This is a genomic window from Robinsoniella sp. (genome assembly GCF_034124845.1).
In genome coordinates this window covers 1-43,477 of sequence record NZ_JAWYAJ010000569.1, presented here as the reverse complement: position 1 = coordinate 43,477, position 43,477 = coordinate 1, and the positions used below count along the sequence as shown (strand labels likewise).

Sequence of the window (43,477 nt, the reverse complement as noted above, 5' to 3'; positions counted from 1 at the left end):
TTCATTATTTGTTTGTGCCTTGAGCGAAGCGAAAGGAATGTTGAGAAATATGAAAGGTTGGAAAAGATTAATATCCGGTATATTGACAATGGTATTAATGATCACGAGCATTTTACCAATGACAGTGTCAGCGGCAGAAAACTTAACACCGGGTCATGATTTTACGGCGGACTGGATCTGGAGCAATGATGCAAGAGAAGCCGGTCAGTGGATGAGTTTTCGTAAAACATTTGATTTGGAGAAAGTGCCGGAAAAAGTAGAGGCATACGTAGCAGCAGATTCAAAATACTGGCTGTGGATTAATGGTGAAATGGCAGTATTTGAAGGTATGGTAAAAACCGGACCGAACAGAACGGATATGTATTATGACAAAGTAGATATTGCAAAATACCTGAAAGAAGGCAAGAACACGATAGCCGTACAGGTTGTTTACTTTGGTAAAAGCGGTTACGGTTTCAAAGATTCCGGTAAGCCCGGCTTCTTATTCGACGCAGAGTTTGGAGAAGGAGCACTGGAGAACGGCACAAAAATTGTCAGTGATACCAGCTGGAAGACAATCAAAGATCCTGCTTATGGAAAACACAATATGGATTCCAACTACAGACTGGCGGAACCCAATATTATGTATGATGCCAATGCAGAACTGACTGGATGGCAGGGAACAGAATTTAATGATTCCAAATGGAAGAATGCCGTAGTTCAGGCAAAAGCAGGAGAAGCTCCTTACAATAATCTGTGGGAACGCCCGATTCCCCAGCTGAAAGTAGACGATGTGGTGAGATACACGGCAGATGGTACAGACGGAACAGGTACCTGGAAAGAAGAATATATTGATTCTTCCGCAAATGATGTATTTACTGCCCTGGAACTGCCGGATGAATATAACGTTTCTTTGACATTTATGGTAGATCCGATTGCTACGACAGGGTCTAACGCCCCATTTGCGGGTTCTATGGGATTAGCGGTTAATATGAAAGATGATAATAACTTTTATATGCCTCAGGTAAGTATGGCGGACTTAAATAATATGCAAAGTAAGGATTACGCAAATTATAAGCCCCATATAAGAATTAATGGCGGATGGGATGTAAAAGGCCCTTATGATATCAGCAGCTTAATTCCGGGAGACAAGCGTTTTAATACAAAGCACACCATGACTGTTAGCGTGGATGCGAACGGATTTGATGCAACTGTAGACGGTACCGATATGGAAAGAGTCAACACAACTGCATTAAAAGGCGGTTCCATCGGTTTTAGAAACGATAATATGGAAAAGGTTCGTATTTACAGTCTGGAAGTAAAATCTGCAGATAACAGCACAGTTCTGTTCAAGGACAACTTTGCAAATGATAAGCTAGGGAAGCGCATGACTCAGTTTAAAAAGTTGTCAGGTGCTGTTGACCCTGAAATCAAAGCAGATGAAAATGGGGAGCATTACTTGTCTCAGACAAATTCAATTATTAAGGCAGGTACCGTAAAACTTGGAGAAGGTGTAAAACGATATACCATCAGAAATGCAACAAACCTTCAGGGTACCCCTTATCTCAAAGTAAAAGCGGCAGCAGGCAAACGTATTGATATGTATACCGATACCTGGCTGGAACCCGCTGGAAATGGAAACTCAGTCAGACATGCCTACATCACAAAAGATGGAGAGCAGGAATTTGAAGCACTGGGATGGGTAAACGGATATGATGTTTACTTTGAAATTCCGGAGTCTGTAGAAGTACTGGAATTGGGATTCCGCCCGTCCACTTACAACACAACGCCGGCTGGAAGCTTTACCAGCGAGGATGAAGACTTAAACTTATTGTATAAAAAGTCTTATGATACCCTGTTAGTAACCATGAGAGATAACTACATGGACTGCCCGGACAGAGAAAGAGCACAGTGGTGGGGAGATGCCGTAAACGAAATGCAGATGGCATTCTACGCCATGGACAGCAATGCAGGACTGCTTTACAAAAAAGCATTGAACCAGGTACTTGGATGGAAGAATGCGGCTGGACAGCTGCCTACAACAGCACCAAATGGAATTGATGCCATTTCAGAACTTCCCATGCAGGCACTGGCAGGCGTAATGTCCTTCTGGCAATATTACATGTATTCCGGAGATGCGCAGCCTATGACTGACGGATACGATTCACTGCTGGCTTACCTGAAGCTTTGGAGCCTTGAATCCGATGGATTTGTATCTCACAGAGGTGGAACCTGGGACTGGATGGACTGGGGAAATAATCCGGATGCAAAAATTATCGAACAGGAATGGTATTACATTGCAGCACAGAGTGTATTAAATATGGCTCAGACACTGGATAAACCGAAAACAGATATTGAATTTTTGGAAGAACGCCTGTACAGCATTGAGTCTAAGTTTGATAAAGCGTTCTGGGATAAGTCAAAAAATGCATACTACAGAGGTACCGGAAGCGGCAAAGCAGATGACCGTGCCAATGCATTAGCAGTATATGCAGGACTCGCACCGGCAAGCCGTTATGCAGGTATTGAGAAATTACTGGAAACCCAGATGGAATCCAGCCCATACATGGAAAAGTATGTATTAGAAGCTTTGTACATGATGGGATATGATGACGAAGCTATGGCGAGAACAAAAACCCGCTATAAAGAGATGATCGAAGATGAATTTCCTACCTTATGGGAGTTCTGGGATAAAAAAGCAGGTACCAGAAATCATGCATGGTCCGGCGGACCTCTTACCATGATGTATATGTTTAATGCTGGTATTACACCACTGTCACCGGCATATGAAAACTTCCAGGTAAGACCACAGACAGCAGGATTAAAGGATATCAGCGCAGAGATACCTTCACCAAAAGGCAATATCGCGGTAACTGTAAAAGAAACAGACAGTGATATTACATTAGGTGTAACCGTACCGGCAGGTTCGAAGAGTGCTGACATCTACGTTCCAAGAATTGATGGCAAACAGACCATGATTCAGTTAGGAGGTCAAACCATCTATGCAGACGGAGGGGAACTTGACTTACCGGATGGCGTAACATATAAGGACGAAGACAATGAATATGTAGCATTTACCGTAGAAAGCGGAACGTATTCATTTGTAAGCAGCGAATTTACAGGAGAGGAAAAAGAGCAGTACGACGTAAATGTAAAAGTAGTGGGACAGGGAACGATTCAGGTAAATAATGCTGAAGTTACAGTGCCATATCAAAGCCAGGTTAATAAAGGTGAAAAAGTTACCATCACTGCAACACCGGCAGAGGGCTGGGCAATCCAGAAGGTAACGGGTACTTATCCGGAAATCATTTCGGAAGAAAACAGCAAGGTTCCTTATACGAAGGAAATCACAGCAGACCGGAATGTAAACTTTACCGCTGTATTTACAGAGATTCCAAAGGAAAGACATGTTTTAAGCGTAAATGCAAAGGGATTGGAATATGCAGCAAATGTTAAAATTAATGGTGTAGAAAAGAGAATCCCATTTGCAGGAGCCTTTAAAGAAGGTCAGGAAGTGACCATTGAAGCAGAGGTACTGCTGCCATTGAACTATGAGTTTTCAGGGTGGAGCACAGAAGCAGGTGCCACAGATGGAACCACAGCAACGGTGACAATCGGTAAGGAAGATGTTGATGTTTCCTTTGAACTGACAGAAAAAGTGGGAAAAATTACACCGGTAACTGTCACAGTAGCTGATAAGCCAGAAGGCGGCGGTTCCTGGGATAAGAGCAATTTAGTGGATGGACAGCGTATTTCGACAAATGATTCTAATGGATTTACTTCACAGACTTACAGTACAAAAGATATCAGTAAAAATCCGCATAATATTGTGTTAGATCTTGGAGACGTAAAATCTGTAAATCAGGTAGCTTTATTCCCAAGGACAAATGCAGCTGCAGGAGATAATTTAAGCTGTGCATTCCCGGAATCCTTTAAGATCTATGTAAGTACAGACAACAAAAACTGGCAGTTAGTGAGATCTGTAGCAGATCAGCCAAACCCCCGCTTTAAAGAGCAGGTTTACAGCTTTGCATCCCATGAAGCCAGATATATTAAAATAACTACAACCAGGCTTGGCGCTGTGGCAACCGATGAAGGCAGCCCCAATAATTTCCGGGTACAGCTTGCAGAAATTGAAGTGTACAGCAATCCGGAAGTAACACTTCCTTCCAAAGATGCATTAGTGAACGTGTTAAAAGAAGCGGACGATGTAAGAAAGACAGAAAAGTATCTGGAAGCAACCATTGCAACACAGCAGGTATTCGATGAAGCATACAATACAGCTCAGTTGGTACTGGAAGAAGAAGATGCAGATGCAGACAAGGTAACTGGAGCTGAACAGGGGATGAGATCTGCAATTGACGGTTTGATTCCTGCACCGAAGCCAATTACCCTTGTGGATGAAGTAAACGGCATTTCTATCTATGCTGAAGCAGGCGTACTGCCGGATAATGTGGAATTAAGAACAGCCCTGATTGAAGCAGGACATGAAAAGAATGAAACAGTAACAGAGGCAATGAAGGATGTTACCGACAAATTTACTGCATTTGATATTACCCTTTGGGCTGAAGATGTGGAATTGTCTCTGGGTGAAAATCATGTCACCGCAACTATGAAGGTGCCGGCAGGATATGACACGGATAAACTGGCTTTAATCTATGTTTCCGGTGAAGGAGAGAAGACAGAACTTTCATTTACCTATACAGACAGCAGTAAAACTGACATCCGGTTCCAGGCAGATCTTCTTGGAAGCTATGTGTTAGCAGACGGAGCAGGTGAAGGCGGCGAATTAGCAACACTGAGCACCATAAAAGCTACTGCATTGAAGCCGTCCATGCTTTGGGATGAAACAACAAGAATTAACCAGATTATGGCATATGATACCAGGGGACAGATTGTAGATTTAACAAATGCTGTCATTACATACGACACCAGTAATGGTAATACAGCCGTTGTAGATGAAACTGGTTTGATTACTGCTAAAAATACAGGAACAGCAAAAATCTTAGTAAACGTTACTTTAGATGAAATGCAGGCATCCGGTTATGTTCGTGTAACGACAGCAGAACCTGAGACTGTAAATCCGGTTAAATCAGAAGCATCAAAAGACAGTATAACATTACAGACAACAGATGGATATGAATATGCAGTATGGACAGGCAGTACAGGATTAGTATTTACAGAGAACCCAGTATTTACAGGATTAAATCCGGCAACGGAATATGTATTCTACCAGAGAATCGCTGCAAATGAAAACCATATTGCAGGAAACTTAAGTGAACCGTTAAGCGTCACCACGGACAAAGAAATAATGACAGGCCAGATCAGCCTCACTGGTACCGCTAAAGAAGGAGAAACACTTACTGTAAATACATCAGGTATCCAGAATCCTAAGAACCTGGTATATGTATGGAAACGCGGAGACCAGGGAATCCCAGGTGCAAACGGAACCTCCTATAAGCTTACAAAATACGATGTGGGACAAAAGATTTCTGTAGTGGTAACATCTGATATTATGGCAGGTATTTTTACGGCGACTACAACGGAAGTTGTAAAACCGGCAGAAGTTATCGTAACCGGAGTTACTTTGAATAAAACAAGCATGACGCTGGAAAAAGGAAAGAGTACAACATTAAAAGCAGCAGTTGTACCATCCAATGCCTCCAATCAGGCAGTGTCCTTTAAGAGCAGCAGTACATCGGTTGCTACAGTATCCCAGAGCGGTAAAGTCTTGGCGAAAAAAGCAGGAACCGCGGTTATTACCGCAGTAAGTGCCAATGGAAAGACAGCAGTTTGTAAAATAACCGTTACCCAAAATCCGGACGGAGTAAAATTAAACAGAACAAGTAAGACTCTGGGAGTAAAGGAAACTTATACCTTAAAACCAACGTTAAAACCTTCCTATGCAGCCAATAAAAAGTACACATGGACATCCAGCAATAAAAAGGTTGTAAAAGTAAACTCCAAAGGAAAATTAACAGCAATCAAAGAAGGAACTGCTGTTATTACGGTTAAGACAAGTAATGGTAAAAAGAATACCTGTAAGGTAACGGTAAAAAAAGCACCTGTTAAGCTTACTTTAAATGAAAAAAGAAAGAAATTAAAGCCAGGTAAGACATTTGCTTTGAAGGCAAAACGCTCCAGCAAGAGTGCAGGCAGGATTACTTATACAAGCAAAAATCCTAAAATTGCAACCGTTAATTCAAAAGGCGTAATTAAAGCATTAAAAAAAGGCAGGACAATAGTAACAGCAAAATTGTACAACGGAAAATCAGCAGAAATAAAGATTACAGTTGAATAACAATTTGATTTTTTTACAATCGCGGAAGCAGCCAATCGGACACCACAGGGTGTCCGCCTGGCTCGCAAAGCTGTACTCGCTGACCGCGATATTAAAGAAGGGGAAAGGTTGACAGAAAATTATGAAAAAGAATAAATGGATATCACTTATTTTAGCCATCGCAATGGTGATAACGTCCTTAATGCCAACGACAGCAATGACTGCAATGGCTGCAGGGGGCAATACCGCTATCAGAGAATTGATGGTAGACAATGTAGTTAATCCGGTTGGAATTGACAATACTGCTCCGAGGTTTTCCTGGAAAATGGACTCGGCAGTACAGGGACAGATTCAGACTGCTTATCAGATCCAGGTATCTGAGCTGGGCGGCAATGAGGTATGGAATACCGGTAAAGTGGAAAGTGATAAAGCAGTTGATATCATTTATGAAGGAAGTGCACTGACATCCTCCACAACTTACCAGTGGCATGTTACCGCATGGGATAAAGATGATAATGCAATTGTATCCGATCATGCAACCTTTGAGATGGGTCTGTTAGAAGAAGATGCATTCAGTGATGTAAACTGGATTCGTATGCCAAAAAAAGGCGATCCTGATCCGGATGCCCAGGAACCGGTAATTGATAAAAGCGTCTATACCATCGAAGCAAACTTACAGTTTAAGGATGCGGTAGGGCTTGTATTTGCGGCAAAGGACAATTCCCATTTCTATATGTGGCAGTTAAATAATAATATGGAACAGGGAGTAAAGGGAAGCTGGCTTCGCCCTCATGTATGGAACGGCAACGGCGGAACATTTAATCCTGAGAATATTAGTAATTACAATGGATACCAGCTGGAGGATGAATTGTTAGACAATACAGACTATAATCTGAGACTGGTAGTTAATACAACGACCCATATAGTTGAAACTTATATTAATAATGATTTGGTAAATTCATTAGATTGTAAAGATGCAGATTTATCTTATGGTAAAATTGGATTTCGACAGGCAACCAATCCGGTAGGCGGATTCAGGGAGCAGGTATGGCTGGATGATATGAAGGTAACTGCTAATGATGGAACTGTTTTATTCTATCAGGATTTCTCTCTGGATAATGACACACAGTTTGATGGCGGCGTAGTAGAAAACGGGAAACTTTATTTAGCTTATGGTGAGAACCAGGGTGATAAAGTATTTCTGAGTAAGGACAGCTCCATGTATTACCGTTTTGATACAGACTTTACGATCAAATCCGGTAAAGCAGGAATTATCTACGGCTCAAATGCAGAAGGTACCCAATTCTATTATTCACAGATCAATCCAAATTACAGTTCAGGACCTGCAGTTGTACAGCACATAAGAGAACTGGACGGAAGAAAATATGAGTTTGATCGCGGTTCTATCAGTAATATTACAAAAGAAGATCTGGTTAATAAAAAACACCACTTTACCCTTACCTGTTCAAATAAACAGGAAGTACGCATCTACATCGATGGCGTAGAAGCAAAATACCATGACAAGTTAGATAAATTCCAGTTTGATGGAAAATTTGGTTTTAACAGCGATGGCGGGGATGATGTGGTATATGATAATATCGTTGTAAAAGTAGCAGGTATGCCTAAAGTATTCACAGATGGTAATACAGTAGAAAACATTTTTGACAACGGAACGGTAGAGAATGGCGGATTGCGCATAGCCGGTGAAAGTACAGCATTATTAAAGAATGCACTTAGCGGCAAACCTGATCCGGAACCGGAACCGGATGCACCCGTACACTATATCGTAGAATCTGATATCACCGTAACCAGTGATTCAGCGGGTATTGTATTCTCTGCATCAGACAGCAGCAACATGTTCATGTGGCAGATTAACGGTGCAGACCATAAAGGAAAATTATATTTAAGACCTCATATCTGGGATAACGGAAAACCGCACTATGACAAATATGAAAAAGATATCAGCAGTTTCTTTGATTATAATACAGAGATTCTGAACAAAGAAGTTCATGTAAAAATTGAAGTGACAAATCAGGAAATTAAAACATCTATTAATGATAAGCTGGTTGATACTTTCCAGGTAACTTCTGAGACACCAGGTAAAATTATGGATGGAAGAGTGGGATTCCGCTCCGGAACAGCAACAGAAAACTTTATGGTTGATAATCTGAAAGTGACTACTTTTGAAGAAGGCGGACCGGCAGAAGGAACCATAAAACTTTCTTATGATTTTGATGACGGTATAAATCCATTTGGAGGAAGTGCAGGACAGGCAAGTTCAGGTTCCTTCAAGGACGGTAAATTTGTAGTAAAAGGCAATGCAGGTGTACTTTTGACTAAAGATTATTCCAATCTGGGAATGCCCATGTTCAGAAAAACATTTGAAACAGAAGATAAAGAAATTGTAAGTGCAAAAGTATACGCATCCTCACTGGGTGTATATGATCTGTATGTAAACGGAACCAGAGTGGGACGTCCGGATGAAAATGGCGAAACCATCTATGATGAAATGAAACCGGGCTGGACCGATTACAATGAAAGAGTCTTATATTATTCTCATGACATTACAGACTTAATGAAAAAAGGCGGAGACAACGTAATTCTGGCACAGGTAGGAACCGGATGGTGGACAGGAAGAATTTCCTATAATACCTATGGTACCAAAGATATGGCATTTTTAGCTAAGACAATCATTACTTACAGCGATGGAACACAGAAAGTTTTAAATACAGACAGTTCCTGGAAGACAAGTAAAGAAGGCGTTATTCGTGAAGCTGATATCTGGGATGGAGAAACTTATGATGCAAATTACCCAAGCGCATCCGTAATGTCTACTTCAGAATATACAGAAGACGAGAGCTGGAGCAAAGTAAGCTATGACACGAACTTTAATGGAGTAATTTCTGCACAGGTAGGACAGACAATTCAGGTTCGCAAAGAACTGGAGCGTACTCCGGTTACTACAAGTGTATACCAGGGTAGTAAGGATAACGGATCTGATTACGGTACGGTAAATGTTGTCAAAGATGATTACAAGGCAAATGATGTAATTGAATTGAAAAAAGGCCAGACGGTTGTCTATGATTTGGGACAAAATATGGTAGGATGGCCGAACATTACAGTAAAAGCACCAAAAGACGCACAGATCAGCATGCATTTTGCAGAAATGTTAAATGACAGCGGTAAGAAATCCAGAGGAAATGATGGTCCGGAAGGAAGCCTTTATATGGCTAACTACAGATCAGCCGCTTCCACATCCATTTATATTGCAAAGGGTGACGAAACAGAAAGCTACCGCCCCACATTTAGTTTTTATGGGTTCCGGTATGTATCCATTTCCGCCGATACCGATATCACAATTGACAGCTTCAAGGCAGAAGTACTGGGTTCCGCTATCCCGGAGACAGGCAGCCTGGAGACCAGCAATGCATCGGTAAATCAGTTAATCAGCAATACCCTCTGGGGACAGAGAAGCAACTATTTAAGTGTACCGACAGACTGCCCGCAGAGAGATGAGCGTCTTGGATGGTCCGGCGATACACAGGTATTTATCGGCGCAGCATCTTACAATGCCAATGTGGCAGGTTTCTTCAATAAATGGGGACAGGATGCAAGAGACAGCCAGACAAGTGCCGGACAGTATACCGATACAATTCCAAGATCTGCTGCAGTAGGTGCAGGTAATGCAGCCTGGGGAGATGCGGGCGTTATTGTTCCGTATACCATGTACAAAATGTATGGAGATACGCAGATTATTTCCCAGATGTATGAATCGATGGAAAAATACATGAACTGGCTGAACAGCAGAGGTTTTGAGGGTGCAGGCCTTGCTTACTGCGACTGGCTGGCACCAAATGAACAGGACAACCAGGGACTTATTCGGAATCTGATTGCATGTGCTTACTACGCATATGATACTCAGTTAATGGCTGAAATGTCAGATGCCATTGGAGAAACAGAGAAAGCAGATGCATACAGAGCCAGATTTGATGAAATTAAAAATCATTTCCAGGAGAAATACATTAATAATGACGGTACTTTAGCAGCCGGGGCAGATACACAGACAGGATACTTAATTACTTTAAAAGTAGACTTGTTTAAAGATGAAGAGCAGAAGCAGGCAGCAACGGAGATTCTGGTTAATAAGATCAAAGCAAATGGAAACAAACTTGGTACCGGCTTTGTAGGTACTGCTATGCTGAACCAGACTCTTACAGAAGCAGGTGCAGTTGATATGGCTTACACCCTGTTACTGCAGAGAGATAATCCATCCTGGATGTACAGTATTGACCAGGGAGCAACCACAATCTGGGAGCGTTGGAATTCCTATACAAAGGAAAACGGATTCGGACCGGTAGATATGAACTCCTTTAATCACTATTCTTATGGTGCGATTGTAGAGTGGATGTACAGCGATATGCTGGGAATCAAAGCAGATGAAGACCAGCCTGGATTCAAGCACATTGTATTAAAACCACAGCCGGACAGAAGAGCTGACGAAGATATCCCTGCAAACCAAGAACGGATTACCTGGGTAAAAGGTTCTTACGATTCTGCATACGGAATGATAGATGCAGAATGGGATTGGTCAGAAGACGGATTCAACTATACGGCAACGATACCTGCAAATACTACAGCAACCGCATATATTCCGGTCGAAAAAGACATGGAAGTTACGGTAAACGGTGTACTGGCAGATGAATTTAAGAAAGAAAAAGATGGCATTCAGTATGTGGATACGGTAGATGGAAATGCAGTATTTGAAATTACGGCAGGAACATATGTATTTAAAACCGCATATAAAGAAGCAGCAGACAAGACAGAATTAAAGAAAGCAATTCAGGATGCAAAAGATGTAAAAGAAACAGATACTTACAAAAATGCAACGATAAATTCACAGTCAGCATTTGACTCCGCTTTGACAGCAGCAGAAAAAGTATTAAAGAATGGTAAAGCAACTGCAGATGAAATTACCAAAGCAATTGCAGATCTGTCTAAAGCAACAGAAGGCCTGACCGCAGAGGAAAAGCCGGCAGACAAAACTGAGCTTGAGAAGACAATCAAAGAAGCCAACGATATGATGGGAACAGATAAGTATCAGACAGCTTCAAAAGAAACAAAAGAAGCTTTTGACAATGCTTTAAAGGCAGCACAGGATATCTTTATGAAAGAAGGTGCAACCGAAGAAGAAATAGCAGATGCCATTGACGTTTTACTTGGAGCAATGGAAGGCCTGCAGCCGGAAGAACCTCCTGTTGTACTTCCTCAGGTACTTACGGATGAAGCAAACGGCGTGACATTAACAGCCGAGACCGAGACATGGCCAAGAGACACACAGCTTCTGGTAGATAGAGTGGAAAGCGGCAGCAGACATGACCTGGCAGCAGAAGCATTAAAAGATGTTACCAGAGAATTTACGGCACTGGATATTGCCTTAACTTCCGCACAGGGAGAGGTATCTCTGGATGGAAAAGAAGTACAGGCAGCAATGAGAATACCGGAATACTATGATGCAGATCAACTTGCACTGTATAAGGTATCGGATGATGGGGTAAAAACAGAGCAGGCATTTACGTTTACGGATGAGAGCAAGACAGAGGTTACCTTTAAAACAAGTACATTAGGATTACTTGTATGGGCTGACTTACGACTTGTACCAGATGAAAACGGACTTCAGGTAGTATTTGAAAAAACCAATATGCTTTGGGATGAAACAACCAGAATCCTTGAGATTTCAATGAAAGATGAAGATGGAGAAACCATTGATTTGTCCAATGAAACATTTTTTGTGGAATCTGACGATGAAAATGTTGCATATGTGGATAAAGATGGTATAATTAATGCAAGGAATGCAGGAAAGGCAAATATAACCGTTAAATTGACATATAATGAGGTAGAATATACCAGAGTTACTCCAGTTACGGTCAGTGAAATTTACCCATTAAAACCTGCAGCAGCTAAAATTACAGCAGACAGCATTACATTAAAAGAAATCTCCGGTTATGAATATGCAATACAGACAGGGGATCAGGAATTAATATTTGGTAATTCACCTGTATTTACAGGATTAAAACCAAATACGGACTATAGTTTCTATCAGAGAATTGCAGCTACAGATACACATGAAGCAGGAAGACTGAGTAAAGTACTCGAGGCTGCTACAGAGAAAGACACATTAAAAGGTTCTGTTGTTATTAAGGGAACCGTAAAAGAAGGTCAAACCCTTACATTAGATACCACAGGTATCCAGAATGCAGACAAACTGGTTGTGAAGTGGATGCGCGGGAATCAGGTGATTGACGGAGCTTCCGGTACAAGTTACAAGCTTACCAAATTAGATGTGGGTTATCAGATTACAGCAGTTGTATCAGCAGAAAACTTAAACGGAACATTATCTGCAGCAACTCAGGAAAAAGTAGCACCACAGGAAATATTTGCGGAGAAAGTTTCACTGAATAAGTCCGAACTTTCCATCAAAAAAGGTAAAAAGTATACTTTAAAGACCAGTGTTGCACCATCTAATACCACTAATAAAAAACTCACCTGGAAGAGCAGCAACACATCTGTTCTGAAAGTAGACCAGAATGGACAGATAACTGCCAGAAAATCAGGAAGAGCTACCGTAACCGTTACAACCGTAAATGGCAGGAAAGCATCCTGCAGAGTAACTGTTACACAGGCAGTAGATAAAATTAAGCTGAATAGAAAATCAAAGACTTTAGGTGTGCAGGAAACATATACCTTAAAGAGTACGCTTGTTCCAAAATATGCAAAAACAAGCAAGATTACATGGACAAGCAGCGATAAGAAAGTTGCATCGGTTAATTCCAAAGGTAAGATAACAGCTAAGAAAACAGGTACGGCTACAATTACAGTACGGACCGGAAACGGCAAAACCGCAGAATGCAGGATTACGGTAAAAAATAAACCAAAATCCGTTAAACTTAGTGCATCTGTTAAAAATCTGAAACCTGGAAAGACCTTACAGTTAAAAGTAACACGTTCCAGCGGCAGCGCAGGAAAGGTAACATTTATATCTACAAATGAAAAAGTGGCAACGGTTAGTTCTTCCGGAAAAGTAAAAGCTTTGAAAAAAGGAAAAACAACCATTAAAGCAAAGACCTATAACGGTAAATCAGATACGTTGGTTATCCATGTAAAGTAAGTATGTGACACTCATAGGGGAGGCTTTTACAGCTCCCCATACAGTAAAATCTGGCAAAGGATAGACTCTGGTTCATTTTTCAATGAGGCTCAAGGGGGAAAGCAGGATCATATATGAAATGGAAATTAATACATAAAGCAGCGGCGTTAGCCCTGGCATTTTCTTTAGTTATTCCGTCCACAGCAATGGCAGCACCTCAGACGGAGAAAAATACGGAACGGACAACTGAGGTAAAACCCCAGACAGAGCCTGTTACGGAACCTGTAACAGGGCATCCCGTGGAAACTGAATATATTACAGAGCCAGATTCGGCTGTATTGACAGAAATACCTGTGGAAACAGACTCAGAAGAGCCTGCAGAGACAGACACAGAGACCGAGGAAGAGACAGAATCGGAGACACAAAAGAAGGATGAAGAGAGCACGGAACCCCAGATGGAACCGGCGACGGAGATGACACAGGAAGAAATAGAAGGAAATCTTGCGCTGATTGAACAGCAGCACCTTGAAGAACCAAAAGAGATTGAAAAGCCTTTTGGGATTACGACCGTAGATAAGGTATATGCGCTGTCCAGGCGGAAGAATCTGGAGATCTATGAAGAAAAAAGTGTCAAATCAAGACCGGTGGGAGAGCTGGAGAGAAACGGGTTGTGCTTTATCTTAGAGGAAGATGAAAAAGGCTGGGTTTATATAGAGTCAGGAGAAGTAAGAGGTTTTGTAAAAAGCAAGAGTCTTCTTACCGGGAAAAAAGCGAAAAGTTATGTAAAAAGGAAAAAGGAAAAAAATCTTTCTACTGCAGACTGTCTCATAAGCCCCATGAAAAACAAAGCATGGACTTATACAAAGACAACTGCGCAGAAGACCGTAGTGAAAAAGGTATATGCAATTTCCAAGATGGATGGGGTATGTATCCAGGAACGGAAAAAAGAAAATTCAAATGTCATCGGTGTATTGCCGGAAGGCGGACTTTGTTACGTACTGGCGGATCAGGATGAAAAATGGATTTATGTAGAATCCGGTTATGTGCGTGGATTTGTTCAGCGTAAGAATCTCATAAAAGGAAAAAAAGCAGTAGAACTTGTTAAGATGAACAAGGAAGAAAATTATGAGTTTGCCAGAGAACTGATTCCCATGGAAGAAAATAGTTCCTTATATTATACACTTACCACGGTAAGGGAAATTACCGCTTCCAGTGCACTCCGCAATTCTATGGTGGATTTTGCAAAGCAGTTCTTAGGCAATTCCTACGTTTGGGGCGGCACGAGCCTTACAAACGGGGCGGATTGCTCTGGCTTTGTGCAGAGTATTTACAGCGAGTTCGGATATTCCATACCTCGTGTAGCAGAGGACCAGGCGAGATTTGGCATGCAGATTCCGGTAGGGGAGGCAGCACCTGGGGACTTGATCTTTTATGCCAGGAATGGATATGTTTATCATGTAGTCATGTATATTGGTGACGGGCAGGATATTGAAGCACACAGCAGTGCAAGAGGAATTATTACCAACAGCGTAAGTTACGACAGCGCTGTATGGGCAGTCCGTATTATTGAAGACGATGTGATCTTAGATGACGGGTCAGAAAATGAAAGCGGCGGCCAGGGCGATACCCAGCTTGCACGGGAGCAGGATTATGGGCAGCATCTGGGGAACTTTACTTTAACGGCTTATTGCAGCTGCCCGGTCTGCTGCGGTGTCTGGTCGGGAGGGCCGACAGCCAGCGGAGCCATGCCTGTACAGGGCAGAACTGTTGCCATGGGAGGAATTCCGTTTGGAACCAGATTGATTATTAATGGGGAAGTCTATACCGTAGAAGACAGGGGAACCCCTTACGGACACGTGGATATCTATATGAATAACCATGAGGAAGCCCGTGTATTCGGACGACAGCAGGCAGATGTATATTTAGCAAATTAAAAAGTACCAGAGCTGATCAGGGAGGGATTTGCTCTGGTGCTTTTTTGAAAGTAGTCTAAAATTACCATACAGCAGTGCTCAATAATTGAGTATTGCTGTATTTTTTGTCAGTTAAAAGGAAAATGATCTGATAACAGACACCATTTAAAATGAGTGAACGAATACCAGACCATCATATCCCCGCAACTATATGATAACATTTTTCAGCGATTAGTCAATGTTGTATTCTAAAGTTTTGGTAGAAAATGTTAAAATAAAATAGGTTTCATAATAACTTTCAGTATTTACCCGGGTATATTTTGAGTAGATAATTTCTTTGCCGGAATTCTGATTTCTACTTCTGTCCCATCGCCTTCGTTGCTGCTGTAAGCCAGGCCAAAATCTGTGTTATTATAAAAAAGCTGCAAGCGTTCATGAGTGTTATAGATTCCGATATTGCTACCGGAAATACTTTCACCTGCACCTGTGAGAATAATTTTTAGTTTATCTTCTGAAATCCCCACACCGTCATCCGATACAATCAATACTAATACTTCATCTTCCAGCCATCCTGTAATCAGAATAGTACCCATTTTTTCTTCTTTCTCAAAAATACCGTGCATAATGGCATTTTCCACCAGAGGCTGAAGAACCAGCTTGGGAATTTCGTAATCCATCATCTCATCGGGGACATCAATAATAAATTCAATCTTATCCTGATAACGCATGTTCTGCAGTTTAACATAAAGAGATACCTGTGTAATTTCTTCTTTCAGGGATATTGCGATATTTCCTTTATTCAGTGTCAGTTTGTAGAATTTTGACAATGCCTGTACGGCTTCTGTCACCTTTTCTTCCTGGTGGCTCAGGGATAGCCAGTTGATCATATCCAGGGTGTTGTACAGAAAATGCGGGTTAATCTGAGACTGAAGAGCTTTAAACTCTGCAATTCTTAGTTCTTCTGCTGATTTCGCCTGATTGTCCATCAGTGTATTCATCTCGGTACTCATATAATTATAGGTATCTATTAAATCTCCCACTTCATCATGTATCTGCGCTGTCTCCATAGAGACGGGACGTCCTGTCCTTACCGTCTTCATCTGGTTAATTACCGCACCCAGACGCTTTGTAATGGAACGGGAGAGGGTGGTTGCCATAATGAACGCCACCATGAGGAAGAACAGATAAAACATAACAAATTGTATAATTAATAATTGTCCCTTATTTTGCAGGGACTGCGCCGGTAAAATAGAAACCATATACCAGGATGTGTGGGCTACGTTGTAAAATCCTGCATATACCTCTTTTCCAAGGACAGTTTTTGTAATGTAGTTATTGGACTGCATAAAGGAATCTTTAATGGTATCGTAATTCATCAGGTAAGTGCCTGCCAGGGCAATATTTGATGAGGATACCAGGGCATTTCTTTCATTTACAATATAAGAAACCGTATTGTTTTCGGATATTCCCTGCATCAGCAGCTGATCCATATTATCCTGGGAGTAATAAACCACCACGTAGATGGAAGGATCTTCCGGTGCGGAAGTCTGTGATTTTACCTTGCGCACATAGGACATAGAACCATAGTTTTCTACCTCTTTTGGGGAAAGGTAGAACTTGGGACAGAACAGAGAAGGAATGGGGGTACTGTTAAAGATACCGTTCCAATAGGAACCCCGAACTTCACTGGAATGCAGAAATATGGATTTTTGCCCGTTATAATCCTCATAAAAATCTTCCGTGGGAAGGTCCATATATATTTTAATATCCGTAATCAGATTTCCATCAATCATAGAATTTGTAAAGGTATAGAAATCCTCTGTTTTTGGTGAGCGGAGCAGCTGTAACAGGCGAAAGGAGTTTTTCTCATTCAGTAAATCATCGAGATATGCATTGTCTAAAATGGAGTCACTGACTGCATTAATCTGATCCATGGCTGCATTTATCGTGGACGAAGAGTGTTTGGAAAAGTTTTGCTCCTGTCGAATCGTCTCAGATACAATGGTATCGTACATCTGTCCATAAAAAAAGTATGCAATTACAATCGTAGGAATGATGATCAGCACCAGATGTGTGATCATAAATTTGGACTGAAGCCTCATATTAGAATATAAATCTTTCAGAGGTTTTAGAGGTCTTATCATTTCAGCACCTTCTCCCGATACTCAGAAGGCGAGAGACCAACGATTTTTTTAAAACTCTTGCTAAAATAATTACCGTCCGAATAGCCGACTTTAGAAGAGATATCAGTTATCTTGTATCTGGGGTCGGACAGCAGCTGTTTTGCCTTTTCCATGCGGTATTCCGTAATATACTGGTTCAGAGTCTGATGGGTTTCTGTTTTAAACAGGGTACAGACATAAGAAGTAGAAAGATAGACATGTTCACTAATATCTTTCACGGATAAGGTATCATTCATAAAATTCTTCTGTATAAAATCTTTTATCATAAAGATTGTTGAATTTTCCTGTACCTGGGTATCTAGAGCTTCAAAATAAAAATCTATTTTATTGAGAAGTGATTTGTGAAGCTCTGACAGTGTCTGAAACTTCTCAATATATTCCAATATACTCTCCATCTGTGATTCCATCCCTGCATTTACCTGTTGTGACTTGCTGCTGTTCTGTACGATCATGAACAGCTTATAGTAGATGTCCCGAACCTGGTTTGGCAGATAAGAACGGTTGTTTTTAAAATATTCAAAGATACGATTTAAAATATTTTCCGCCGCCTGCTTGTCTTTGGACGACAGAGCTTCTGTGAATGCGGAAGAGGGATCGGTAAATACAGAAGAGGATAGAGCAGTTGCGTTCATATCGGTCAAAATACTGTTGTATTCATAAAAGAAGCTGCTTTGCAGCAAAATAACAGCCTGGCTGTAGGAGTGATAAACCTTGTGAATATCATTTACCGTACTGCCGACCACGATAAAAAAAGTGCCTATTTCACTATATAGAGTTTTCAAATGCTCAGAGAACTTCAGAACAGTTTCCGGGGAAGGCTTTAACGTACCAAAGATATGGTATACAATATGCTGTTCATGCTTACTTACGTGTATACTCTGTAAATGGTATTTCATTAAAAAGGAATCCAGCTGTTTATGAATTGTATTAATGGAATTTCCTTTGTTCTCACTGAAATTATTTGTTAACTTTACAATAATTGTGGTGAAGTAAAGAATCGTACTGGGAGGATACTGAAAATCACGGAGTAAATCGTCTATGCCTTCTACATCCTGAGAGGGATAGGTTAAAAGCAATGCCAGTCTGGAGGAACGCTCCAGTGAAAGTAATGTCTCCGATTGTTTGGTACGGTTTAATTGTTTGTTCTCTTCAATTGCTTCCAATACCGCTTCTTCAATTTCCAGAGGGTCCAGAGGCTTTTCAACATAATTAATCGCCTTTAATTTAATTGCTGCTTTCAAATACTCTTTATCGGAATATCCGCTCATGAAAATAATACATACATCCGGCAGAATCACTTTGATTTTCTCTGCCATTGCAATACCATCCATTCTGGGCATTCTTACATCACTTAATATAATTTCCGGTTTTTCTTTTTTAGCAGTCTCAAGTCCATTGATCCCATCATCAGCTAAAAAAATGTCAAATATACCCAGTGATTTCCAGTTTACGGAAGACATTAATCCCTCTCTTGTTAATTGTTCGTCATCTACTATTAGTAATTTCATCTATTGTAATCTCCCTGATGTAATAGTTACAGTTACATTTTAACAAAATAAAAAAAGATTACAATAGAAATTACCATTTCTTCATAAATTCTCGTTATTTATGTATCTTTGGTATTCAGAAGGAGACATATTTGTGCATTTTGTAAATATCCTGGAAAGCTGCTGGCTGCTTGAAAATCCCGTCAGAGAAGCAATTTCCTTAGTAGAAAGCTGAGGTTGTTCTTTTATTTTTCTTTTGGCATTACAAATTCGTATATCTTCCAAATAATCAGTGAAACGGGTTCCGGTCTTCTCACGGAATAGTAAAAACAGGTAATCGGGAGTATGCCCGAACATCTCCGCAAGGTTTTGTACTTCAATTTCATGTGTATAGTTTTCCCGGATATACTGTTTGATATGATCTGCCAGATCAGGTTCATCCGGATCATAAACAGCATCCGTCATATTCTGTGCCTTTTCCTGTACGGATCTTAAAAAGACTGAAAATGATTCCGTCGGCAGAGTAACGCCCGTTACGGATTTCATATACCGGGAGAGGTTGTATTTTTCACATCCGGCAAAGGCATGTTCTAAATCGGAGACCGGATAGGATGGATTTACTGCTTCATAGAGCAGTGCTTCTTCTTTTTCCAGGATTCCCAGGATAATCAGGTTCAGCATATGGTTTAATTTTTGAAGGTCCTCTTTTGATGCGGCTTCTTCCAAGTCATGATAAGGTATCAGGTTGCCATACTGGCAAAGGCTCCGGAAGGAAGCCAGGTCAGTAATTTTACCTGCAGTTTTAAAGCATTCCCGCAAAGTTTCACAGCAAAAGCAGATTACACTCAGAGGGGAGCGGCTCTCTCTTGCCAGCTTCTGAAGAAAGGTCAGAGTCTCCCGGCGCATGGGGTCTTCCTTCAATAAGACAAGAAGCGCCCCGTCATCCAGATACAAAAATCCGTTGCATACAGGTGTGGATGCATTGTCTGCAAAGTAATCCTGTATCCGGGTCTGAAGCTGCTGGTACATGGAATACTGGTCATGAAAGTCGTCGTAATCCGCATACAGCACATATCCATGGTATTCGGAAGTATAGTCTTCCGGTATTTCCCCATAGGACTGGAAACAGTTATAATCCTGAATCAGCTGGTGGGGAAAATTGTTGTAACGGACCCATTTTAACTTATCCAGTTTTTTATCCGCCTGAACCAGGCTCCGTTCAATATCTTCTAAAGTAATCGGTTTTACAAGATAGTCTTTTGCTCCCAGCTGAATTGCTTTCTGGGCATAATGAAAGTCGGAATACCCGCTTAATATGACAATGTTCGCATCCGGACAGTATCGCTTTGTTTCTTCAAATCCTTCAATCCTGTCCATTAAAGGCATTTTTATATCCAGAAAGATAAGGTCAGGGTGTGCGTCTCTTGAAACCGTTACCAGTTCTTTTATATTTTTTGCTTCCACTATTTTATGAAGCCCGGGATATTCTGTCTGGATGATGCGGGTAATTTCCTGGCGTGTCTTTTGATCGTCATCCGCAATTAATATTTTCATGTATTAGAAACCTCCTTGATAAGATTTTTAGGCAATGGTATTTTCTGTGACCATTATAGCAGATAAATGTGGGCTTGTATCCTTCATATCATAGATTTTCTGTTAACAAATTGAAAACCCCAGGATACTGGTAAAATAAACCTTTTATCATAAACTAGAACTAAGTTGTTCACAATTTATTCAAAATTCAAAAATATTTTACCCTGAATCAAATTATTTTCCTGTATAAAATAAATTTACCAGATGATAGGATATTAATAGATCAAAGATAAATGAAAAAACATAAGGGAGGAGAATATAAGGTGTCTGAGTATGTTCTTGAATTAAAAGGTATTACAAAGATATTTCCAGGTGTAAAGGCTCTTGACAAGGTACACTTTCAATTGAAAAAGGGTGAGATACATGCACTGATGGGTGAAAACGGCGCCGGAAAATCCACGTTTATAAAAGTAATTACAGGTGTACATAAAGCAGAAGAGGGTGAAATGTTCCTGGATGGCAAGCCTGTAAATTTTAAAGGTCCAAAGGATGCACAGAAGGTAGGAATCGCAGCAATCTACCAGCATGTTACTTCTTATCCGCATCTGACGGTTACCGAAAATATTTTCATGGGTCATGAGGATGTAAAACACGGAATGATTCAATGGAAGAAAATGAATGATGAGGCGAATAAGCTTCTGAAAGAATTAAATGCAGATTTTGATGCAACTGCTGAAATGGGATCTTTAAGTGTTGCACAGCAGCAGATGGTAGAGATTGCCAAAGCATTGTCAATGAAGGCGAGAATCATTATTATGGATGAGCCTACCGCAGCGCTTACAAAAAGAGAATCTGAAGAACTATACAAGATAGCAGAAAAGCTCAGAGACGAGGGAGCGTCCATCATTTTCATCTCCCACAGATTTGAAGATATGTACCGTCTGGCATCAAAGGTTACGGTATTCCGTGATTCCCAGTATATCGGGACATATGATGTAGATGGAATTACCAATGCGGATCTGATCAAAGCCATGGTTGGACGTGAGATCAATGACCTGTTCCCGAAGCCGGAGGTGAAGCTTGGGCAGGAAGTCCTGCGGGTAGAAAAATTAAGCCGTCAGGGATACTTCAAAAATGTATCTTTCAGTGTCAGAAAAGGAGAAATCCTTGGACTTACCGGACTGGTAGGTGCTGGACGTACTGAGGTGGTACAGACTATTTTCGGAGTTGAAAAGTTTGATTCCGGTAAGGTCTATCTGGAAGGAAAAGAAGTACATATCAAACAACCATCCGATGCCATGCAGTTAGGTATTGGGCTGCTTCCGGAAGACAGACAGCACCAGGGATTGATTTTAGACTGGGGTATTGGAAGAAACATCACACTTGCGGAACTAAGTAAGTATTCAAAAAATGGAATTACCAATGATAAGGTAGAAAGAGAAGCAGCGAAAAAGCTGGCGGAAGAAGTGGATACAAAAGCAGTTACTGTTTTTGACAAAGCAAGTTCACTGTCAGGAGGAAACCAGCAGAAAGTTGTTGTGGCAAAGCTGTTATCCTCAGATCTTAAGGTAATCATCCTGGATGAGCCGACAAAAGGTGTAGACGTTGGTGCGAAAGCTGCAATTTATGAGATCATGGGTGATCTGGCGAAAAAAGGTTATGCAATTATCATGATTTCTTCAGAAATGCCGGAAATCCTGGGTATGAGCGATAGAATCGTAGTTATGTGTCAGGGTAAAGTAACCGGTGAATTAAATCGTGAGGAAGCAACCCAGGAGGGCATCTTAAAATATGCGATGGCAAAATCTTCCTCGGATGCAAACTAGAAAGGAGAGACAAATAGCAAAATGGAAAAGAAATTCAGTCTGAAAAAATTAACCAGCTCTCGTGAAATGAGTTTGCTCCTGGTAGTTATTGTACTTTGTATTTTTATACAATTTCGAAACAGCTCTTTCCTGACGGGTACGGTTATTGTAGAAATGTTAAAGAATTATTCCGTAACAATGATCCTTGCACTGGGGATGATGTGCGTGCTGCTGATCGGAGGAATTGATATCTCCATCGGGTCAACCATAGCACTATCCGGTATGGGAAGCGCTCTTATGATGAGAGACGGAGTATTTTCAAATACTTTACTGGGATTTGTAATGTCAGTCCTGATCGGACTGGTATGCGGACTTGTAATCGGCCTGGTAATCTCAAAAGGAAAAGTGTTACCGATTATTGCAACACTTGGTTTTATGAATATTTACAGAGGTTTAACATATCTGATTGCCAACAGCCAATGGGTAGCTGCTTACCAGGTACCGGAAAAATTCAAAGCATTTGCACAGAGCAGTTATCTCACATTTGGATTAGTGAATAATCTGGTTACCATTATGATTATCTGTTATGTGATCTTTTTCATCATTATGAAATGGACCAGAACAGGAAGAAAAATTTATGCAATCGGAAGTAATCCGGAAGCAGCAGAGATCTCCGGTATCAAAATTGACAACATTAAGTTATTAGTGTATTCCCTGATGGGAGGTATTTGTGGTCTTGCAGGTGCAATGTGGGTATCAGTATATGCATCAGCTCAGGGTGATATGGCTACCGGTATAGAAATGGATGTTATCGCAGCCTGTGTAATTGGAGGTGTAAGTTTAACCGGAGGCCGTGGAAGCGTGGTCGGAGTATTCTTAGGTTCACTTACCATCGCAATCATCGGAAAAGCACTTCCATTAATTGGAGTGTCCCAATTCTGGCAGAGTGCAATAAAAGGTGTTATTATATTAGTTGCGGTTATCCTGAATGTTATGGCTCAAAGAGTTATGGATAAGAATAATCTGAAAGGAAGGGAGATGTAATCATGGCAACAAAATCTGGAAGAACAATATCAGCAGAAAAGAAATCATCATGGAAACAGACCCTTCTGAAATGGGAATCATTTTTAATCATTTTGTTTATTGCCGTTAATGTTATGAACTCCTTCATTTCACCCAACTATTTAAGCGTATCAGGATTATTTACAGCTACCTCATCTTTCCTGGAAAAAGCATTTATCGCTTTACCTATGGCTTATATCCTGGTACTGGGTGAAATCGACATCTCGGTTGGTTCCATCGTAGCATTATCAGCGGTTTTAATGTCACTGGCATATAACGCAGGGGTTCCGATGGGCCTTGCAATCATTATCTGTCTCTTAGTCGGAACAGCATGCGGGTTCTTAAATGGATTAATCCTTACTAAGTTTACCGAACTGGCACCTATGATCGTAACTTTAGGCACACAGATTTTATTCAGAGGTATCGCTGAAATTCTCCTGGGAGATCAGGCAGCAGGCGGACTTACAAGCGTAGAATGGTTCAGTAATCTATACTGGGGATCCATAGGTCCCGTACCATATATGTTTATCGTATTTGTAATCTGTGCAGTTGTATTTGGACTAGTATTACATAAAACCACTTTCGGAAGAAGAATTTACGCAATCGGAAGTAACCGTCTGGCAGCTGAATATGCAGGAATTCATGTACAGAAGCTTCGTTTAGTCGTTTATACCATCGCAGGTACATTTTCAGCAGTTACTGCAGTGTTCCTGGCAGCCCGTATGGGAAGTACCCGTTCTAATATTGCAGCAGGATATGAACTGGAAGCAATATCCATGGTAGTATTAGGAGGTATCTCTACCGCAGGCGGTAAAGGTAATTTCCCGGGAACAGTTATTGCGATCTTTATCATCGGTTTCTTAAGATATGGATTGGGACTGATCAACGTACCGTCACAGGTTATGTTAGTAATTATCGGTGCATTACTGGTAATAGCCGTAATGATACCAAACGTTAATATCGGAAAATTTTTAAAGAAAAAAGAAGCAGCAAACTAAAAAATGATAAATCAGAGTCATTAAAAAATTACTAATCAGGTACTTACACTAAGGTGTTATGTATAAAACTATTTATTCCAAGGGAGGAAACAATCAATGAAGAAAAAAGTAATTAGTGCATTATTATGTATGTCCATGGTTGCTACAATGATGGCAGGCTGCGGAAGCAGCGAAACAAAGACAACAGAAGCAGCGAAAACAGAGGCAGCAAAAACAGAAGCTGCAACAGAAGCAGGCGGCGACACTACAGAAGCAAAATCGGAAGCAGCTACTACAGAAGCTGCAGGTGACGAAACAGAAGCAGCAAAAGCAGACGGCGGTGCTGATGTAAGTGGAAATACTTATGCAATCGTTACAAAAGCAGCAGGAAATCCTTATAATGAAAAAGAAGCTACCGGATTCCAGGAAGTAATTGATGCAGCTGGCGGAAAATGCGTAGTTAAACATCCGGAAAGCGCTACAGCAGAAGCTCAGATCACAATGATCAACGAATTAGTTGCTCAGGGTGTACAGTCTATCTCAATTGCAGGTAATGACTTTGACGCTCTTCAGCCGGCATTAAAAGCTGCTATGGATAAAGGCATCCAGGTATCTTCCTTAGATGCAAACGTAAATCCAGACAGCCGTAAAACATTTGTTAACCAGGCTGGTGTAGACCAGATCGGACAGACATTAATGGATGCTGTACTTGATATCTCCGGTGGAGAAGGACAGTGGGCTATCCTTTCCGCAACAAGCCAGGCTACCAACCAGAACTCCTGGATTGAGTCTATGAAGAAAGTTATGGAAGATGAAAAATATTCCAAACTGGAATTAGTAGAAGTTGCTTACGGTGATGACGAATACCAGAAATCAGTTGACCAGACACAGGCGTTATTACAGAATTACCCAGACCTGAAAGTTATCTGTGCTCCTACTACCGTAGGTATCATGGCAGCAGCTAAAGTTATCCAGGATCAGGGCGTTGCAGACAAAGTTAAATTAACAGGACTTGGACTTCCATCTGAAATGGCTGATTATATCGGTGATGATGATACACATTCCTGCCCTTACATGTACTTATGGAATCCAATTGATGTAGGACGTCTGTCTGCTTATACATCAATGGCATTAGTATCCGGTGAAATCACAGGCGCAGCTGGTGAGAAATTTACAGCTGGCGACATGGGCGAATACGAAATCACAGCAGCTGCTGACGGCGGAACAGAAATCATCGTTGGACCTCCTTTCAAATTTGATCCATCCAACATCAATGATTGGAAATCCGTATACTAAAATTACGCAATAACTGCTAATAACAAACTTTTTCATATCATATTTTCCTTATAAAAAAGTCTTCTGCCTGTACCCCATACAGGCGGGGGACTTTTAAATCTTATAGTTTCAATCTTATATTTCTATGATACAATAAGTAAAAGACTTGGCGGAAGCGGCCAAATGTACAAGCATTCATGCATGTATGGTTTGCAGTCTGCAAATTAAAAAACTAGGAGGTAATACATTATGGTAAAAGGATTTAAAATGAAGTTATATGAAGGAAAGGAAGAAGAGTACGAGATCCGCCACAATCAGCTTTGGCCGGAAATGAAGGATATGATCCACCAGTACGGCGGCAAGAATTATACCATTTTTCTTGACAAAGAGACCCTGACTTTATTTGGGTATATTGAAATTGAGGATGAAGAATTGTGGGCAAAAGGAGCAGATACGGCAATTAACCGCAAATGGTGGGACTTCATGGCGGATATTATGGAGACAAACCCGGATAACAGCCCGGTAGCTATTGATTTGCAGACGGTGTTTCATTTAGATTAAATAATAAGTTGTGTTGAGTAAAGACCCTTTGCGGATGTAGACCGTGCAGGTTAAGTGAAGGAGGCGGATTATGACAGGTGTTAAGACTTTCTAACGCCTGTCATAATCTGCCTCCTTCTATTTCCATAATAACATTTGCTGATATTTTTTAAGTTATAATTTAGAAATCCATTCAGACATATTTCCTTTGTAGAAAATGTAAGGCTGCCCTGCTAGCACCGCTGTTCCGTCACCGCTCTGGTATGCTTCGTACTTTTCTTCCGGATAATCACGGAATGCTTTCATAGTGAAGGAAGAGCCCACTTTTCCATCAAAGGATTTGTCCAGGGTAGCTAAAGTAGAAGCTGCAGCTACAGCGCCCAGATGAATAACATCCCAGAGCATCATGTAGGGGCAAACGTATGCAAAGGCATCTTCGTCTGCTTTTGTTGGCATAAAGGACTGCATCTCGGATGGAAGACCAAGACCGGTTAACTTGATTTCACTGTTGGCTGATTTTAATGATTGCCCTGCTGCTGCGATACCTACGGTTGTCGGGGAAATAATGCAGTCTACTTTATTTTCTGCAATAAATGCCTGTGCCTGTGTTGTGGATTCGGTCAGGTCATCATTTCCGTATTTCTTGTCTAAGTCCGGGCTTACTTTACCGCCATATACAGGATCTGCCAATTCTGTTTCCATAGCTGCGATCCAGCTGTTCTGTACCGGGGTGTCAATCGATGCGGAGAGAACCCCAAGTTTAATTTCGTCTCCGGAGTAGTCTCCAAGCGCTTTTGTTACCGCAGCTTTCATATCACCGTCTTCCGGATAATCCACGCCAAGTGTAATCAATACGCCTGCCTGAACCAGGTTAGAACCGATATCCTGAACTTCAGCCTGGTTAATATGTGTTACCCGGTATTCCGGATTTGCTTCAGAATCAATTGATGTGATGGGAATTCCGGCTTCTTTTGCCTTTTTAAATACTTCATCGTAACCGGTATCACCATTTGTCGAGATAGTAATAGAAGCAACTTTTTGCGTAATCAGTTCATCCAGCAGTTGAACCTGAGCGGCTACCGTTGTTTCAGCCGGACTCTTATAAACGGCCTTCTGTCCCTCACCCTTCATGTATTCGTCAAAACCTTCAAACATCAGATCACCAAAAGAGTTACCGGTGCTTTTGAACATAAATACGTGAGAGCCTTCCAGAGAATCTGAGGAGCCGCCGGAAGTATTTCCGTCTGCTTTGACAGCCTGTGTCTCGGCTGTGCCGCCCCCTTCCGAACCGGTAGTTGTTGGTTTTGTGGAACTGCATCCTGCCAATGAACCAAATACCATTGATACGCAAAGTCCAAGTGCTAAAAATCTTCTTACCTTTTTCATGTTGTTATCCTCCAATTTTTTTTTATTTCCGCGAGCAACGAGCCATACGAACACGCTGGCGCGTCCATTTGGCGACTGCCGCGAGGGTCAAATGCCCTATTTATATAAGCAATACCAGGACAGACTGTCTCGTTATTGTTTATAACACACTAATATCCTTAAATGTTAAAACGCTGTTTTGCTTTTTTGGAATCTTCTTTTAGTTCTGATCTAAGGGATGCCGATGTTTCTTTGCACTTTGCCTGAACTGCCCCGATTTTTTCTTCATACTTATTTATTTTTGCTGCCCTTTCTGTTTCACTGAGCTTTTCGTCTTTTTTTATCTGGGCAATCAAGATTTTCATGGTCTTTACTTCTTCCTGTGATTTTAAGTTTACCGCTTCAATATTTTTATTATTGGAATAGAGTACCATCAGTTTCACATTTTCAATCAGCTGTTTGTTTACATTAGGTATGAGAACGGCGATGATCAGGATAAAACCGGTCAATATTTTACGGGAGTTGGCATCCACACCCATTAAGCCCAGGGTATAAATGAGAAAAGCCATGATCAGGGTACCGATTACAGGTCCGTATACTTTACCTTTCCCGCCGTTTGTGGAGACACCGCCAAGCACACAGATCGCAATGGCATCCAGTTCATATCCGGTTCCCATAGTGGAACTTACACCGCCGCCCATGCGGCCTACAAAGAAGATGGAGGCAATGCCAGCCATCATCCCCATTAATACAAAAACCACCATTTTGGTATGTTCCACACTGATGCCGGAATAGGTGGCTACCGTGGCATTATTTCCGATAATATATAACTTCCGCCCAAAGGACGAGCGGTGGAGAACCAGGATAAACAGGAAAGCCATCAGTAAAAACAATAAGAGTGCAACCGGAATTCCTGCAATATTCAGCCAGGCAATGTCCGTATAAAATTTGGGGAAATGCTTTAGAACATTTACATCCAGTATAATTTTTACAATTCCCCGAAACAGCATGGAGGTGGATATGGTTAAAATTACTGCAGGCATTTTTATGTAAGCGATGAGAAATCCGTTAAATGCACCGCAAACGCCTCCGGCTGCAATTCCAAACAATACACATAAAATCATGGGGATACCGGCATCCATGCTCAGTCCGGTAACCATAGAGGCAACAATCATAGTTGCTGCAACCGATACATCGATATCACCGAGCATAAGCACAAAGATCATGCCCAATACAAGGGGAGACAGATCCATACCGGATTGTATAATAGACTGAATGGTGCCGGCGGAAAAGTAGAGTCCCGGTCTGGTTGCCATAAGTACCAGGTTGATTGCAAGTAAGATATAGACCAGTATCATTTCCCATTTAACTAAAAACCTGGTTAGTTTAAATTTTTCCTTTACTGCCAGATCCCTGGCAGGTGTCTTCATTTCTCCGTTCATTAGATTAAAGCACCCCTTTCCTTTAAGATTCGTTTTTCAGAGGAGCGCAGTGTAAATAAATTAATTGCTACCGCAATAATTATAATTGCACCCTGGATGGCATCTTGCCACACACTGAGTCCTGGGAGTAAACTGATAAAATAAGTAATGACGCTCATCATTAAAAAGCCTATTATTACGCCATCTATCTTACCCCGTCCACCGGTAATGCTGACTCCCCCAAGGATACAGATAGCGATTGCCTGCATTTCATAACCTTCGCCCATACCATAATAACAAATGGAATAATTTGCGGTATAAAGCATCCCGGAAAGTCCTGCAAGTGCGCCGCAGATTGTAAATGCCATAAAGGTAACACGTGCTTCCTTAATACCGGCTACTTTGGCGGATTCCCGGTTTGTTCCAATGGCATAAATGCGTCTGCCGTAAGAAGAATAGCCAAGAAAAATACCGGCAAGTACAAAGATCACAAGTACAAACCATAAAATATTGTAAATGCCCAGAAACTGCCCGGATGCAAATGTCACATAATTTTCTGTGAATTGGTGAGGGAACCACCAGTTTCCTCCGCTGCATAAAAATGCCAGACCCCGGAAAATATACATTGTTCCAAGAGTGGCGATCATAGGAACCATTTTCAGGTAACCTACAATAAAACCATTAAAAGCGCCGCACAGTACACCCACTGCAATACCCAGTATCACCCATACGAATCCCGGTATATTCTGGTGGCTGTTCATTAGAGAGGAACAGATTACCCCTGCCAGGCTCAAGGTAGATGCCACAGATAAATCGATGCCTCCTGTGATAATGACCATCATCATGCCTACTGCAAGCAGCGCATATACCGCATTGTTGCGAAGCATATTCATAATTGAAGTTAAGGAGTACATGGAAGGCGTGATAAATGCAGCTACGATCAAAAGAACTGCAAAGCCAACTAAAAGCCCAAAGTTCCGGTTGCCTGTAATTTTTTCTGAAAATCTATTTCTATCCGACTTCATTACTTACTCCCCCTTTCCGTCTTTGTGTTTTAAAGAAGCTTCTAAAATCATTTCCTGAGTGGTTTTGCCGGACTCAAATTGCCCGGTGACACGTCCCGATTTCATGACAACGATTCGGTCAGCCATGCCCAGTACTTCCGGCATTTCCGATGAAACCATGATGATGGCGTACCCATTTGATGCCAGCTCGTTCATAATTTCATAAATAGAATACTTGGCGCCAACATCAATTCCTTTCGTAGGCTCATCCAGGATTAAAACCTTTAAATCACAGCTCAGTAACTTTGCAAAAACTACTTTTTGCTGGTTTCCGCCAGATAGAGATGAGGGAGGTGCACTGATATCTTTTGCTTTCAGCTGTATTTTTTGGCAAAGAGCAATTGCATTTTTTATTTCTTCATCTTCCTGAAGGAAAAGTCCCTTTGTAAATCTGCTTATGACGGCAGAGGATACATTTTGGTAAATGGGAAGTTCGTTGACCAGCCCCTGTATCTGCCGGTCTTCCGGAAGAAGTCCGATCCCATACTGCAAAGCATCAATGGGAGTTTTGATTTTAACCTCTTTTCCCTCCAGTTTTATGGTACCGGAGTCCGGTTTCATAATTCCGAAAATGTTCTGGCAGACTTCGGTGCGTCCTGCACCAACAAGACCTGTCAGTGCCAGTATCTCTCCTTTTTTCACCTGAAAAGATACATTTTTGAAGTAACCCTCTTTTGAGATATCTTCTACTTCCAGAACTACGTCTCCAATTTTTGAAGTTTTTGTAGGATACATCTGGCTTAATTCCCGCCCCACCATTTCAGCAATCAGTTTCTGATTGGAGATCTTGTCCACATCCCAGCTGCCTATGTACCTGGAGTCCCGGAAGACCGTAACCCTGCTTGCCAGCCGGTACATATCTTCAAACTTATGTGTAATAAAGATAATTGAGACACCTTCATCTCTCAGGCGTTCTGCAATCTGGTACAATTGTTCACACTCTGTTCTGGTTAACGATGCAGTGGGTTCATCCATAATCAGTATGCGTGCATCTCTGGACAGTGCTTTTGCTATTTCTACCAGCTGCTGTCTGGCTACACTAAGAGCACCCATGGGTTTACTTACATCAATTTCATTGCTGAGGGGCTGTATCAGTTCTTTTGCCCGCTGGGTCATCAGCTTCCAGTTATACAGACCAACTTTATTTTTAATCTCCTGCCCCATAAAAATATTTTCTGTAACGGATAAATCAGGAAATGCAGTGACATGCTGGTAAATAGCAGCAATCCCAAGTTTGGCTGAATCCGCTGTGGATCTTAAGGTAATTTTTTCACCCTCCAGCAACATAATGCCGCTGTCCGGTTGATGTACGCCTGTTATAACTTTAATAAATGTAGATTTGCCGGCGCCATTCTCGCCCATAAGAGCATGTATCTCACCTCTCTTAAGTTGAAAGTGAACACCATTTAATGCTGTTACTCCGCCGAAGGTTTTTACAACGTCTTTCAACTCTAAGATAAAATCATTCATCATTATTCCCCTTTCCCTTATTAAATTTTTGTGGTACTGTGTGTTGTGATAAGCATATACTACCCCGTTTTTTCTCTTTTTCAATATCAAAAATTGTTTTTCTGATATCAAAAATTGCTATTTTGGGCTATCTTACTATTATTTTAGAAAAATGGGTGGATTTATTATATAGTTTTTAAATGAATGTTAAGACATGACAAAAAAAGTTAACAATACTGTTTTTATATGGAGGGACTTCATTGTGATATTACCTAAAAGAAATTTACCGGAACAATACTCAAAAAGAACAAATCAAATTTCCCACCAGACGGAAAGCCTACCATTCTATGTAAAAGAATGTGGTTTCTGCAATGAAAAAAAGTTTGTTCTTGGAAATGCAAATAACTATTATGATTATATTTTACTATACTCCGTTTCCGGAGTTGTCCGATTTACCAAAAATCAAAGTACCCAGTACATTTACCAGGATAATGTAGTAATCTCTTCCTGCAATACGCCGCTGACATTCACCCGTGCAAGTAACAACTGGGAATATTTCTATATGATAATCCGGGGTACACATGCAAAATTATATTACAATCTGGTAAGAAATAAGTCCAGTATTATTCCCACCGACAGACTGAGCAGTATCCTGGATCTGTTTTTAGAAATGCATCAGATAACCTTTAAAAAAGAAGTTTTAGACGATATGCAGGCAAGCTTAATTATACATAATATTTTTTTTGAACTATATAAGATATCCAACAGCATTTTAGAAACTAAAAAAATAACTCCGGTGCAGGAGACCGTAGTCAACCTCTCACTGAAGTACATAGCAAATAACTATAAAAATGATCTGGATGTAGATACGATTTGCAACGAGGTAAGCTTTTCAAAATATTACTTTTGCAAGCTGTTTAAAGATCATATGGGAATGACCATACATCAGTACGTAAACGAGTACCGGGTGAATAAATCAAAAGAACTGCTGACCTATTCGAAACTCTCCATAAATGCAATCGCAAAGTCTGTGGGATTTAAAAGTACGCTGACATACAGCAGATGTTTTGAGCGGTTCACGCATATGACGCCAAGTGAGTATCGGAAAAATTTTTGATGGTAGAATAATGAGGAATGATGTTGGTGTTTTTTGTGTTACATACAATATAATACATACATTTTAAACTGTAAAATTTATAAAAAATAGTTTATGTGGATATTGTCAATATGTGGTCAGTGTGATATACTTTTTTTATAAGAGCAATCGTGTTACGGGGTGATGTTGACCTTCATTTTACATAGAATGGAGGTGATGTCTATGAAACATTTCGATTTTAAGGATTTGATGTCTTTTGGAATGTTTTTAATAGGATTACTGACGTTCATTTATATGATCTGTCACTAATGGGCATAGAAAAACCACCCTGAAACTTTTGACCGAGTAGATGGGTGGTTTTTCTATCCAATTCAATAAGGTCAACCCACCTTGTGGGCGGTTGCTCTTTATATTTTTAATATATCATATAATGATTGGTATTACAATAGTAATTAGGATAAATATAATAAGTAGTGAAATTAAAAATTACCGTTCACTATGGGTGATGCAGCAATTATCAATATAATGATAATAGGATTACTGACGTTCATTTATATGATCTGTCACTAATGGGCATAGAAAAACCACCCTGAAACTTTTGACCGAGTAGATGGGTGGTTTTTCTTACTCTAAATAAGGTCAACCCACCTTGTGGGCGATTGCTCTTAGACTAACATATTTTTAAGCATATTACAAGTGTATTTTTAACTAATAGTTTAATAAATATAAGTGTATTAGATTGTTATCTAAAAAGCAATTGCAATATATATACATCAGTCCTATGGCAGTTCAACATCAATATAAAACATAAAAATATATAAAAAGTAAAGTATAAGTTGAAAGAAAATAATAAAATAGAAAGGAAGCCACAGCATGATTCTTTCAACCAGTTTCAAAGTGGCAGTATTGCAGGCTAATCTGTAATACACATAGGTATTAATATGAAAAGTATCAGCATCGGAAATGGGAAAATCCAGGTACCGGAAATCGGACTTGGATGTATGAGAATCAAAGAATTGAAGACAAAGGAAGCTGTCAGGGAATTGATTGACACCGCAATGGATCAGGGAATAAATTTTTTTGATCATGCGGATATATATGCAGGAGGAGGAGCCGAGGAATTATTTGGTGACGTGACAGAGCCTGGGCTGCGGAACAAAATGCTGATTCAGACAAAATGTGCAATTCGTCCGGGGTGCTGCTTTGATTTCTCCAAAGAACATATAATCAGTTCGGTGGAAGGCAGCCTGAAGAGGCTGAAAACAGATTATATCGATATTCTGCTGCTTCACCGTCCGGATACCTTAATGGAGCCGGAGGAAGTTGCCGGGGCATTTGAGGAGCTGGAGAAGTCAGGAAAGGTCCGCTATTTTGGGGTAAGTAATGAAAACCCATATCAAATGGAACTATTGAATAAATACTGCAATCAAAAAATACTGATCAACCAGCTGCAGTTTAGCATTGCGCACTGCGGAATCGTAGATGCAGGGATTAATGTAAATATCCATAACGATGCAGGAACAAACCGTGACGGTGGTGTACTGGAATACTGCAGATTAAAAGACATCACCATTCAGGCATGGTCGCCGTTTCAATATGGAATGTTTGAAGGCGTTTTCTTAAACAATGAAAAATTCCCCCTTTTGAATGAGAAGATTGACCGGATGGCTGAAAAATACCAGGTGACAAATAATGCGATAGCAATTGCCTGGATTCTGCGCCATCCAGCCAAAATACAGGCGATTGTGGGAAGTACGAATAAACAGAGAGTGGCGGATATTTGCAAAGCATCGGATCTTACACTTACAAGAGAAGAATGGTATGAATTGTATATGGCGGCAGGGAAGAAGCTGCCGTAAATGTGAAAAGGGCGGCTGCAAATATTATATGCAGCCGCTCTGATTGGTTTAATGGGTAAATCCATAGACTTTCGGTTCTGTTTTTTTGCCATGAACAAGGACAGCAGCTTTGTCTAATTCCTGTATGCCTTCTTTCAGATCGCGAATCAGCAGTTCTGCCATATCATAGTTTAAATCAGCACGGCACACAATCCGCTGGATAATAACGTTCTCCAGATTCTTAGGCAGAGGATAGGTGGGAACCTGCCATCCCCGCATGAGCAGGCGGTCGGATAAGTCATAAAGTGTCCACTCACGGTTTTTATCCTCTTTCAGAGTATAGCAGACAACCGGAAGGTCACTTCCGTCGTGGTAGATATGGAAGATGCCGGTTTCTCTTAATTTATCAGCCAGGTAGTGCGCTACATCCTGAGTCTTTTGCTGGATTCTCCGGTATCCCTCCTTTCCCAGACGGATAAAATTGTAGTATTGTCCAATAATCTGGCTGGCGGACCTGGAAAAGTTCAGGGCGATTGTGGGCATCTTGCCCCCCAGGTAATCTACTTCAAAAATTAACTCCTCAGGGAGATACTCTTTGCGTTTCCAGAGAACCCATCCGATTCCGGGATATACCAGTCCATATTTGTGGCCGGAACAGTTGATGGAGATAACGTTTTTTAATCGAAAATCCCAGGGCAGATCCGGATTTACAAAAGGTACAAAAAGACCACCGGATGCAGCGTCTACATGAATATAGACTTTATGTCTGGTTGAGGCATTATAAGCTTCCAGTTTCCGGTCGATTGCCTGCATGTCGTCAAATTTTCCGGTATAAGTAATGCCCAGGATACCGACTATGCCGATGGTATATTCATCCACATATTGAAGTACCGTATCCGGATCTATGCACATACAGCCGGCACTCATTGGTACCTCCCGCAGCTTAATATCCCAGTATACACAGAATTTCTCCCAGCAAACCTGATACCCGGAGGAAATTACAAGATTTGGTTTTTTAGAGAGATCAAGGCCAAATTCAGCGGCTCTTTTTCGCCAGCGGAATTTCATTGCCATACCTGCCAGCATACATGCCTCAGAGGAACCTACGGTGGAGGTGCCGATGGTATCGGCTTCATCAGGAGAGTTCCACAGATGAGAGATCATATTAATGCAGCGGTGTTCGATTTCCGCAGTCTGAGGATACTCTGTCTTGTCAATGGCATTCTTCTCAAGGGTTTCGGACATAAGTTTAACGGCTTCTTCTTCCATGTAAGTCTGGCAGAACGTAGCCAGATTCAATCTTGCGTTGCCTTCGTTCATCAGTTCATCTTTAATCAGCTGGTAAGCAAGTGCCGGTTCCAGAGGGTGATCACCGATTACATTTTTCGGTATGGGAGAATCTGCCTCTAATGTTCCGAAAAGCGGTGTATCAAAGGAATCTTTAAACGTTTCTCGTTTCTTGTACTGGTCATATAACATGATACTCACTCCTGTTCTGTTTTTATTTTAAATAGCTAAATTTTATTATATGACATTTTAGAATGAAGTACAATAATCGGGGAATTAAGAAAGATGTTGATACAGGAATTATTATCAGGGTGCAGGAATCAATACAAGTGTGCAGGAATTAATACAAGTGTACAGGAATTAATTTCATGATACATTTTCCGTGTTAAAATAAAATCTTTAAGGCATATGCAAATTTACAGGGTGGCTGATCCGGAAGGGTTACTTCCAGAAAATCATTTGTTTGAATAAAGTCAAGTCCGAAATCCGTTCCCAGCAGTTGCACCTTTGTCACTGCTCTTGGACTGCATTTTTTCAGTGCCTTAATATAGAGCTTACGGTTATCCGGCCACCCAAAGGTAATGGCATAAACTGAGGAATCATTCTGGGTAAAGCGAAAGTCTTCGGAGGTAAAAATGTGATTCCTGATATCGGATGCAAGCCCATCTTCCACCTGGTGATTGATTTTATCAATGTCATAATTTTCGTCCGCTACAGTGGTGGGACCTTCTGCTGCTGTCAGCCAGGGGCGGGTATTATAGATAGCCTCTCCGTTAACTTTCAGCCAGTCACCAATTTCATGGAGTATACTCACGGCATCAGGATGAAAGGAGCCATCTGCATTTGGTCCTACATTTAACAATAAGTTTCCGTTTTTTGCCGTGATGTCACAAAGCTGATGGATGATGCTGCAGGCAGACTTATACTTAGGATTTTGTACCATGCACCAGGTTATGTTATCTTCCAGTCTGTCATCTGTCTGCCAAGGAAAGTTTTTCGCCTGGGAAAAACGCCCGCATTCAATATCATAGATTCCAATATCAGCCGGGAAATCTTCCTGCTTATAAGATATGGCTATATCTTTGCTGCTGCAAGTATTATAGTAATGGCGCACCATCTTATAGCGGTATGCTTCATCGATAATAAAAGAGCGGCTGTCAAAATAGATCAGGTCAGGCTGATAGAGATCTACGACTTCGTTTACCTTATCCAGCCACATTTGATTAAACTTCTCATCAGGCATGCGGTAAGGGTGATAACGGTTTGTCTCCAGTGGCAGAGCATCCCAGTAATACCGCTGATTGTCGGGGTTATAGACATCCGCTTCTGCATCGGAAGACATAAACCATCCCCAAAGCCATTGATGGTGAAAGGTGCTCAGTATTTTGATGTTCCTTTTACGGAAAGCATCGACACACTCTCCGGTAATATCTCGTTTCGGTCCGTAATGAACAGCGTTTACCGGATTGACCTGACTGTTCCACATGGAAAAATTATCAGCGTGTTCCGTAACGGGTCCCGCATATTTTGCTCCCGAAGCTACAACCAGGTCTGCCCATTCTTCCGGATCAAACTTTTCTCCGGTAAACATCGGATAAAAATCTTTATATCCGAAATCGTGAAGAGACCCATAGGTTTTTTCATGATGGACATTCTGGGAGAGACCCTTTCCGTACATATTCCTGGAATACCATTCATTCTCAAAAGCCGGAACACTGTATGGTCCCCAATGGAAAAAAAGTCCAAATTTAGCATCCCGGAACCACTTTGGTGCCTGGCGTTCATAGGGTTTCCAATTTAATTCTGATGACATATTGATACCTCCAATTTTCATTTTATTTCATATTTGCCGTTAAAATTGACACTGAATATAAGATTGCCGTAAATAAATATCCTGTATGTAAGATCGTCGTAAATAAAAATCTCTGTATTTAAGACTCTCCGTAAATAAAAGTCACAGTATATAAGACTCATAGCATATACATCTCACATTAAATAAATAGCTCTTTATACAAAACCGGTTTTATACAATCCTGTGTGTTTCCACAGAAAATTGATAAAAAGAAAGCACAGGAAGATACGTAACCCCATCTACGGGTGGAATAAAACTTGGCACGGGTTTATGGCAGAAGGAAACAAAAGCCTTCCCCCGAATTTCCCGGTCCAGGGTAAGCAGCAGTCCATTTGGAATGCCAGGTGCCGGAATTATGCTATAAGGTGGAACTTCCCCCAGGCAGTCTTCTATATAAAAGCCGCATTCAGCAGCATTATGGCTGTAAAGAAATAAGTTCTTTACCACGCCCAGGAACCGCAGCAGTATCTGGTCAGCCTGAATCAGTTCCGCACTGTGTATATCCGGTGCCAGAAAAGCCGGGGCACTGCAAAGCACATGACCGCACAGTTTTGCCATCCGTTCGCCTAAAAGTGTATTGGAAACAGAAGAATTGTGTACGTTATCGGACAGAGAGCAGTTTAATGTTGGGAGTACATATACATTTGGCATGGAAAGCGCAGTCCGGCGCTGGATTTCCCGGATTACCGCCCAACCTTCCTCATAAGGGGAGTCTATTTCCCGGTTCAGCTGAAAAGTAAAAAACGGTATTTCATACCCGAGATCGGCTCTTACATTGGAGATAAGCGTATGATATTTCTCCTCATAGACTTCAAAATTTCCGGAGAGGGTATCCGCACATCCCTGGTACCATAAAATGCCGGCTGGGGCTGCAGTTCCGCTGCCCGGGGTAAGATTTTTGACTTTCCGCATCATATTCCAATAGAGTGACCCGGTTCCGTTTTTGTCCCACAGGTCAATGGGAGAGCCGCCCTTTGCACAGACAATTAACCCCACCGGGCAGCCCGAAATCTGCTGAAAGTGCCTGCCAAATGCGATCCATGGTGAAGTTCCCGACACCCGAAGTTCTGTGTTTGCATTATCATCATCAGCATCGGTAGATTCGTTTAAAGGGTGGGCGGCCAGTGCCCAGCGGTTATTGTTGCGCAGTACATGAACGCCTAAAGCCGGTGGGTCACCGCCCCAATCCTGACCAAACCCAGCAGCATTTGACTGCCCCGCTACGAGAAACAGATTTCCAACACCGATGTGGAATCTCACGTCACCGCGGAACATCCAGGTATAAGTCCCATCGGTGCTGGCGGAATCCACTCCGGTTTCAATCCGGTATAATCCGCCCTTTGGCAGAGAAAGGGTTATTTCAAAAGTGCCGGTAAAGCGTTCGTCGTCTTCCAATAAAAAGTCCGCAGGTGTCCATGGAATTACCGGATAGTTATTCTCCTCCTGCATAATGCGCACTACCGGAACGGCGTATTTCACACCCACGTTCAGGGCGGCTTCCGGTACAGAATAATGCCCTTTTAGTGTAATGGTACCAGAATCCCCGGTCTTTTGTATAATTGCCCAGTCATCCGGGGCAGATGTTAATATTACTCCTGTCATCATAATCTCCTTTATTTTATATTCAGCATTTCTGCCTGTTTATTTAAATCATCAATGTAGGTTTGTATGCCGTCATTTTCCCACCGTCTGATAACCTCATGCCACATATCCACAGGATCCTCTTCCCCAATAATGACTTTGGTGAATTCATCAATCATAGTTGAAGTAGAAAAAATATCAGACTCTTCTTTGGACATTTGTAAAAAGTCATATGGCCGTTCCACCATGGTGGTATTTTCCTGATTCCAGTGCAGTGCGCCGTTGGACATCTCCATAATCTTTCTGCCATACCGTTTGTTATTTTGCTCACTGGATACAAAATCATCATCGGATCCGCCCCAGGATGCCAGACTGGTAAATAAGTTTAAAGAGGGGTATTTTTTGAGCAGCAGCTCGGATACATTTTCACTGGAAGTATCCAGAAGACAGGTGTATTCCCCGTTCTTTAAATCATAATCCTCCCCTTCTATGCCAAACCGGGTGAGATACCAGCCTTCCTCGGACAGCAGGTATTCATACAGATATAAGATCCGTTCCATTTTCTCCTCATCAACATGGGAAGAAAACAAAGATTCCGACCAGAAAGGAGAGCTGCTGTTACTGTACCGCTTCCCGTCTGCACATGGGAAAATATTTAAAATGCTCACCGCATCTTCAAAGGGTTCCGTTTCATCGTGATAGTGGTTCCAGTAAGCTTTGATCTCAGAAAGGGCTGCCGGAGAAGTCTTATATTCCAGCGCTCCAAGCTTCCCTCGGGCAAAATCGTAGACAGAATCTACCGTCTTCTTCAAATAAAACTCCGGGTCAAGGCCCCCGCTTACATACAATTTCCGATAGGCTTTTACTACATCTTCGAATTCCGGCAAAAGGTAAGAGGGAAGAAACTTTCCGTCTTTTTTTACCCAGGTGTATACATTACATTCCGGTGCAATACCCAGAATCAGCCACTTTCCAAGCGCGGTGCGATTCCCAACGTTATATCCCAGGGTATCATCTGCACCATTTCCGTCCGGATCCTGTGTGGCAAAGGCAACCGTCATATCAATAAACTCATCCAGACTTTCGGGTTCCTCTAAGCCCAGATTATTCAACCAGTCTTTGCGCACCAGCAGTCCTGCATCGGAGGATGATAAATCCATATCTCCAAATGAAGTCCTGGGAAATGTGTATATTTTACCGTCCTTCTGCTCTAAAAAATGCTGCAGGGAGTCAACCGTCTTTTTTACCTCGGGATAGGCAGAGAGGTCATCGGGCAGAGGTGTGAGCATTTTGCGTGAGATCATATCGGTCAGGGATAGCGCGTTATTTTCAGAGGTGCCCGTTATTGTAGTTGCGGCAAAGATATCGGGGAGGGAATCCGACACTCCCATAACCAGATAGCGCTCATTATAATCGGACCAGTTCAGGTTAACAGGCTGAATCGATATATTAAACAAATCTTCCAGATAACGCCAGACCCCGTCTTTGTCCTTGCTGTTTTCCATAGCCTGAATATTCCAGAATCCAATGCTGATTTCCAGGTGCTGGCTTAAATCGGCATTCTGAAGGGACTCGGGCAGCCTCTTTTCAGTTTCTGCCGGTCCGTCTTCCCGGCAGCCCCAGAGCAGGCATAGGAGAACCGCCAGTACAGCTAACATCACAATTTTTATTTTCATACCTCAATCCTCCCTGTTCCGGTAGGCAGTTGGCGTGATTCCCATGGTCTTTTTAAAAACTTTTGCAAAGTAAAAGTAATCCCGGTAACCAGTTGTTAAAGCAATCTCAGAAACCGGGAGATCCGTATCCTGAAGTAATTTCACCGCATGTTCTATGCGAAGTTCGGTGAGATAACAGCTAAAGGTCTTGTTCATTTCCTGGTTAAATAACTGGCTGGCATAATTGGGGTTGACGCTGCACTGCTCCGCAATCTGCTGGATGGATATACATTCGCTGTAGTGCTGGTGAATATAGGACAGCATACATCTGACAATCCGGTTTTTCACCGGAAATTGATTGAGATTTTCTTCTTTTTGTTCTTTCTTTTTCTTTTCCATAGAATGCAGAAACTCTACTTTCTCATATGCGCGCAGAATGCTGTCCTGAATTTCCGTAGGGGAAAACGGCTTCAGGCAATAGCCGATTGCATTTTGAGTCATCGCTTTTTGCACATAGGCAAACTCTGCGTGTCCGCTTATGATGGTAAAAACAGTATCCACTTTTTCCAGATTTGCTGCCTGCAGCAGTTCCAGACCGCCAAGGCCCGGCATTTTAATGTCTACAAATGCCAGGTCAGGCCGCTGGTCCAGAATTAACGAAAGCCCCGTTACGCCGTTATACGCTTCCCCGATAATTTCAAAGTAATCCTGGTTAAGCAGTAGCGCCCGCAGACTTTTGATCACCCATTTTTCATCATCAATAATGACTGCTCTGTACATGATGGTTACTCCTCCTTTCTTTGCTGCTGAAATGGAATCCGAATCTGAATATTTGTTTCGATATGTTCTTTTGACTCAATAATTAAATGGTAGGGTTCGCCATAATACAGACGGATGCGGCTGTTTACATTTAAAAGCCCAAGGCTGTCCGAATCCTCCCCGGAGGCAGCCATGGAAAGGGATTCTTCCATAGAAGTGGGAATCGTCTTCGGGTGGTTCAGATTGTCCCGGATCTGGCACAGCCGTTCGCTGGAAATGCCTTCCCCGGTATCGTATACCCAGATAACAAGAGTGTCATTGGAAGCGTCATGTACGCCACCTATCTGTAAATGTCCCGGTTCCAGCAGTTTTTCCAGACCGTGGACAATGGAGTTTTCCACCAGAGGCTGTAAGATCATCTTGGGAATACAGGCATCCATAATTTCTTCCGATATACTGTACGCAATCGTAAAACGTCCCTCAAAACGGGTAGACTGTATCATCAGATATGATTTGACTATCTCCAGCTCTTCCCGAAAAGTAACAAACTCATTTCCTTTAATGCTGTAGCGGAGAATCTGCGCCAGAGCCTGGGAAATGTTAATAATGTCATCAGACCGTCCCTCGGTTGACATACCGCAGATCAGAGCCAGGGTATTGTACAAAAAATGTGGGTTGATCTGGCTTCTTAAAAAAGCTAGTTCCGTTTTCTTTGCATAGATCTCCGTTTCATACATTTTCGTACAGGTATTAAAAATATCACGGTTTAAGGTATCTACCTCATCCAGCATCTGGTTAAATGCATTTCCAATGGCGGCGGCTTCCAGGCAGACATATGACTGTTCATCCAGGTGGATACGTTCTTTCAACGCCCGCCTGTTTCCGGAAGTAATCTTATTCATGATCCCGGTTAATTCCGAGATTGTGTTGAAAAACCGGGAGATAAAGTAAATTAAAAACGAGCAGACTGCAATAAAAATAACCAGGGTGAGAAAATACTGGCTTCCCACAGTCCGGATCAGTTTCTGAATCAGAGCACCCTTTGGAATGATGGATATTAATTCATATCCGGTTTCGGGTATTGCATGAGTCTCAAAGGTATATTCCGTATTGGAATAAGTAAAAACTAAATCCCCGGATTTTTTAGATAGAAATGCCTGGTAAATCTCTTCATCGCCTAAAAGCAGATTTTTGCTCTGATCCAGGAAAATCATTTTTTGATCGGCACTGTCCAGAGAGTAAGAGCCTCCAAGAAAGCGGGAGGGCTCTATTGCCACAAAAACTGCCCCACAGGGAGTGGCATTGCTTAAGTCCAGGGGATAGATCAGCCGCCCTGCAACAATACATACTGTATTTAAAGAGTGAATAAAGTAATTTTGCCGGTCAAAGAAAATCACATCATGCTGATCACTGGGAAGTTCCTGTAAAAGCTTACTAGTAATAGAAGAATCCCCGGCCACATTGCTGAAATTACCATTGTCACCAATCACCGCAATATCAATGATGGATGGTTCCTGATTCTGGGTGTTGATCAGCAGATTAGAAACCCGCTGTACATAGTCAAACTTAGATTCTTCCTTGTTCTCAATAAGATAGCTCTGTACCAGCTCATTATAAGCAAGGCTGGTTGTAAGTTTTGAAAAATAGGTGTAGTTGTACTGGACTTCGTGAAGCACCTGGTTCACTTTCTCATCCTGATTGGTCTTTAAGGACTGATACTGCAGTTTGTAATAAGAAAAAATACTGAATATCATAATTCCAGCCATGGTAACCGCCATGATAATTAAAAGAATCATCATCTGGCGCCGCAGGGGCTGGGGTGTAAATTTTTTTAACGGTATTTTCATTATTTTAGTAACCTCTTAAGTTATTGTGCTTATTTTAAACAAGATCGTAGAGTTAATCTCAATAAGCGGTTGTCTTTATTAAGAT

The 43,477-nt window shown here is 41.5% G+C and carries 23 protein-coding genes; 10 read left to right on the top strand and 13 right to left on the bottom strand.

Features of this window, described 5'->3' with window-relative positions; genetic code table 11:
* The first annotated feature begins 118 nt into the window (after positions 1–118).
* The 3 genes from ACH2DQ_RS28210 (at position 119) to ACH2DQ_RS28200 (ending at position 15,337) form a co-directional block, all read left to right on the top strand.
* On the top strand, positions 119–6,280 hold the full coding sequence (locus ACH2DQ_RS28210; protein ID WP_394915488.1) for an Ig-like domain-containing protein: 6,162 nt from the start codon (positions 119–121) through the stop codon (positions 6,278–6,280).
* 121 nt (positions 6,281–6,401) lie between these two features.
* A complete protein-coding gene (locus tag ACH2DQ_RS28205; RefSeq protein WP_394915489.1) occupies positions 6,402–13,424 on the top strand; it encodes a family 78 glycoside hydrolase catalytic domain in 7,023 nt (2,340 codons plus the stop codon).
* 113 nt (positions 13,425–13,537) lie between these two features.
* On the top strand, positions 13,538–15,337 hold the full coding sequence (locus ACH2DQ_RS28200; protein ID WP_394915490.1) for an NlpC/P60 family protein: 1,800 nt from the start codon (positions 13,538–13,540) through the stop codon (positions 15,335–15,337).
* 284 nt (positions 15,338–15,621) lie between these two features.
* Here ACH2DQ_RS28200 and ACH2DQ_RS28195 read toward each other — a convergent pair whose 3' ends face one another.
* From ACH2DQ_RS28195 to ACH2DQ_RS28185, 3 genes are all read right to left on the bottom strand, one after another.
* A complete protein-coding gene (locus ACH2DQ_RS28195; protein WP_394915491.1) occupies positions 15,622–17,460 on the bottom strand; it encodes a sensor histidine kinase in 1,839 nt (612 codons plus the stop codon).
* Entirely contained in the window at positions 17,457–19,007 is a 1,551-nt protein-coding gene (locus tag ACH2DQ_RS28190; protein ID WP_394915492.1) for a response regulator, read from the bottom strand. Before ACH2DQ_RS28190 ends, ACH2DQ_RS28195 begins: the two co-directional genes overlap by 4 nt.
* An 81-nt stretch (positions 19,008–19,088) precedes the next feature.
* On the bottom strand, positions 19,089–20,540 hold the full coding sequence (locus ACH2DQ_RS28185; protein ID WP_394915493.1) for a response regulator: 1,452 nt from the start codon (positions 20,538–20,540) through the stop codon (positions 19,089–19,091).
* Between the two features lie 302 nt (positions 20,541–20,842).
* Here ACH2DQ_RS28185 and ACH2DQ_RS28180 point away from each other — a divergent pair, with 302 nt between their 5' ends.
* From ACH2DQ_RS28180 to rhaM, 5 genes are all read left to right on the top strand, one after another.
* Complete coding sequence (locus tag ACH2DQ_RS28180; RefSeq protein ID WP_394915494.1) at positions 20,843–22,345, top strand: sugar ABC transporter ATP-binding protein; 1,503 nt, start codon at positions 20,843–20,845, stop codon at positions 22,343–22,345.
* A gap of 21 nt (positions 22,346–22,366) precedes the next feature.
* Positions 22,367–23,368, top strand: a complete 1,002-nt coding sequence (locus ACH2DQ_RS28175) for an ABC transporter permease (protein ID WP_394915495.1) — start codon at positions 22,367–22,369, stop codon at positions 23,366–23,368.
* 2 nt (positions 23,369–23,370) lie between these two features.
* Positions 23,371–24,384: an ABC transporter permease gene (locus tag ACH2DQ_RS28170; protein WP_394915496.1), complete on the top strand. Its 1,014-nt coding sequence runs from the start codon at positions 23,371–23,373 to the stop codon at positions 24,382–24,384.
* 96 nt (positions 24,385–24,480) lie between these two features.
* Positions 24,481–25,659, top strand: coding sequence for a rhamnose ABC transporter substrate-binding protein (locus ACH2DQ_RS28165; protein ID WP_394915497.1), 1,179 nt, complete (start codon positions 24,481–24,483; stop codon positions 25,657–25,659).
* 228 nt (positions 25,660–25,887) lie between these two features.
* A complete protein-coding gene (gene rhaM, locus ACH2DQ_RS28160; protein WP_394915498.1) occupies positions 25,888–26,199 on the top strand; it encodes an L-rhamnose mutarotase in 312 nt (103 codons plus the stop codon).
* Positions 26,200–26,352: 153 nt separating this feature from the next.
* Here the strand turns inward: rhaM and ACH2DQ_RS28155 are convergent, their stop codons facing one another.
* The 4 genes from ACH2DQ_RS28155 to ACH2DQ_RS28140 all read right to left on the bottom strand — a co-directional run bounded on the left by ACH2DQ_RS28155 (position 26,353) and on the right by ACH2DQ_RS28140 (position 31,498).
* Positions 26,353–27,564 (bottom strand): substrate-binding domain-containing protein, encoded by a 1,212-nt coding sequence (locus tag ACH2DQ_RS28155; RefSeq protein WP_394915499.1) that lies wholly within the window; start codon positions 27,562–27,564, stop codon positions 26,353–26,355.
* A gap of 158 nt (positions 27,565–27,722) precedes the next feature.
* Positions 27,723–28,985, bottom strand: a complete 1,263-nt coding sequence (locus ACH2DQ_RS28150; RefSeq protein ID WP_395028741.1) for an ABC transporter permease — start codon at positions 28,983–28,985, stop codon at positions 27,723–27,725.
* Positions 28,985–29,989: an ABC transporter permease gene (locus ACH2DQ_RS28145; protein WP_394915501.1), complete on the bottom strand. Its 1,005-nt coding sequence runs from the start codon at positions 29,987–29,989 to the stop codon at positions 28,985–28,987. Before ACH2DQ_RS28145 ends, ACH2DQ_RS28150 begins: the two co-directional genes overlap by 1 nt.
* 3 nt (positions 29,990–29,992) lie before the next feature.
* Positions 29,993–31,498 (bottom strand): sugar ABC transporter ATP-binding protein, encoded by a 1,506-nt coding sequence (locus tag ACH2DQ_RS28140; protein WP_394915502.1) that lies wholly within the window; start codon positions 31,496–31,498, stop codon positions 29,993–29,995.
* Positions 31,499–31,739: 241 nt separating this feature from the next.
* Here ACH2DQ_RS28140 and ACH2DQ_RS28135 point away from each other — a divergent pair, with 241 nt between their 5' ends.
* Together ACH2DQ_RS28135 and ACH2DQ_RS28130 are read left to right on the top strand one after the other, a co-directional pair.
* Positions 31,740–32,594 (top strand): helix-turn-helix domain-containing protein, encoded by an 855-nt coding sequence (locus ACH2DQ_RS28135; protein WP_394915503.1) that lies wholly within the window; start codon positions 31,740–31,742, stop codon positions 32,592–32,594.
* Between the two features lie 920 nt (positions 32,595–33,514).
* A complete protein-coding gene (locus ACH2DQ_RS28130; protein ID WP_394915504.1) occupies positions 33,515–34,432 on the top strand; it encodes an aldo/keto reductase family oxidoreductase in 918 nt (305 codons plus the stop codon).
* Positions 34,433–34,480: 48 nt separating this feature from the next.
* Here ACH2DQ_RS28130 and ACH2DQ_RS28125 read toward each other — a convergent pair whose 3' ends face one another.
* The 6 genes from ACH2DQ_RS28125 to ACH2DQ_RS28100 all read right to left on the bottom strand — a co-directional run bounded on the left by ACH2DQ_RS28125 (position 34,481) and on the right by ACH2DQ_RS28100 (position 43,392).
* Entirely contained in the window at positions 34,481–35,890 is a 1,410-nt protein-coding gene (locus ACH2DQ_RS28125) for a glutamate decarboxylase (protein ID WP_395028740.1), read from the bottom strand.
* 193 nt (positions 35,891–36,083) lie between these two features.
* The gene (locus tag ACH2DQ_RS28120) at positions 36,084–37,511 is read right to left on the bottom strand and encodes an alpha-L-fucosidase (RefSeq protein ID WP_394915506.1); all 1,428 of its coding nucleotides are present in this window, start codon (positions 37,509–37,511) and stop codon (positions 36,084–36,086) included.
* Between the two features lie 210 nt (positions 37,512–37,721).
* Positions 37,722–39,155: a sialate O-acetylesterase gene (locus ACH2DQ_RS28115; protein ID WP_395028739.1), complete on the bottom strand. Its 1,434-nt coding sequence runs from the start codon at positions 39,153–39,155 to the stop codon at positions 37,722–37,724.
* An 8-nt stretch (positions 39,156–39,163) separates the two neighbouring features.
* Complete coding sequence (locus tag ACH2DQ_RS28110; protein ID WP_394915508.1) at positions 39,164–40,807, bottom strand: hypothetical protein; 1,644 nt, start codon at positions 40,805–40,807, stop codon at positions 39,164–39,166.
* A 3-nt stretch (positions 40,808–40,810) separates the two neighbouring features.
* Positions 40,811–41,566 (bottom strand): helix-turn-helix domain-containing protein, encoded by a 756-nt coding sequence (locus tag ACH2DQ_RS28105; protein WP_394915509.1) that lies wholly within the window; start codon positions 41,564–41,566, stop codon positions 40,811–40,813.
* 5 nt (positions 41,567–41,571) lie between these two features.
* Positions 41,572–43,392, bottom strand: a complete 1,821-nt coding sequence (locus ACH2DQ_RS28100) for a sensor histidine kinase (protein WP_394915510.1) — start codon at positions 43,390–43,392, stop codon at positions 41,572–41,574.
* Between the last annotated feature and the right edge of the window lie 85 nt (positions 43,393–43,477).

Coding starts and splice junctions, on each gene's coding strand:
- ACH2DQ_RS28210 (WP_394915488.1), top strand. CDS start 119: ATGACAGTGTCAGCGGCAGAAAACTTAACACCGGGTCATGATTTTACG.
- ACH2DQ_RS28205 (WP_394915489.1), top strand. CDS start 6,402: ATGAAAAAGAATAAATGGATATCACTTATTTTAGCCATCGCAATGGTG.
- ACH2DQ_RS28200 (WP_394915490.1), top strand. CDS start 13,538: ATGAAATGGAAATTAATACATAAAGCAGCGGCGTTAGCCCTGGCATTT.
- ACH2DQ_RS28195 (WP_394915491.1), bottom strand. CDS start 17,460: ATGATAAGACCTCTAAAACCTCTGAAAGATTTATATTCTAATATGAGG.
- ACH2DQ_RS28190 (WP_394915492.1), bottom strand. CDS start 19,007: ATGAAATTACTAATAGTAGATGACGAACAATTAACAAGAGAGGGATTA.
- ACH2DQ_RS28185 (WP_394915493.1), bottom strand. CDS start 20,540: ATGAAAATATTAATTGCGGATGACGATCAAAAGACACGCCAGGAAATT.
- ACH2DQ_RS28175 (WP_394915495.1), top strand. CDS start 22,367: ATGGAAAAGAAATTCAGTCTGAAAAAATTAACCAGCTCTCGTGAAATG.
- ACH2DQ_RS28170 (WP_394915496.1), top strand. CDS start 23,371: ATGGCAACAAAATCTGGAAGAACAATATCAGCAGAAAAGAAATCATCA.
- ACH2DQ_RS28165 (WP_394915497.1), top strand. CDS start 24,481: ATGAAGAAAAAAGTAATTAGTGCATTATTATGTATGTCCATGGTTGCT.
- rhaM (WP_394915498.1), top strand. CDS start 25,888: ATGGTAAAAGGATTTAAAATGAAGTTATATGAAGGAAAGGAAGAAGAG.
- ACH2DQ_RS28155 (WP_394915499.1), bottom strand. CDS start 27,564: ATGAAAAAGGTAAGAAGATTTTTAGCACTTGGACTTTGCGTATCAATG.
- ACH2DQ_RS28150 (WP_395028741.1), bottom strand. CDS start 28,985: ATGAACGGAGAAATGAAGACACCTGCCAGGGATCTGGCAGTAAAGGAA.
- ACH2DQ_RS28145 (WP_394915501.1), bottom strand. CDS start 29,989: ATGAAGTCGGATAGAAATAGATTTTCAGAAAAAATTACAGGCAACCGG.
- ACH2DQ_RS28140 (WP_394915502.1), bottom strand. CDS start 31,498: ATGAATGATTTTATCTTAGAGTTGAAAGACGTTGTAAAAACCTTCGGC.
- ACH2DQ_RS28130 (WP_394915504.1), top strand. CDS start 33,515: ATGAAAAGTATCAGCATCGGAAATGGGAAAATCCAGGTACCGGAAATC.
- ACH2DQ_RS28125 (WP_395028740.1), bottom strand. CDS start 35,890: ATGTTATATGACCAGTACAAGAAACGAGAAACGTTTAAAGATTCCTTT.
- ACH2DQ_RS28120 (WP_394915506.1), bottom strand. CDS start 37,511: ATGTCATCAGAATTAAATTGGAAACCCTATGAACGCCAGGCACCAAAG.
- ACH2DQ_RS28115 (WP_395028739.1), bottom strand. CDS start 39,155: ATGATGACAGGAGTAATATTAACATCTGCCCCGGATGACTGGGCAATT.
- ACH2DQ_RS28110 (WP_394915508.1), bottom strand. CDS start 40,807: ATGAAAATAAAAATTGTGATGTTAGCTGTACTGGCGGTTCTCCTATGC.
- ACH2DQ_RS28105 (WP_394915509.1), bottom strand. CDS start 41,566: ATGTACAGAGCAGTCATTATTGATGATGAAAAATGGGTGATCAAAAGT.
- ACH2DQ_RS28100 (WP_394915510.1), bottom strand. CDS start 43,392: ATGAAAATACCGTTAAAAAAATTTACACCCCAGCCCCTGCGGCGCCAG.